The sequence below is a fragment of the Streptomyces sp. NPDC001020 genome (genome assembly GCF_053599115.1).
This window is the reverse complement of record NZ_JBSFLQ010000018.1, coordinates 110,785-158,438: the sequence shown is the minus strand read 5'-3', so window position 1 is coordinate 158,438 and position 47,654 is coordinate 110,785. Positions and strand designations below refer to the sequence as shown.

The window sequence follows — 47,654 nt, the reverse complement described above, 5'->3', positions numbered from 1 at the left end:
CAAGCGGCTGGGCACGCGCTGGCGCAAGGCCGCTCCGGGCACGCAGGCGATCGTCGTGCTGGGCGTCCTGCGCCACGACCAGCGCCTGGCCGACATGGCCGGCGGCAACTCCGTCTCGGCCGCAACCGTCCGCCGCTGGGTCCTGGAAGTCCTCGACCTGCTCGCTGCCCGAGCCCCGCGTCAGGGCACCGATGAAGCGGACCGGCCCGTCACCGCCTAGCCGCCCGCCCAGACTTCGCGCCACAGCACGTCGGCCTGACCCGAGACCAGTGGGATGCGCTCATCCCGAGAGGAGCACCCCCGGCGTCTCACCGTCGGCGTCGGGCCCTCGGACTCGGACTCGGCCTCGGCCTCGGCCGGAGGGGGATCAATTGCCGGTCCGGGCGAGAGTCACTTCCTCCGGCGCGGTACCCCGTGCACGGCGTCCAGCACCAGATCCAGCAGCAACTCGGGCTGCCCGGCCTGATCGCTGTGGGCTGTGGACAGCGCGATCCCGATGACGAGTTGGAGGAGATCGTCGGCGGTCAGGTCGGCGCGAGCCGTTCCGTGCCGTTGAGCTCGGGCGAACAGGCCGGTCGCCTCCGAGGCGATGATCTACATCGCCTCCATCGACAACCTCTCCAAGCGCATAACGGATGAGACCACACCAACCTGGCGAGGAACCTACTAGGGCATACAGGGCAGTACGCCTAGATCGAATGCCCTCTGAGAGGAGGGACGGGCGACCCGTCCCTCCTACTCGATTGGTGAGATCACGGCCAGCAGGCCGGTCCGCTGGTGGCGCAGTCGGTCAGCGCTGCACACCGGCCTTGGCGAGGGCCTTGGCCAGACCGTACGCCCACAGTTGGTTGACGCGGGAGCTCTCGGTCGCGTTCGGGTAGCGGTTGGTGCAGGACGGGCCGGGGCCACCGCCCGACATGAGCTCACTGCACGGGCCGCTGTAGTGGTCGGGCAGGCCCAGCACGTGGCCCGTCTCGTGGGCGGTCACCCGGATCGAGTCGTACTGCCGGTTCTGCGCGTAGTCCAGGAAGATGTAGCCGCTGCCGTGGCCGTTGGTGGACGCGTACGACCCGCGTGAGTCGTTGCCCTCGTAGTAGGCGAAGTCGGCGTTGCCCGACGTCGCCTGGAGCTTCACGTTCGAAACGGAGCTGTTCCAGATCGAGGCGGCGCTCGATATCTGCGAGCGGAAGCTGGGTGCCTGGGAGGCGTTGTAGTAGACGGTCACCGTCTTGAGGGAGGGCTGCGCGGCCTGCCGCTGGGCGACGGACTTCAGTACCGCGTCGAAGAAGGCCTTGTTGCCGGTGTTCTCAGCGGAACCGACGTAGCCGGCGGCGCTACGGGCCGGGGCCTGGTCGGCGCCCTGGGGCTGGGCGCCCGCCGGGGCAGCGGTACCCAGGGCCGCAGCGGCCAGTCCGAGGCCGAGCGCGAGAGCTGTGAGTCTCCTGGAGTTCTTCTTCCTGGCGCTGGTACGCAACGACGCCATGTGGGGGCTCCTACTCGTTCTGTGGGGTGAAACGATCGGTTGCCAGGAAGTCTCGGACATCTGAACGGGCCCCGGGATGATGGCAATCAGGGATAGTGTCGGGCTATCAGGGTCCAACTCATCCGTACTGGCTGGAACTTGAACACCTGGTGTCACACCGAGCCCCGCTCTACGCTCCCCCCATGGAGCTGGAGGTCAGACACCTGCGCGTGCTCTGCGTCATCGCCGACACCGGCAGTCTGCACAAAGCGGCGCGAGAACTCGGCATGGCGCAGCCCTCGTTGAGCACCCAGCTGCGGCGCATCGAGAACGCCCTCGGCGCTCAGCTGTTCGTGCGCAGCCGCACCGGCTGCCGCCCCACCCCGCTGGGCCTGGCAGTGCTCAGCCGGGCCCGGCCGCTGGTGACGGAGTTCGCGGCGATGGTGACGGAGACCCGGGCTGAGGCCGCCCGCGCCGCCTGCGGCTTCCAGCTTCGCATCGGCGCCACGGCGAACCGCGCCATCCCGGGCTGGCTGTACCGGCTGCGGGCCGAGACGGCGCGGATCGAGCCGACGCTCCAGATGAGTGTCTCCGCCAACTCTCTGCTGGCCATGGTCGCCGCCGGCAGGCTCGACATGGCGTTCGTGCACGAGGTCGAGGGCAGCCCGCTGCGGATGCCGTCCGGACTCTGCGTCCGCGTCCTCGTCGAACGCGAGCCGCAGTTCGTCACGCTCAGCGCGAACCACCCGGCGGCCTCGCGAAACCGGGTGCGGATGGCCGACCTGGCCGGTGACCGCTGGATGGTCGATGCCACCGTCGACGGCGAGTGGGATGCAGTGTGCCGGGCCCTGCGGTCGGCCGGCCTGCGGTCGGAGATGCTGCACGGCGACTACCTCACTGCGTACTCGCTGGCCGCGATCGGCGAGGTCGTCACCGTCAGCCAGCCCACCGCCCACCCCCGCCCCGATCTGGCCACCCGCCCGCTGGAGGGCGACCCCATCGGCGTGCGGCTGCTGCTGGCCGCCCGTACCGAGGCCGAAGTGGATGAGGTCTACCCGTACCTGGAGGAGTCCTATTGGGCCGTAGCCCGGGAGGCACCGGCCTACGTGGAGTGGCTGGAGAGAGCCCGCACTCCGGCCGCCTGCTGGACGCCGTCCCGCCCGTCCGCGGCCGGGTCGGTCGCCCACGCCGCAGAGCCGTCCCGCGCTACGCCGACCGCGGCTACTACCGCAAAGAGGTCCGTGCCCGCGGCGTCGTGCCCCTCGTCGCACGGCGCGGCACCGAGCACGGCAGCGGGCTGGGTGTCTACCGGTGAGTGGTCGAACGAACAGCGGCACGGTACGCCCCTTCTCCCGCACGACGAAGCCCGCCAGCCCGGTCAAGGCCAACACCGGTGAGATCAGGACCTGTGCGGACCCCCACCCGACTTCACTGCCCTCGCTCACGCCGTACACGACCAGGCCTGTCCCCAGGGTGACCAGGATCGCGCCCGGGATATCCAGGGGGTGCGGCTGGCGCCCGCCCGCAGGAAGCAGCGTCCGTCGTCGGGGCCCGGCCGCGAACGAAGCGAGAGCCGGCGGCAGGGCACGAGCGATCGGCGCGGCGCCGGGGTTTCCGGACCGCGCTGTGGGTGCTCCTCATCAGTCCTCGGCCACCACCGGGCGCGTGGCCACCGTATCGTCGATGTGCCTGGCCAGCCGCCCCCGGAGTTCCTGGAGCGCGACGATCCGGTCATCGAGCGTTGCCAGCCGGTTGGTGGCGAGAGTCAACTCCTCGGAGCAACGGGGGGATTGCCGCAGCGGCGCGTCCAGGGCGGACCTCTTCCAGGGTGAGCCCCGCGTCCAGGAGGCCTTTGATGTTCGCGATCCGTACGGCATCCAACGGGTCGTACGCGCGGTAGCCGTTGTCGGCGCGCTGCGGGGCCAGCAGACCCTGTTGCTCGTAGGAGTGCGGGGATCGGGGGCTGACGCCGGTGAGGTCGGCCAGCTCTCCGATCCGCCACCGGCACGTAGGGCGGAACGTCGGCGGCGCAATGCCGTCGACGGATCCGTCATGCTCGCGGTGGTGATGAACGGCCAGCCGCTGTCCATCGCGCACGGCTTCCCGTGCCGGATGCTCGCACCCGGCTTCTACGGTTACACCGGTGCCACGAATTGGCTGACCGAACTGGAGGTCACCACCTCGCGGCCCGCACCCCGTACGTGGTCCAGCGCGGCTGGGACCGTATAGGGGCGGGCAAGACCGGCCAGCGCCGGTTTCCTCGGCGCGCTGGGGGTGGCGCCTTTCCGGGCAAGGCGGCGAGTCATGAGGGTGATGGCAGCCCAGGCGATCAGGTGTCTCGGAGTGCTGGACGAGCCGCTCGTAGTCCCTCGAGCACTACCCGTCCCCTCCCGGAACCACCACCGAGGCAACAACACAGCAGGTCCTGACACCAACACATACCTGATCAACAGCGGTCGGGGATCAGAAGCACGCAATCCGGCCGGTGAAGGCGTCGGTCTCGTCCGCGCCCACCGAAATCTGCAACGGCTTCGTCTTGACTCCGTTGGCGCCCGCCGACCGCCACTCCTCGGCCGCCAAACCCTTCATGGCCGCCTTCGCGTCGTCCGGGGAGCGGAACTCTGGAGGCGGCGCGTGGTGGGGTGGCTGTCCCATCCGCCGCTTACCGACCTGGATCGGGCAGGCGCTGCCCTGCGGGTGATCCGGCCTGCGTCTGTGCCCGGGTCACCCACGGCGAACCGCGATTCGCCCAGTGCCCTCCCGAAGCCGGACACGGTCCCGAGCACGAAGACGTGAGCCTGTCCTTGTGAGAGTGCTTATCGGTGGGATGACCGATGCGCGAGAGGCGGGATCCCGGCCATAGTCCTCGGGAGATCGTTCGCGGGTGGTCGTCATGCACCCGTTTTCCGGAAGGACCTTTTGTGGACACGTATGCCGATCTGGTGTTTTTTGGTGGGCAGGTCATCACGGTCGATACGGAGTTCTCCGTCGCCTCGGCCCTGGCGGTGACCGGTGGGCTCATCAGTGCCGTCGGTGGGCGGGACGACGTCGATCCGCTCATCGGGCCCGGCACGCGCGTCGTCGACCTGCGGGGTGCGACGCTGCTTCCCGGTATCAACGATTCCCACCTGCACGGGTGCGCCTTCGGCATGGCGACGCCGCCGCTCTCCCTCGACCTCAGCCATCCCGCCGTGTCTTCCCTCGCGGACGTCACCGAGGCAGTACGGGAGGCCGTCGGGCGGGTTCCGGACGGGCAGTGGATCACGGGACACGGCTGGGACACCGGTTACCTCGACGAGTGCGTCACGGATCCGTCGCGGCTGCCCTCGCGGAGCGACCTCGACAACGTGAGCCCGGACCACCCCGTCGTCCTGTACTCCTTCTCTGGGCACGCCACCTGGGTCAACTCCAAGGCGCTGGAGCTGATCGGGATCGACCGACACACCGTCGCGCCGCCCGGCGGGGCCATCGTTGCGGACGAGGCCGGGGAGCCGACCGGGCTGCTCCACGAGGGGGCCCAGGCCCTCGTCCAGAACTCGCTGCCGTCGCTCAGCCGGCAGGAGCGGACCGACGCGATCAGGTCGACCCTCGCCACGCTCGCCCGGCTCGGCGTCACCAGCTACACCGAGCCCGGGCTCGGTCCCGGCGGCGACGGCATCATGCGGGGCGCCCTCGGCTCGGAGACCCTCGACGTCTACCGCCAACTGCTGGCCGACGGCGAACTGACCGCCCGCGTCGGCGTCCTGCTCCTGCCCACCGGCATGGCGAGCACCGCCGAGGAGTTCGCCCGCACGCTCACCGCTCTCGGCGATTCCGGCGAAGCCGACCCGCGCCGCCTCGCGATACACGGGGTCAAGCTCTTCGCCGACGGCATCGTCCCCAACAAGACGGCCTGGATGCATGAGCCGTACATCGGCGGTGGCTGCGGCTCCCTGTGCGTGGGCGGCGAGAACGACGCCGAGCGGATCGCCGAGATCGGCGCCGTGATCCGGCACGCCCACTCCGCCGGGCACCAGTTGGGCGTCCACGTCACCGGTGACCGGGCCATCGACACCGTCGCGGACGCCTTCGCCGCGGCCATGGCCGAGCACCCGCGGCCCGACGCCCGCCACTACGTCATCCACGGCGACTTCCTCACCGCACACAGCATGAAGGTGCTGGCCGAGCACGGCTTCGGCGTCAACATGAACCCCACCATCAAGTGGACCGTCGCCGACATGGAGGAGGAGTTCGTCGGCGCCGAACGGGCCGCGTACGCATGGCCCTACCGCGATGCCATCGACGCCGGCGTGCGCGTCGCGAGCGGGTCCGACGCTCCCGTCACGCAGCCGGACTGGCGCCAGGGCGTCGCCACCATGGTGCTGCGCGAGTCGAAGGCCGCCGGCCGAGTCAGCGGCCCCGAGCAGCGCATCGGCCTGGCCGAGGCGATCCGTACGTACACGATCGACGCGGCATGGCAGGACTTCGCCGACGACTGGAAGGGCTCCCTGGAGCCGGGCAAGGTCGCCGACCTCTGCGTGCTCGACGGGGACCTGCTCACCGCCGACCCCCACGACATCCCGGCGATGCCCGTCGTCCTCACCGTCGTGGACGGGCAGGTCGTGCACGACACCCTGCGCGATTGACGTATTCCGGGCACTTGATCATCCTTGGACGATGGCAGCAGAGCGGAGCACGGCGGACATCCTGGACGCGGCGGTCCACGTCCGTGAGGCCGCCAAGAGCGGCGCGAGCGGCGTCGACAGGGTTCTGACGGCGCTGTCGGAGGTGATGGAGTACGACCACGCCTCCCTGGCCCGGTGGGATCCGCTGTCGCGGCGCCACGCCACCCTGTCCGGGAGCTACCCGGACGACGCCACGACCTACATCGAGACCCACCTACACCACGACCCTGTGTTCCCCGTGCTCCGCAGCCCGGCCCAAGGCGGTCTCTGGCTCGGAGACGTCCCCCGGCACCTCCTGGCGGCATCCCCCGGCTTCCAGGAGGTGCTGTCTCCCCTCGGCATCGAGGACGGCGTGGCCCAGTGCCTGTTCGCCGCCGACGGCCGGTACGTCGGCATGCTGAACGTCAGCACCCGCCGACCGCGCCGCACGCCCGATCCAGTGCGTGCCGTAATCGCCCTGCTCACCGAGGCCCTCGCCGCGGCCGTCGACCCCCGCACGGGCCTGCCACCCGACGAGGCCACCGCGGCCGACTCCGACGCGGACACACGGCACCCGGCCGCGCGGCGACCTGGTGGACTCTCGCCACGGGAACTCCAGGTGCTGGCCGAACTGACCGTCGGCCGCACCAACCGGGAGATCGCCGAGCGGCTGCACATCACGCCGCGCACCGTGGGGACCCACATCGAGCACATTCTCGCGAAACTCGACCTCCCCAACCGTGCGGCCGCCGCCGCCCGAGCCGCCGCCTGGGGAATCGAAGCGCGCTACTGAGGTTGAACTCGTGGTGTGGTGGGGGCTGACGGTCGGCCGCTGGCTGCGTGGCTTCGTTCACCTCAAGGAGGTTCTGGCGCAGATCTTGGGGAGCGGTCGCAGAGGGTGACCTCAGTGTTCGATCGCGATACACCAATCGAGTGTGAGACCGCGTACGCCGTGATGCCGAAGCGAACAGTGACGCACCGTCAGGTAGCTGCATGTCTCCGTCATACGGGGCCGTGGCCGACGCCGGTGTTGTGCAGGGCGACACATCATTCCGGGACTCGCTGGTGTTCGACGGGATCGACGGCCTGGTCGTCGAGGCGGTCACGGCCGCTTTCGGCACGGTCGACGCGGCGGCAAGAGGCCGAGCGGCCGGGGTGGCCTGACCGCCACCGCCGCCATCTGCGACTACCCCTCCGGGCGTTGCACGCAACGGCATCGGGCAATGCGACGGCCGGGCGGCGGCTCGAGTGGACCCGGATGCGCTGCTGCATCAGTACACAGTCGGCCTCGACCGTGGGTGTGACCGTATTCGTCCATACCGTAGGGGCCGTGAGACTGGTCGATTCTCCAGGGACCACCCGGCGCCTGTGGAACCGGGCGGGCCGATGCCGTCCATGTGCAGCCACATGTGCCGTGCCGCCTTCTACGCCCGCCGCACCGGAACCGTCGGCCCCCGGGCCCCGCAAGACGCGGAACTGACCGAGCAGGTCACCGCCGTCCACACCCGGTCCCGTGGCGCCTACGGGGCCCCACGCATCCACGGCGTCCTGCAACGCCAGGGCACGGCCTGTGGCCGCAGGCCGTGCCCGGACGATGCGAGCCGCCGGTCTCATCGGCCGGCACCGCAGCCGACGACACCGCACCACGATCCCCGACCCGCACGCGGCCACCCGCCCGGATCTGGTCCTGCGCGACTTCCAGCCAGACTTCGCGATCATCCGTGACCACGCCGCCCCGCTCTCACCCTAAGAGCAAGTGATCAGCACCTGATTCCAGTGCCCTCAGTCCCGGATCGCGGCCTGGTATGCGGCCAGAGCGTCCGGGGCGTGACCTGGGCGGGGCCGTGGAAGACCAGGTGGTGGACGGGGGTGTCATCACCGGGTCTCGCTACCAGCCGGTCTTCACCCCGTCGTAGGCCTTGCGGCAGTCGGCGTTGGTGGCCTCCACGGCGAGCTTCTGCATGGCGTTGCGCCAGACCTTCTTGGCCACCTTCTCCAACTCCCGTGTCTGTGCCGGGATGTTCGGGGCGTATTTCTTGATCGTTGCGATGGCGGAGGTGGTGAACTTGTTGCACGCGAGTCCAGAGGCGTTCCGGTAGCGGGTGTCCAGGTCCGTCGCCACCGCTTGGCCGTTCTTGGTGGCCCAGTTGTTCCAGGCCGCGCACGCCGCCTCAGTGAAGGCCGCCTGGTCGGCCTCGCTCAGGTTCGCGACCTCGTTCAGCATGGCGTTCTGGACCTTGTCGGGAACCGTGAAGTCCGCGACGGGGAACTTGTTGAGGGTTTGGAGCAGTGCCTCCTGACACGCGGGCGGCAGCGTGGCCGCCTGCGCGGAGGCGGGGAGGGTCACGGCGGAGGCGGACAGGAGGGCCGCGGTGAGGACCGTGCACTGGGCGGTACGCGAAAGGGTCATGGGGTGATGTTCCTTATGTGGAGGGTGGGTTGGGCCGGGCGCGAATCGGCGCCCGGTTACAGAACGATGACCGGCTCTGGCCGGTCACGACGGCTGCCCGGCCAGATGGCCGGTAGCCCGCCGGTCACATGGGTCGTGCCCGCTGTGCGGGTGCTTCCGGCTCCATCGCGTGCGCGGCGTGCCCGCGTTCACGCCGGTGCGGAGCGGTCCGGGGTGCGCCACCTCCGTTTCGGTGGGAGCGCGTCGCGGGTACGTCGGCGGAAGACCATGAACGCGGCCAGCGCCGCCCCCATGAGCCAGAGCAGCTGGATCGCGAGGCCCTGGGCCACGGGCGCGGTGGAGAAGGCCGCGGACATGCTGGCCTGAACGGCTCCGTACGACGGCAGGAAGCGGACGATGGCGCTGTCCGACCCGGAGCTCGACAGGGGGTTCTGCAGGGCGACGTCGATGATGCTGATCATCAGGATGGCGAACATGCCCTCCACCTCTCGGCGGAGCACCGAGCCGAAGACCACTCCGAGCGCGCCGTAGGTCAGGGCCGCGAGGAACAGGGCCGCAGCGAGCATGAGGGGCTGTCGGGGGGACCAGGCGAAGCTGGCGGCGGCCGTGGCGTATGCGGCGACGGCGGCGCAGACCAAGGTGAGCGCGGAGAGCTTGGCGATGACGAGGTGGTGACGCGGGTACCCCGCCATGGCCAGGCGCCGGTCGAAGGCACCGCCTGTGAAGGTGGCGGCGAACATCATGAACCCGGCGATCAGGGTGACCGCGTTCAGCGCGCCGGTGATCTGGGTGAGGTGATTGCCCGGCGGGGTCAGGATCTCGCCCGTGGCCCGCAGCCTGAACGGCGCCGGCCGGTCGGGAATGGTCACGTAGGCCAAGGAGATCCATACGGGGATGTACAGCACCACCAGCAGCATCGCGAACCTGTTGCGGGCGTGGCCGATCAGTGCGTACCGGGAGGCTGTGGTGAACAGGGCCCAGTGCCGCCTCATGCCGCCGCCTCCGAGCACCGTTCCTGGTGCAGGCATCCGTCTTCCAGGCGCCACAGTTCGTCCAACCGCTCGATGTCGTAGGCCAGATGTGAGACGACCAGCACGGAGCGTCCGATGTCGCGCAGCTCTGTCGCCAGTTTCCAGAAGCGCTGATACGTCTCCCAGTCGAAGCCCTGGTAGGGCTCGTCCAGCAGCAGCACGTCCGGGTCGTGCATGAGCGCGAGGGTCAGGTTCAGCTTCTGCCGTGAGCCTCCGCTGAGCCGACCCGCACGCTGGTCGAGGTACTCGGTGAGGGCCAGGGTCTCCATCACTTCCTCGGCTCGCCGCAGGTCCGCGAGCCCGAAGGCGTGCCGGAAGAAGTCCAGGTGCTGGCGGACGGTGAAGGAGTCGTCCAGGACCACGGACTGCGGGCAGTAGCCGAACCTGCCGCTGTGGTGCACCGTGCCCCTGTCCGGCCTGAGTTCACCGGAGAGGATCCGCAGCAGTGTCGTCTTGCCGGCGCCGTTCTCCCCGACGATCCCGGCGAGGACCCCGGGCCGCAGGTGGAGGTCGACACCCCGTAGAACGGCGTGCTGCCGGTAGGAGTGGTGCACATCTGTGACGTCCATCGGGCTGCTCCGTCGTGCCAGGTCTTCCAAAGGGCCACGGAACCGGTCCGCGTCTTTCGGTCGGCGGCTGATCCGGTCCCGCTCGGCCCCAACGAGCAAGCAGCGCAATGGAAACGGCGCCGGGAGCGGTTCCGTGGCACGGCGTCAATCCCGCGCACACCGTGTCACGCGTGCGGCGGTTTCACCGGCGGAAGAAGGCTCCGGGGCAACCGGGGCGGCTAGCGTGGCCAGGACTGGGGTGTCGGCAGGTCGGCTCAGGCGCCGCCCCCTGTCCGCGGGTCGGGCGTCAGACCCGGTGGTCCGGGTTCGCCCGTCCTGACGGCGCCCCTTTTGGTGGTCCCGCTCATGTGGAGAGCCGGAGGGGTCACGCACATACGAGGAAGGTCGGTCATGCGGAGAACATGTGTCATCGGCGCCGGCCCGTCAGGCCTGGCCGCGAGCAAGGTCCTTGCTTCGCGGAACGTTCCGTTCGACTGCTTCGAGGCCGGGTCGGGCATCGGCGGACTGTGGCGGTACGGCAATGACAACGGCATGTCGGGGGTGTACGCGTCGCTGCACGCGAACATCTCGAAGGAGAGCATGTCCTTCTCCTCCCTGGCCATGCCGGAGAGCTACCCGGTCTTCCCGCACCACAGCCTGGTCCTGGCCTATCTGGAGGACTACGCCACATCGTTCGACCTGCACCGCCACATCGTGTGCGGCACGAAGGTCACCTCCGTGCGGCCCCTGGACGACGGCGGCTGGGAGGTGGTCTGCCGACGCCGCGGCGCCGCGGCCGAGGAGAGGCGGCGCTACACCGAGGTGGTGGTGGCCAACGGGCACCACTGGGATCCGCGCCTCCCGGCCCCCGCTGTGCCCGGTGCCGAGGAGTTCGAGGGGAGCGCGATCCACTCGCACGCCTACCGCACCCCTGACCCGTATGCCGGTCGGCGGGTACTGGTGATCGGTATGGGCAACTCCGCGTGCGAAATCGCGGCGGAGATCTCGCGTACGGCGGCGCGGACGTTCCTCTCCGCGCGCACCCCGGCGCATCTGTTCCCCAAGATGCTGCTCGGCCGTCCGGCAGACCACCTGGCGTCGAGCCCGCTGTCCGATCTCCCGCGGTTCCTCAAGGATCCGGCGCTGCGGCTCCTGCTGCGGCTGACCCGCGGTGCCCCGGTTCATTACGGGCTCCGCGAACCGGTCGGCGCACCCCTCGCGAGCCACCCCTCCACCTCGGACGAACTTTTCGTCCAGCTGGGCCGGGGCGCGGTGACACCGAAGCCCGGCGTCAGCTCCTTCGGTCGGGACACGGCGGCCTTCACGGACGGCAGCCGTGAACCGGTGGACGCGGTGGTGTACGCCACGGGCTACAAGATCTCATTTCCCTTCCTGGAACCCTCCGTGTTCGCCGCCCCGGACGGCCGCACGGAGCTCTATCTGCGGACGGTCCCGCCGCGCATCCCCGGGCTCTACTTCATGGGGCTCGCGCAGCCCTCCGGTGCGGCCTTCCCGCTGCTCGAACCGCAGGCGCAATGGATCGCCGAGCTGATCGAGGGCGTGGTCGCCCTGCCGTCGCCGGCGGACATGACGAAGGCGATCGCAGGCGAGTGGCGCCGCCATCGCAACACATACGTGTCCAGCTACCGCCATGGGATCGAAATTGACTTCCGCTCCTACCGAAGAGCCCTCCGCCGGGAACGCCGAGCAGGCAGGCGTCGCGCACGCGGCACCGTCCCGGCCCTGCCCGCCGTGGCAGGCCCCGCCCCGGCGGTCGACGCCGTGTGATCCGCTCAGCCAGGTGTTCCAGCGGATGTCCGGCGCACACCAGTTGGCGGTGGGCTGGGCGATGCGCTTCCGTGGGGAACCGCCCTCACCAGACGCCCTGCGCCGACACGTACGGGCCAGGCTCGAGGACCTTCCGACGCTCACCCACCGTGTCGAGGAGGGGTCGGGGTCTCGTCCCTGCTTCCTGCCTGTCGAGGAACTGGACCTGCGTCAGCATGTACGCGGGCTGCTCGTGACCGAACCCCGCGAGCAGTGGCAGGACTGTGTCCAGGAAGTGCTGGAGCGGCCGTTGCCGGCCGCACCCCGCCCGCCCTGGGATCTCTGGCTGGTCCACGGGTACACCGGTACCACTGACCTGGCCGAGTATGTGCTGGTGTTCCGCATCCACCACGCTGTGGAGGACGGCGCGGGACACCACTACGTACTGCGGACGCTGTTCACTCCGCACGTCGCGTCGCAAACGTCGCCCGACGTCCGCAGCACGCCTTCGCCCGCCGACGGTATGGGGCGGGTCTCCTCCCGTGCCGTGCTGGGCGTCATGAGCGACATCGCCCGGAGCCTGCGGGGCACCGGCACCTGGTCCGTGTTGCGTCGGCCGCCGACGGGGAAGCTTGCCACGGCCGTCGGGACGGTGCAGACGCGGCGGCTGGTCGCTGTCTCCCGGGCCCTCGGTACCGACGTCAGCGCCGTCTTCCTGACCGCGTTGACCGGGGCGATGCGGGCTGTCGCCCTGGCCGAGGGAGAGCGTCCGGCTCCTCTCACACTCCTGTGGCCCCTGTCAGTGCGGACCGGTGGGGAACGGGCCGCTGTGGGCAACTTCCTCACCATGGTGCGTCTCCGGCTGCCCTGTGAGGAACCCCTTCCGCTGCGCCGACTCGCCTCCTTCTCACGTCAGTTGGAGCCCGGGAGCGTCGAGCGGAGGATGCGCACCTCCCGCGCTCTCATGCGGCTCGCGCCGCGTCCGGTGAGCCTTGGCGCACTGCGGCTGCTCATGCGTCCGCGCCACGCCTCCCTCACCGGCACCTACTTCCCTGCGGCCGTGCCACAGCCGGTCCTCGGTGAGGCACGCATGGACGGCGTCCTCGGGTTGGGCGCTCCCCTGCCGGGTCAGCTCTGCCATCTGACGCTCCTCAGGTACCGGGCCGAGTGCACGCTCTCCGTCGTCCACGACACGGCCTTCGCCCGCGGCGCGGACCTCCCGGGGCTGTGGCTGACGGCCCTGGCAGAACTCGAAGCGGTGGTCTGACCGGACGGCTTGGCCCAGGGCCGCACCCGAGCGTTCGGTACGGCCCGGGAACCGCCCCGTTCACACCGGCGCCGAGGTTTCCTCCAGTTCACCCACGGCCTGCTCCCACAGTCCCGGAAGCAGTTCTCCGAGCGGAAGGCCGCGGTCGGCCACGAAGGACACCTCGGCCCAGTCACCGAAGAACGACAGGCCCACTCCGAAGAGGTGTCCGGGCTGGAGCAGGGGGAGCAGGGCGACGCTCGTCACCTGGGCGTCCCCCAGGCTGCCCTTGTCGGCGACCGGCATGGATGTGGCCAAGACGTCGACGACGCGTGGGGAGAGCATCCTTCGCAGGTACCACTCGGTCGGGCGGTCCGGCATGTAGCGGACCATGTCCTGAACGGCCTGCCGCCATGCCTGGCTCCGCAGCTTCCGGGTCGTCGCCATGACATGCTCCAGTCGCCGCAGGGGCGAGTGACCGTCCTGGGGCGCGGTACCGCGTTCCGCGGCGGCCTGCACGGGCAGCTCCAACGGCAGGGCGAAGCAGCGGTTGCCCCAGGTCTGTTCCTCGTCCGGGCGGCGTGCGTCGACGGCCAGCAGTGCCGTCACCCGAGGAAGCGGTACGCCGGATCGGGCCGACCAGGCCGACAATGCCCCGGCGAGAGCGGCCAGATGGGCGTCGTGGGCCGATCCGCCATGTGCCGTACCGATCCGGCGGAGGGCGTCCGCCGGCACCCGGCCCCGCCACAGCCGCCGCTCTCCCGTGAAGGGGACGGCCGGACGGTGGCCACGAACGGCGAGAGAGCCGGCCGTGAACGTCGCGGCCAGGCCGACCGCCGTGACCACCCGCCGGGGCAGACCGGCCAGGCGCCCCTTCCTCGGCACCGGGCGGGCCGAGGGCTCACCCTGGCCCAGCATGGTCCGGAACGTCATCGCGGCGGCCGAACCGTCCTGGCAGGCGTGGCGGAAGCGGTAGCACAGGGCGTACTCGTCGGGCGCATGGCCGTGGACCAGCCAGATCCCCCAGTAGGTGCCGGGCGTGAACGGCGCGTTGATCGCGGTGTGCAGGGCGGCGTCCCACCCCGCGGGGTCCTTCGCGACCACCTCGTGGACGTGCCGGTCGACTCTGAAGTCCGCGTCCGGTCGCCACCGGGGGCGCCGCGTACCGCCCTCGACCCGGCTCGTGAGCAGGGGCAACCGGCCCAGACGGAAGCCCACGTACGCGCGGAGGTCTGCCAGGCTCGGGGGTGGACCGCTCAGGTGCGCGACCCCGCCGGCGTCCCAGCGGAGTTCGGGGTGGCGGCGTTCCATGCTGAGGAACGCGCGGTCGAGCGAGTGGGTGGGATGGCTGGGGAAGGGAACGGACGGGGCTGACGGAACGGACTCGGGCATCGGGGAACTCCAGTTCATGCCGACGGACGGGCAGGCGGGGCACGGCCGGACGCTCGGCCGACCCGACCAACCGGGACCGGCGACCATCGGAAGGGCCGCCGACCGATCCCCAGCGACGCCGAACACGTCAACTCGGGCTGAATCAGCACGGTTTGTATCCGGTCGCGGTGCACGGCCGTATGCGCCCGCAGCCCCCGAAGTACACGCTCCCTTCCTGCCCACTGGGCTCGGCATCCCGCGAGAGCACCCGAAAGGAGGACGGCCCTCCACGCGGCCCGCTCGGGCCTCAACTACTCCCGTCGCGTCCGTACAGCCGGGAGCCCTGGCTCGCGGCGGGGGCTCCGAGAGGCTGTGCGGGACACGCGGACCGTGGCCTGGATACCCCGTTCGGGTGAGCCGGGAGGATCGGGGTCTTCATCAGTGTCCGCCGTCTGACACTGTGTGCGCGCCGGACTGGTCAGGCCGCGCGCGCCGCGACCGCCGGCGTCATGCCACGCCGTGGGACGACCGGATGCATCTCGCTCCCCGGCCGCCGCAATGGCCCGGGCCTTCAGGCGGTTATGGTCCTGTCCCTTTCGGAACCCTTGGAGCCAAGGTCATGCACGTCGCCCTCACCGGCGCCACCGGATTCCTCGGACTGCGCCTGCTGCGCCGTCTGCTCGACACCCACCGGTCGGTGACGGTCCTGGTGCATGCGAGGTCAGGTGACGCGCTGCACCGCATCACCCGGTTCTTCGCACTGACCGGCGCGGCGGAGCCGTTCGTCGCCGAACTCCCCGACCGGCTGCGGGTGGTGGAGATCGAGTTGGAGCAGCCCAGACTGGGACTGTCCAGGTGCGCGTTCCAGGAGTTGGCCGACGGTCTCGGCGCGATCTGGCACAGCGCCGGCAGCATCAACCTCGAGGGAGACCTTCCCCTACTGCGTCGTACCAACGTCGAAGGGACGCGGCACGTCCTGGAGTTGGCCGCCGCCGGAGGCGAAAGACCCGTGGTCCACCACGTGAGTACCGCTTTCGTGGCCGGGAGTCGGCGTGAGGGGGTGGCGTACGAGGACGAGCTGGACGACGCGTACGGCTTCGAGAACGCCTACGAACGCTCCAAGTACGAGGCGGAGGTGTTGATCCACGCGTGGGCGCGGGAACACCACCGTCCGGTCGTGGTGCTGCGGCCGAGCATCCTGGTCACGGACCTGCCGCCGCACCCGGAACTGCCCTCGCATCCGCTTCAGGTCATCGAGCGGATCCTGCGCGACGCACGACGCACCGCCGGTCCCGGCAACCCGGGCCACGGCGGCACCGACCCGGGCGGCCGTCCCCGCATCCGACTGGTGGGTCATCCGCACAGCCGACTGAACCTGATGCAGGTGGAGCACGCGGCCGAGCTCATGGTGCGGCTGGCCGGCCGGACGCCCTCGGGCGGAGTCGACACGTACCACGTCGTCCATGACCGCGACGTACCGGTGCGGACGATCGTGACCCTGCTGGAACGGCTGGTTCACCTGTCGATCGACTTGGTCGCCACGAAGCCGGACCACCCCTCGGCGTTGGAGGCGCTGGTGGACTTCTACCCGGGTCTGACGGCCTACCTGACCCACCGGCGGCGCTTCGACGACACCAGGGTCCGGGCCCTGTTCGGTCCGTCGGCGGCCTCCGGCCGGGTGGACCTCGACTACCTGTGGTCCGGCCTGGTCCCGAGGGACTCGGTTCCCACCGGGCCGTCCCCCACGCCCACCGCCGCCCTCCCGTCCGCCCGGTACGCCTGACCCGCAGACCTCCTCTCCCGCTGGAGCCCTTCTGTGCCCGTCCTGACCGCCCCTGAAGCCCCCGCCGCGTCCCTGCCGGTCTTCTCCCTCGGGGAGATCGCCGCCCGTGCCCGACGGATCCGGGAACCCGTCCACATCGTCAGCGGGCGGACCGGCCGCGAGCTGGGGCTCGCGACCGGTCCCGTACCCGACGGCCCGCTCCTCGGTACGCTGCCGCCGCTGTACCCGGAGTGGCTCGGCGGGCGCACCTTCTGCGAGGCGCACGGCGTCCGTTTCCCTTATGTGGCGGGCGAGATGGCGAACGGCATCGCGACCACCCGGATGGTGTCCGCGATGGCCCGGGCGGAGATGCTCGGGTTCTTCGGCGCCGGCGGCCTGGCGTATGCCGAGGTGGAGCGGGCCGTGCACGCGCTGGCCCGGGACCTGCGGTCCCGTCCGAACTGGGGCGTGAACCTCATCCACTCCCCGGCCGAACCCGCGCTGGAGTTCCGCGTCGCCGAGCTGCTGCTGCGCTGCGGTGTGCCCCGGATCTCGGCGTCGGCGTTCATGGAGCTGACCCCGGCCGTCGTGCTGTGCTCGGCCCGAGGACTGCGCCGGGGCGCCGATGGCGGGATCGTCCGGCGCACCCGGATCCTCGCCAAGGTCTCCCGGCCCGAGGTGGCCAGGCAGTTCCTCTCGCCCGCGCCGGCCGCTCTGCTGGACCGGCTCGTCGCCGAGAGGAAGCTGACCGCGCAGGAGGCGGGCCTGGCGGCCCTGGTGCCGGTGGCGGAGGACATCACCGTGGAGGCCGACAGCGGAGGTCACACCGACAACCGGCCGTTGTCGGCCCTGCTGCCGAGGATCGTCCTGCTGCGCGATGCGCTGTGCCGGCGGTTCGGCTACCCCCGGCCGGTCAGGATCGGCGCGGCCGGCGGTCTGGGTACGCCGGACGCGGTGGCCGCCGCCTTCGCCCTGGGCGCCTCCTACGTGGTCGTCGGGTCGGTGAACCAGACGGCCGTCGAGGCGGGCCTGTCCGAAGAGGCCAAGGCGATGCTCTGCGAGGCGGATGTCGCCGATGTGGCCATGGCGCCGGCGGCGGACATGTTCGAGCTGGGTGTCACGCTGCAAGTGCTCTCGCGGGGGACGATGTTCGCCCAGCGGGCCGGCAGGCTCCACGCGGCGTACCGGGCGCACGGTTCGCTGGAGGAGATCCCTCCCGCGCTGCGCGCCACGATCGAACGGGACGTGCTGCGCGCCTCCTTCGACGAGGCCTGGCAGCGCACCCGCGCGTTCTGGGAGCGGCGCGATCCCTCGGAGATCACGCGTGCGAAGGCCGATCCGAAGCACCGTATGGCGTTGGTCTTCCGTTGGTACCTGGGCAGTTCCAGTCGGTGGGCGATCACCGGCGAGGCCACCCGGCGTACCGACTACCAGATCTGGTGCGGGCCCGCGATGGGCGCGTTCAACCGCTGGGTCGCGGGCACATTCCTGGCCGACCCGGCGAACCGGTCCGTGGTACAGATCGCGCTCAACCTGCTCGAAGGCGCCGCGGTGCTCACCCGTGCCCATCAACTACGCACCTACGGAGTGCCGTTGCCATCCGAGGCATTCGCCTACACCCCGTGCGAGCTGGCATGAGCGGCCCCGGTGCCCCGGAGGTGTCAGCAGCAGCCGTCCAGCTCCAAGGAGACACCGTGTCCGACTCTTCTTCTGGGCATGTACCGGTCGCCGTGGTCGGTGTCGGCGCCCTGGTGCCCGGCGCGACGGATGCGGCCGGCTACTGGCGGATCGTGACCGGCGGCCGGGACCTGATCACCGAAGTGCCCGCCTCCCGCTGGCTGGTGGCGGACCACTACGACCCGGACCCGACCGCCCCCGACAAGACGTACGCCCGCCGGGGCGCCTTCCTTCCGGAGGTGGACTTCGACCCGTTGGCGTACGGTGTGCCGCCCGCCAACCTGTCTGCGACGGACTCCTCGCAACTGCTCGCCCTGATGGTCGCCGACCAAGTGCTGGCCGACGCCGGCGGCCTGTCGGGCGTGGACCGGGACCGGATCGGCGTCGTCCTCGGCGCGGCCGCCCTGGAACTGCTCCCGCACATGTACGGGCGCGCCCATCGCCCGGTGTGGCTGAAGGCGTTGCGGGAGAGCGGTCTGGCCGAGGCCGAGGCGCAGGCCGTGTGCGACCGCATCACGGCGCACTTCAGCCCCTGGCAGGAATCGACCTTCCCGGGCCTGCTCAGCAATGTCGTCGCGGGCCGGATCGCCAACCGGTTCGACCTGCACGGCATCAACCACACCACCGACGCCGCCTGTGCCAGCTCCCTGGCAGCCCTGTCCACGGCGGTCGCTGAACTGACGCTCGGGAGAGCCGACCTGGTGATCAGCGGAGGTGTGGACACCGGGAACGACATCGGCATGTTCCTGTGCTTCTCCAAGACGCCCGCGCTCTCCCCCACCGGTGACTGCCGTCCGTTCTCAGAAGCGGCGGACGGCACGATGCTCGGCGAGGCGGTCGTCATGTACGCACTGAAGCGACTGTCCGACGCGGAGCGGGACGGCGACCGGATCCACGCGGTGATCCGGGGCATCGGCACCTCGTCCGACGGCAGGAGTACCGCGATCTACGCGCCGCTTCCGGGCGGTCAGGCACGGGCTCTGCGGCGCGCCTACGAGCAGGCGGGCTACGGTCCGCAGACCGTGGAGCTGGTCGAGGCACACGGGACCGGCACGAAGGCCGGGGACGCCGCCGAGCTGACGGCACTGCGCGAGGTGTACGAGGCGTCCGGGCGTACGGACGGGCAGTGGTGCGCGATCGGCTCGGTCAAGTCGCAGATCGGGCACACCAAGTGCGCGGCCGGGGCGGCGGGGCTGCTCAAGGCGGTCATGGCGCTGCATCACAAGGTGCTGCCGCCGACCATCAAGGTCGACCGGCCGGTCCCGGCGGCCGCCGCCCCGGACGGCCCGTTCTACGTCAACACCGAGACCCGCCCGTGGGTGCGGCCCCCCGGTCATCCGCGCCGGGCGTCGGTGTCGAGCTTCGGCTTCGGGGGCAGCAACTTCCACGTCACGCTGGAGGAGTACGTGCCTTCGGGCACCCCGGCTCGGGTGCCGCCGCGTCATCGCTCCGCGCCGAGCGAACTCGTCCTGTTCAGCGGCTCGTCACCGTCCGATCTGGTGCCACCGGAAACGGACGGCGGCCGTCCGCTGGCCGCGCTCGCCCGGGAGAGCCACAGCGCGTTCTCTCCCACCGACCCGGTGCGGCTGGCCGTCGTCGCCACGGACACCGAGGATCTGCGGGAGAAGTACGCGCAGGCGCTCACGCTGATCCGGCAGCGGCCTGGCACCGCGTTCGCGACGCCGAACGGCGTCCGGTACGCCTGCGGGGAGCCCGCGTCCGGCCGTCTCGCCTTCCTGTTTCCGGGGCAGGGATCCCAGTACGTCGGGATGGGCGCCGACCTCGCGATGCTGGCGCCGACCGCCCAGGCCGTGTGGGACCGGCTGGGCGGTGCCACGTTCGACGGGCAGCCCCTGCACAGGGTGGTGTTCCCGCCGCCCGCCTCCACCGACGGGGGACGCGCGGCCCAGGCGGCGCGTCTGGCCGCCACCGAGTGGGCGCAGCCCGCGCTCGCGGTGCACGCGCTGGCACTGCTGGACGTACTGCGGCGTCTGGGACTGCGTCCGGACTGCGTGGCAGGCCACAGCTTCGGTGAGCTGGTGGCGCTGCACTGCGCGGGCGTTCTGGACGCCGACGCGCTGGTCGGTCTGGCCCGCAGGCGCGGCGAACTGATGCGGGACGCGGCCGTCGTACCGGGCGCGATGCTGGCCGTGGCGGCGGACCGCGAACGGGTGGCGACGGTGCTGGCCGCTGACACGGTCGGCGACATCTGGTCGGCCAACCACAACTCCCCGCGTCAGGTGGTGCTTTCGGGCACCACGGAGGCGGTCGTGCGTGCCGAGAAGGCGTTCGCGGCCGTGGGCGTCGGCACACGCCGGCTGACCACGTCGACCGCTTTCCACAGCCCGCTGGTCGCCCCGGCCGGTGAGCCGCTCGCCACGTTCCTGCGCACGGTCCCGCTCACGGAGCCGCGGATCGAGGTGTACGGCAACGCGGACGCGGCACCGTACCCGTCGTCGCCCGACGAGGTACGCCGTCGGATCGCCGACCACCTGGCCTCACCGGTGCTCTTCCAGGATCAGATCGAGGCGATGTACGCGGCGGGGGTGCGGACCTTCGTCGAGGTCGGCGCGGGCACCGCGCTGACCGGCCTGGTCGGACAGATCCTCGGTGACCGCGAGCACGCGGCCGTCCCCCTGGACCGGTCGGACCGGTCCGGAGTCAGCACCCTGCACACCGCGCTCGGCGAACTCGCGGTACGCGGTATCCCTCTCGACTTCGATCCCCTCTGGGCGCCTTACGCCTCGCCCGGCCCCTCAGTTAAGGAGCGCGTGCCCCGGATGACCGTGAAGATCAGCGGAGCCAACTACGGTCAGCTCTATCCGCCTCACACCGAAACCACCGAACCACTGCCCTCGGCACCCGCGTGGGAAAACCGGCCGGAACATCCTCACCCGCATCCCGCACCCGCGTCCGCCATCCCGGCGGCTCCCATGTCCTCCTACATCCCCATCCCGGCGCACGCTTCGGAGCCGTCGGCGTACGAGGCGGCGCCCGCCCGGGAACCGGAGCCCACGTACGGAGCCGAGCCGTCGCACGACCCCTCGCCCGCGTACGACGCCGTGCCCACGTACGGTGCCGTGCCCACGTACGGTGCCGAGGCCGGGGCCCCCCTCGGCGCCGAGTGGTATTCCGCGGTGGAGAGCGTCCAGCGGCAGACGGCTCAGGCGCACGCGGCCTGTCAACGCATGCTGACCGACAGCCACATGGCCTTTCTACGGATGACCGAGACCACCCTGGCCGCGATGCTCGGGGTGCAGGACGTCGACGGTGCACTCGACGCCCCGGCTCTCCCGGCACCGCTGCCGCTCCCCCGTCCTGCGGAACCCCGCCGGGCTCCGGCACCCATGACACCGGCCCTGGGGGCGGCCGGCGTTCCCAGGACCACCCCCGCCCGCGTGCCCGCCGAGCCCGGTGAGGCGCCCTCGCCCGCACCGGTCGCCGCCGAGGAGCGAACCCCGGCCGCCGCCCCCGTGGACCCCCCGGCGCCGGCCGCCGACGCCGCGCCTCTGTCGGCGCCCGAACTGGAGGAACTACTGATCTCGGTGGTGGCCAAGCTCACCGGCTACCCGGCGGAGATGCTCGACGTGGACATGGAGTTGGAGGCGGATCTGGGAGTCGACTCGATCAAGCGCGTCGAGATCCTGTCGGCGGTACGCCGCAGCGTGGGTGACGTGGCGACGGGAGACGTCGGAGAACTCGGCAAGCTCCGCACGCTGCGCGAGATCGTCGAGGCGCTCACCGTGCCCGGCCGGCCGCCCGGGGCCCCGGCGCCGAACTCACCGGCCGTGCCCGGGTCCCCCGCCGTCCCGGAGATCCCCGCCATGCGCACCGCGTCCGGGCAGGAGACGACGCTGACGAGGCTGGTGCCGCGCTCGGTGGAGTCACCGGCGTCCGGCCTGGCGACGGCCGGGCTCCTGGACGGGCCGCTCGTGGTGACGGACGGGAGTTCCGAGCGCGCCGCGATCAGCGACCTCGTCGCGCGGAAACTGGCGGAGCGCGGCGTGGACGCCACCGCCGTGGGCGAGGTGCCCGAGAACGCGCGCGGTGTCGTGCACCTCGGCGGGCTGACCGGGAGCAGCGCGCCGGACGATGCGCGGGCGGTCCACCGGTCGGTGTTCCGCGCGGCGCGCACCGTGGCGGCACAGGCGGCCGAACGGGGCGGACTGTTCGTGACCGTGCAGGACACCGGAGGCGACTTCGGGCTCGGCGGCCACGCAGCCGACCGGGCCTGGCTGGGCGGCGTCGCCGGTCTGACCAGGACCGCGGCGAAGGAGTGGCCGGGCGCCTCGGTCAAGGCCGTCGACTGCGAGCGAGGTGTCCGCAGCGACGAGGAGGTCGCCGAGGCGATCGTGCGGGAGCTGCTCGAAGGCGGCCCTGACCTGGAGGTCGGTCTCCGGGCGGACGGTACCCGCACCACCCTGCGGGCGGTACCCGTGCCGTTGGTTCCCGGCGGCATCCGGCGGATCACCTCGGAGTCGGTGATCGTGGCCACCGGAGGGGCCCGCGGGGTAACCGCCGCCGCGCTGCTCGACCTGGCACGGACCCACCGTCCGCGGATCGTGCTGCTCGGCCGGACGGCACCGGCTCCCGAACCCGAAGGGCTCGCGTCGGCCACCGACGAACCGGCCCTCACCCGTCTGCTCGCCCAGCGTTCCATCGAGGAGGCGACTGACTCCTCGCCCGCCCGGATCGCGGCGCGGGCCCGGGAGATCCTGGCCGCGCGCGAGGTACGGGCGACGCTGACGGCCCTGGAGGAGGCGGGGTCCCCCGTCCGATACGTCCAGGTGGACGTCCGCGGCGGCGACGCCGTCGCCGCCGCGCTGCGTGACGTACGTGACGCGTGGGGGCCGGTCACCGGCATCGTGCACGGCGCGGGAGTGCTGGCCGACAAACGGATCGCCGACAAGACCGAGGAGCAGGTCGAGCAGGTGATGTCCACCAAGGTGGACGGTCTGCGCGCACTGCTGGCCGCGACGGCGGACGATCCGCTGGACGTGATCTGCCTGTTCTCCTCGGTGGCCGCCGTGTTCGGCAACCCGGGGCAGAGCGACTACGCCATGGCCAACGAGATCCTGGGGCAGGTGGCGTCCGCCGAACAGGCCCGCCGCCCCGGCTGCCTGGTGCGGTGCGTCGCCTGGGGTCCGTGGCGCGGCGGCATGGTCACGCCCTCCTTGGCCGGGCATTTCGGCCGGTCCGGGGTTCCGCTGATCCCTCTGGAGCAGGGAGCGGCCGCTTTCACTGCCGAGTTGGACGGCACAGCCGGTGAGGCCCGCGTCGTCCTGGCGGCCGGGAACGATCCGGCGGCCCTGTCCCCGGCAGGCGATCCGTGTCCGGCGCAGCTTCTGGTGCGGGCGGACAGCGCGCCGCAACTGTCCGACCACGCGATCACCGGGGTTCCCATGCTGCCCGTGGCGATGGTGCTGAACTGGTTCGCGGGGGCGGCCACCGCCTGGCTGCCGGGTGACGGCCCCCTCGTCCTGCGCGATGTGCGGGTGTACCAGAAGTGCGCCCTGCCCGAACTGGCCGGCCCAGGCCATCGGCTCACCGTGCACGGCAGCCGGGGCGCGGCCGGTTCGCCGTCGGGGCTGGAGGCGGAACTGCGCGGGGACAGCGGGGTCGCGCACTTCCGGGCCGTGCTGGACACCGGGGCCGAAGAGCCGGACCCGGCCGAGTGGGGCAGCCCGGACGGCCTCAAGCCGCTGGACCGCACCGAGTTGTACGACGGGGAGAGCCTCTTCCACGGCCCCCGGTTCCACTGCGTCCGCTCGCTGCACGGTGTCTCGGAGCACGGAGGCGAGGCGGTCGTCGCAGGCGTACGCGTCCTGGAATGGCCGGGTGAGCACTGGCCGCTCGACCCGGCCGCCGTGGACGGCGCGCTCCAACTCGCCCTGGTCTGGGCGCAGGAGGAACTCGGCGCGGCGACGCTGCCGATGGCCGTCGCGGAGTGCAGGGTGCACCGGCGCGGCCCCGTGGACGGCACCGTGCGCTGTGTGTTGCGGGGACGGAAGGTTCACAGCACGGGGGCACGCTGCGATGCGGCGCTGATCGACGCCGACGGGACCGTCCGTCTGGAACTGCTCGGCGTGGAACTCGTCCGCCGCCCCTCTTGAGCCCCGGCCCCTGCCGAGCCAGAGCCCCTGCGAAACAGCCCCGCCCTGCCGTGAAGTGAGACCTGCGTATGGAATTCGAACCGATCGCCGTCGTCGGCCGGGGCTGTGTGCTGCCCGACGCGCTGGATCCGGACTCGTTCTGGGACAACATCGCCGCGGGCCGCAGCAGTCTGTCGGCCATCCCGGAGGGCCGGTGGCGGCTGCCCCGCCACTGGGCCATGGGCTCGGCGGACGACCACCCCGACCGCACCTGGACCGATGTCGGCGGATACGTACGGGGGTTCGAGTCCGTCTTCGACCCGAGCGGTTTCTGGATCGCCCCGGAGCGGATCCTGTCACTGGACCCGCTCTTCCACTGGGTCATGTACGGCGTCCGGCAGGCGCTCACGGAGGCGGGCCGCGAAGGACCTCTGCCGCGCGCGGGGCTGGTGCTGGGAAACCTGTCCTATCCGACGCCCACAGGGGCGGCTTTCGCCGAGCACGTCTGGCTGTCCGCCCAGCAGCCCCCGCTCCGAGACGCCTTGCTGACGGGAGAGCGCCGGGAGAGGCCCGACGCCCGAAACCGCTTCTCGTCCGGGCTGCCCGCCCGGCTCGCGGCCCGAGCCCTCGGGCTGGGCGCGGGCGCGTGGTCCCTGGACGCCGCCTGCGCGTCGTCGCTGTATGCGGTGAAGCTGGCGTGTGACCGGCTGCACGACGGCACGGCGGACCTGATGGTGGCCGGTGCGGTCAGCCGGGCGGACCCCCTCTATCTGCACATGGGGTTCTGCGGGCTGTCCGCGACGAGCCGTACGGGACGCAGCAGGCCCTTCCACCGGGACGCGGACGGGCTGGTGCACGGCGAGGGCGCCGGGTTCGTCGCCCTGATGCGGCTGTCCGAGGCCCGTACCGCCAGGCTGCCCGTGCTCGGCGTGATCCGCGGTGTCGGACTGTCCAACGACGGGCGCGGCGCCGGGCTGATCAGTCCGTCGGAGGAGGGTCAGGTCCGGGCCATGCGCCTGGCGTACGACGCGGCGGGCGTCGCGCCCGAGACCGTGTCGCTCGTCGAGTGCCATGCGACGGGGACGCCGGTCGGGGACGCGGTGGAGGCGCGCGGCATGGCCCGGGTGTTCGGGGCCGGTGACGACGTGCCCATCGGTTCGGTGAAGTCCAACGTCGGGCACCTGCTGGCCTCGGCGGGTGTGGCCGGGCTGCTGAAGGTGCTCGGCGCCCTGCGTGCGGGGGTCCGCCCGGCGACGCTCGGCGTGGAACGGCCGCTGGAGGCGCTGGCGGGCACACCCTTGCGAGTGCTGACCGCGCCGGAACCGTGGTCGGGGCCACGCCGGGCGGCGGTGAGTGCGTTCGGGTTCGGCGGGACCAACGCCCATCTGGTGGTGGACCTTCCGGATGGCGACCCGGTGTCCGCCGTACCGCGACCGGCCCGCCCCGTGGACACCGTGCCCGCCCCGGCCCGGGTGCGGGATTCGCCGGGCGGCCGTACTGCGGTGGCGATCGTCGCCGTCGGCGCCCGAGTCGGCGACGGGACCGGTACCGAGGACTTCCGGCGGGCGGTGCTGAGCGGAGAGCGGCGTGGCCCCGCCAGGGAGGTCTCCGTGGAGTTGAAGGACCTGTGTTTCCCGCCCCTGGCTCTGCAGCGAACGGTGCGCCATCAGCTCCTGGTGCTGGAGGCCGCCCGGGAGGCGGTCCGGTCGGTGTCCCTGCCACGGGAACGGACCATGGTGGTCATCGGCATGGGAGTGGACCCCGAGGTGGCCCGAGCGGGCGCCCGCTGGCGGGTTCCCCACTGGCTGGAGCAGGCCGGCCTTCCCGCCACGGCGGCGTCGGTGGGCCCGGCCCGGGACGCGTTCGTGCCGCCCATGACCGCGGACGGGGTGGTGGGCACCCTGCCGAACCTCGCGGCGAACCGCATCAGTACCCAACTCGACCTGGCGGGACCGGGGTTCGCGGTCTCGGCGGAGGAGGCGTCCGGCCTGGTGGCGCTGGAACTCGCGGCCCGGGCCATCCGGTCGGGGGAGGTCGACGCCGCGCTCGTCGGTGCCACCGACCTGTCCTGCGAGGCGGTGCATCGGGCCGCCCAGCACCAGCTCGGACGCGAGGAAGAACCGGGGGACGCGGCCGTCGTCCTGATCCTCAAATCCCTGGACACCGCGCGCAGGGACGGCGACACCGTCGTCGCCCTGCTCGACGAGGACGGCGCCGACGCACCCGACATGGTCATCGGGGACGGCCCTGAAGCGCTGTTCGATCCGGCGTCGGCCTTCGGGCGCGCTCACGCCGCGTACGGGCTGGTCTGCGTCGCGGTCGCGGCGCTCTCGCTCCAGCACCACGCGGTGCCGTGTCCAGATGGTCCCGCGGACACCGCGACCGTCCCGCATACCGCGAAGGCAACAGTGACATCGCTGGAGGGGCCCACCGCGAGCGTCCGGCTGCGCGCGGCAGACGCCCGGCCGTGGCTGCGGGGCCCGGCTCCACGCCTGCACGTCTTTTCCGGGGCCGACCGCTGGGAGGTGCTGGCCGCGCTGGAGCGCGGTGCGGAGTCCGACGCCGGACCGGCCCGGCTGGCCCTCGTGGCCGACGACGACGCGTTGCCGGGCCGCAAGGAGGCCGCCCGCCGCTGGCTGGCCGAGGGCGGGACCCGTCCGGCCGATGTGCTGTACCGGGACAAGCCGGTGACGGGGCAGACCGCGTTCGTGTACACCAATGGCTCGGCCGCCTACCCGGGCATGGGCCACGAGCTGATGCTCGCGCTGCCGTCGCTCGGCGAGGCCGTCCGTGCCAGGCACGGCGCGATCGGTGCACGGCCGCGGTCACGGGCGGAGCGCGGAGTGCTCGACCAGATCTGGGCCGCCGCCGAACTCTCCCTTTTCCACACCGCGTTCACCCGGGAGGTGCTCGGGCTTCAGCCGGACGCCGCTCTCGGGTACTCCTCGGGGGAGTCGGCCGCCCTGATGGCGCTGGGTGCCTGGCCGGACGCCGCAGGGCTGTACGACGCCACCCGGGACAGCGGTCTGTTCACGACCGAACTCACCGGTGAACTTCGCGCGGTCCGCCGCCACTGGGAGCGTCTGGGTGTCCGGGGCCGCCGCTGGTCGAGCTATCTGGTCAGCGCGCCCCTGGAGGCGGTCCGTGCCGAGCTCGCCGAGGAGGTCGCAGTCCATCTGATGGCCGTGAACGCGCCCGGAGTCTGCGTGATCGGCGGCGAGTCCCGCGCGTGCGCGGCCGTCGTGGCCAGGATCGGCGCCGACCGCGCGATCGAGCTCGACTACGACCTGGCCGCCCACGCACCGGAGTTGGCGGAGATCCGAGAGGTGTGGCGTAAGTCCCACCACCACCCCACCGTCGACGTGCCCGGTGTGCGGTTCTACAGCGGGGCCACCGGCCAGTCGTACCGGCCGACGACCGAGCGGGCAGCCGAGGCACTCACCGCACAGGGACTGAACACGATCGACTTCGCGGCCACCGTCGAGCAGGCGTGGGCCGACGGTGCCCGGGTCTTCGTGGAGCACGGGCCGCGCAAGCTGTGCACCGGCTGGATCAAACGCGTACTCGGCGACCGGGACCATGTGGCCGTCGCACTGGATGCCCCGGGCGACACCGGGCTGCGGCAGGCCTGTCTGGCGGTGGCCGAACTCGTCGTCGCGGGGGTGCCGGTACGCGCCGAGGAGCTGTTCGCCCAGCTCGCGAAGGCCGCCGTCGAAGTCCCGCGTCCCGGGCCCACCATCGCCGTGCCCGTACCCGCGCCTCCGTGTCTGCCGCCGCTGGAGCCGCCCCTGGTTACTCTGCCCCGGGCCCCCGAGTTGGCGCCGGTGCCGGACCTGGAGGCCGACCGGTCCGACTCACCGGGCGGCGTTGCCGTGCCCGGCCCCGGTGCCGCGGGGCCGGGCCGCCTGCCGGACGTCCGGCCGACGGACTCGGACGGGCAGGAACAGCGGGCGGCGGGCGTCCGTGCCGTGGTCCTCCGGCAGAGCCGGCGGGTCGCCGCACTGCACCAGGAGGTCATCGCCGGGCACACCGAGGCCCACCAGCGGTTCCTGCAGACGTCCGCGCTCGCCGTCAGGGCCCTGCGGAGCACCGTGCCCGTTCGCGTACGGCCACCAGGCCTCCCGGCACCGCGTCCGCCCGCCTGGCCGCCGTCCGGCCACCTGCCGCCCGCGCCTCGCTCGGCATCCCAGCCCACTCCCCCGCCGGAAGCGGCACCCACACCACCCCTGAGGCCGGGGCCGAAGTTCGACCGCGCCCAGTTGGAGCACCTTGCCTCCCGGGAGATCTCCACGCTGTTCGGCCCGCGGTTCGCCGAGCAGGACGCGTACGCGGTGCAGACCCGGATGCCCGAGCCGCCCATGCTGCTCGCGGACCGGGTCACCGGCATCGACGCCGTGCCCGCGGCGCTCGCCGCGCCCGGCCCGGTGCGCACCGACGGGACGATCTGGACGGAGACCGACGTCCTGCCCGACAGCTGGTACCTGGACTCCACCGGACGAATGCCCCCCGGACTGCTGATCGAGGCGGGCCAGGCGGATCTGCTCCTGCTCAGCTGGCTGGGCGTCGACCTCCTCAACCGGGGCGAGCGCGCCTACCGGCTGCTCGGCTGCGAAGTGACGTACCACGGCAGCCCGCCGCAAGCGGGCGACACCCTGCGCTATGAGATCCACGTCGACGGCCACGCGGAGCACGGAGGCGTCCGGCTGTCCTTCTTCCACTACCACTGCTACGTGGACGGCGAACTCCGGCTCAGCGTCCGCGAGGGCCAGGCCGGGTTCTTCACCCCGGAGGAGCTCGCGGCCAGCGGCGGGGTGCGGTGGGATCCCGCCGAGCGGCCGCCCGGCGACGACCTACCGTTCGACCCGCCCGCCGTGCGCTGCGCGCGGACCCGCTTCGACGCGGACCGGGTGCGGGCACTGGCGCAAGGACGGCCGGCGGACTGCTTCGGCCCCGGCTGGGAGGCGACAGCGGCCCACGTCCGCTCACCCGGGCTGGACGACGGCCGTCTGCGGCTGTTGCACGAGGTGACCGCGTTCGACCCGGACGGAGGGCCGTGGGGCCGCGGCTACCTGCGGGCCGAGACCCCGCTGTCACCGGACGACTGGTTCTTCGCGGGGCACTTCAAGAACGACCCCTGTATGCCGGGCACCCTGCTGCTCCAGGGCGGTCTGCAAGCGATGGCGTTCTACCTGGCCGCCATGGGCTTCACCGTCGACCGGGACGGCTGGCGTTTCGAGCCCGCCGACGGCCACCCCTGCAAGACGATGTGCCGGGGCCAGGCGACCCCGGCCGGCCGACGGGTCGTCTACGAAGTGTTCGTACGCGGAGTCTCGGCCGGTCCGGTGCCGACGCTGTACGCCGATGTGCTGGGCTCGGTGGACGGGAGGCCTGCGTTCCTGGGCCGGGACGTGGCGCTGAGGCTGGTGCCCGACTGGCCACTGTCGCACTGGCGACGCTCGGGCCCGCCCCTCGTGCAGAGCAGCGGTACACCGGTGCCGCTCCCCTTGCTCGGCGGACTGGCCGGACACCGAGAGGAACAGCCGGTGGCGACGGCAGCCGATGGACTCCCCTTCGACTACGCCTCGTTGCTGGCGTGTGCCTGGGGCAGACCGAGTGAGGCGTTCGGTACCGCGTACGAGCCCTTCGACGGCACCCGTAAGGTCGCGCGGCTGCCCGGTCCCCCCTACCACTTCATGAGCAGGATCGTCTCGGTGGACGGTCCGCAGGGCGGCATGCGGGAGGGCAGCGGTGTCGTCGCCGAGTACGACGTCCCCGCGAAAGCCTGGTACTTCGAGCAGAGCGGCGGCCATGCGATGCCGTTCGCCGTCCTGATGGAGATCGCGCTGCAACCCTGCGGGTGGCTGGCCTCATACGTGGGCAGCGCGTTGACCACCGACAAGGACCTGCTGTTCCGCAACCTCGACGGGTCGGGGACGGTCACCGGTGAGGTCACTCCGGCGACACGTACGGTCCGCACCCACGCTGAACTGACCCGCGTGTCCCACAGCGGGAACATGATCATCGAGTCGTTCCGGGTGAGATGCACGGCCGGCGGTGTGCCGCTGTTCGAACTGTCCACGGCCTTCGGCTACTTCCCGCCGTCGGCCTTCGAGCACCAGCAGGGCCTCACAGTGTCGGCCCAGGACCGGGCCCGTCTCGACGAGCCCTGTGACCGTACGGTCGATCTGACCTCCCGGCCCGCTCGCTACTGCGCCGGGGAACCGCGGTTGCCGGGCCCGATGCTGCTGATGCTCGACCGGATCACCGGCTCCTGGCCGGACGGGGGCAGCAGGGGGCTCGGGCGGCTGCGGTCGGAGAAGGAAGTGGTCCCGGGCGAGTGGTTCTTCCGGGCGCATTTCTTCCAGGACCCGGTACAGCCTGGGTCGTTGGGCGTCGAGGCCATGTGCCAACTGCTCCAGTACCACCTGCTCGAGCGCGGCGCCGCTGACGGCATCCCACACCCCCGGTTCGAGCCGGTGCTGCCCGGCCGCGAGACGACCTGGACGTACCGCGGCCAGATCACGCCGGCCAACCGGCTGATCCGAGTGGACATGGACATCGTGGAGAGCGGCACGGACGCACGGGGACCCTATGCGACGGCGGACGCGTCGCTGTGGGGCGATGACACGTGCATCTACCGAGTGCGCGGGCTGGGCATGCGCGTGGTGTCCGACACGGCTCCTGGGCCCTCACCCAGCCTGCCTACGGGAATGGAACGGCCATCGCACAACTCCCCGAGTAGAGAAGCTCGTTGAGAGAGGTGACACGATGGCCTTGTCCCAGCCTGACTCACTCCGGCTGATGGAGTCACTGCGTACCGCGGACGGAATCGAGTTGATCAGGGCACTGGCCCACGGATCCTGCAGGAGCTGATCGAGACCAAGGCCACCACGTTCATCGGGGCGGAGCCCGGCGAGCACACCGAGACCCGCCCCAACCTGCGCAACGGCACCGCAGCAAGACGCTGAACACGCAGGCCGGGGACCTGGGTCTGGCTCCCCAAGGTCCGCACCGGCAGCTTCTTCCCCAGCCTGCTGGAACGCCGCCGGATCGACCGGGCCCGCTTATGCCTGTTGGGCTACCCGACGGTGATGACCGCCATGGTCGTCACAGCCGCCCCCGCCGAAGGCCTTCGAGTGGCCGCCGTGATGCTTGCGGCAGTGCTCCGCTTCCTTCTCCTTCTTCTTCTCCACCTTCACGGTGATGGTGGCCGTGGCCTGGTTGCTGGTGACCTGGTTGCCCTGGGGGTCGGTTCCCGTCGCCTGTGCCGTGTTGGTGACCTCGCAGCGCATGACCTTGTGCCTGCCCTTGCCATGGTCCCCGCCGCGCTCCTTGACCTGCTTGCACGGCGTGACGTCGGCCTGGGTAATCGTGTGCGTGCCGGTGCAGGAGGCGCTCTGCCCGGGGGTGAGCGTGGTCGCCTCACAGGTGACGCCTGCCACCCGGTTGTCAGTGACCGTCACGTTGTTCAGGGCGACACTGCCGGTGTTGGTGACCGTGTAGGCGTACTGGACCTGGTCCCCGACGCGGAACGGACCCTGCGAGACCACCTGCTTGGTCAGTGCGAGTTCGGCCGCTCGCTGCGGGTTGACGCAGAAGGTGAACTCCTGCGTGGTGGTCCCGTCGACGGGGTCGGACACCGAGATCGTCACCGGGAAGGTGCCGGTCTGGGTCGGCGTACCGGAGACGGTGCCGTCAGCGGCCAGGGTGAGGCCTGGCGGTAGCTCCCCGGAGACCAGTCGCCAGGTCAGGCTGGCGTTGGGATTCTCGGTGAAGGCTTCCAGCGTGGTGGTGAACGGCTGGTCGACGGTGGCGCAGGGGATGGTACTGCCCGTAGTGATGCACGGTGGCTGGGTGACGTTGTCCAGGTTCTGCTTCCAGCCGGAGAAGCTGTTGCAGACAAGGGTCGTGGTCGGACGCGAGGCATCGTCGGCACTGACGCCGATCCCGAAGTCATCGACGAATCCCGGCCGTGCGGGTGTGCGGTTGATCGCGTTGTGATCGATGGTGACGCCGGTGCTGTTGGAGAGCGCGATGCCTACGTCCGTGCCCATGCCGCCGAATGTGTTGTGGCTGACGGTCACGTTGGTCGCGTTGGCCAGGAGGAGCGCTGTCGACACATTGGTGGGGGCGCCGAATCCCGCACCGATGATCGTGTTCCCGGTCAGGGTTCCACTGGTGGGGCCCGCCAGGGCCGGTGAGCCGATCTGAATGGTGTTCTGCGCGAGCCGGCCGGGGTTGGGGACCGTCAGGTCTGGCGGACCGAAGGTGCTGTTGCTGGCGTTCACCGTCGCCTTGCCCATCACCAGCAGGCCCGTGCGCTGGAAGTCCGTGGCGGTGACGTTGTTCATGGTCACGGTCTGCTGGCTGGTGGCCGAGCGGATCAGGATGGCGTGCACCGTCAGGCAATCCGAGTGCTGCGTGATGTCCAGGACTTTGACGTCCGACATCGTTCCGCTGGCGTCGCTGAACTGCACGCCCACGGTCGGGTTGTCGTTGTCGCAGTGGAAGGCGAAGCCGGTGCCGCGCACGGTCAGATCGGTCAGATTCATCGTGCTGCCGGCGTTGGTGACCACCGGTCCGTGGAACGCGCCCTCCGGGGCGATCCCGGGATCGTGGCCGGTGATCGTGTGCCCGGCTCCATTGACGGTGAACCCGTCCGGCACGGTCAGCGTCGCGGTGGTGTCGCAGTCCGCTGTCAACGTGAACTCGGTCCCGGTGGTCGTTCCTGAGCAGGCGGTGGTGATGTTCCCGCCTGCCGCGTGCGAGGCGGTGGCTTCGAGCCCCACCTGGCCTACGGCCGCGACCACGGCAAGCGCCAAGGCGCTGACTGTGCGCATAACCATCCCTTCGAGTCTCGCGATCAATATCTGAGATGTCGCACAGTAAGACGAAATGGGATGGTTTTGACGTAGGCTTGGCGCTATTACTCCTCGCCGTGCAGGATCCGGCGGATCTCGTCGCAGTAGAGGACGCGCCCGACGGCCACGGACAGGCTCCGCGGTGTCGGGCGCGGCCCCCGCGCGTGTGGAGAGCGAGCAGGGCCGCCGGCAAGGACGTCTCGCTTTCCTCCTCGGCCGTGCGCGAGGGGCGCGGGATTCCATCGCCGTCATCGAATGGTCAGAGCTCGCAGCGTTGCCATTGCTCGTGCTCGCTGGCGAGAAGGTCAAGATCGACATATTCCTGGCGTAACGACTCGACCCACGCAGCTACCAAACCTCCGAACGGTTCGAAGTCGGTGACGTCGAGTGTGTCGCAGGCCGTAAGGAGCTGTAACAAGGCATCGGAATCCTTGTTCCCCCGGTCACAGACCGAGCACAGGGTGCTCTCGCGCAGGCCCTCGATTCTTTGCCCGTTGGTGTTTCTCCAGGAGTGTGGGAATCGGGCCAGCAGCAGGGTTGGTCCTGCGCATCGTGTGCACGGCGGAGTGGTGTCGACCCGCAGGTGGATTTCCTCGTTCTCGGCGCTCGGGTCGTTCACGCGATCCCCTGCCATGCGTCGAGTCCGAATGAGGCCTTGATGTCGGACGCGACTGTGGTGGCGTTCACGGTGGTCTGCAATCGGTAGACGACCGTCTTCTGCATTCCGCGCACAGAGAGGTGGACCGGGTTCTCGCCTGGGTGAGCCTTCACGATCCGTCGGAGTTCCTTGACCGCGGGCTCGTTGATGCGGTGGTAGGGCAAAGTAAGCACTACGGGCGCTGCTCCGGTGCGCTCTGCTGAGGTGACATCGAGTACCTGCAGCTCCTGTCCGAAGATGCTGACCGAGCCGTCTCGATCGTTGATGCGCCCCTGGACGGACACGACGCTGTCTTCGACAAGCGCACCTGCGACGAGCTGGTACGTGGCGGGAAAGAAGAGGACTTCGATCGTGCCGTCTCGGTCGGCAAGGTTGACGATCGCCCAGTTGTTGCCCTGCTTGGTCACTTTCAGTTGGACGCTGGTGATCAGGCCCGACAGGCGCACGATGCCCTCGGTGCGGCCGGAGGACAGCAGGTCGACGATCGTGGTGTCGCGGTTGGCGGCGAGGATGTTCTCGGTGCCGTCCAGTGGATGAGCGGAGACGTACAGGCCGAGCATCTCGCGCTCAGTGGACAGGAGGTGCTTACGCGTCCACTCCTCCTCACCGATCTTCACATCGAGACCGAACCCGGAGTCGTCGCCGCTGTCGGTGCCGCCCAAGCCGGCGAACAGGTCGTCCTGCCCGTACGCGGCGGCCTTCTTCAGCGGCACGACAGCGTCGACTGCCATCTCGTGCACGGCGGACAGCCCCTTGCGGGTGTGCCCGAGTGAGTCGAACGCGCCGGCCTTGATGAGTGACTCGATGGCCCGCTTGTTCAACGCGGGCAGGTCGACCTTGTCGAGGAAGTCCTGGAACGAAGTGAACTTCCCCTTTGACTTTCGTGCATGGATGATCGACTCGATCACGTTCTCGCCGACGTTGCGCACCGAGAGCAGACCGAAGCGGACATCGTCGCCGACGGCCGCGAACTCGGCCAGGGATTCGTTCACGTCGGGCGCGAGGACGGTGACGCCGAGCTTGCGGGCGTCAGCCAGGTAGACACCGGCCTTGTCCTTGTCATCACCGACGGAGGTGAGCAGTGCCGCCATGTACTCGGCCGGGTAGTTGGCCTTCAGGTACGCGGTCCAGTAGGAGACGAGCCCGTACCCGGCGGTGTGGGACTTGTTGAACGCGTAGCCGGAGAACGGGAGCATGACGTCCCAGATCGCCTTGGTGGCTTCTTCCGAGTAGTTGTTGCCTGTCATACCGGCGTGGAAGTTCTTCCACTCGGCGGCCAGGACCTCGGGCTTCTTCTTACCCATCGCGCGGCGCAGCATGTCGGCGCCGCCGAGGGTGTAGCCGGCGAGGGTCCGGGCGATGGCCATGATCTGCTCTTGGAAGATGAGCAGGTGGTGGGTGCTGCCCAGGATCGGGTCGAGGACTTCCTTGAGTTCTGGGTGGATGGGGTCGGGCTCTTGCTTGCCGTTTTGCCGCAACGCGTAGTTGGTGTGCGCGTTGGCGGCCATGGGGCCGGGACGGTACAGCGCCAGGGCTGCCGCGATGTCCTCGAATCGGGTCGGCTCCATCAGTTTGAGGAGCGCGCGCATGCCGCCGCCGTCGAGCTGGAAGACGCCGAAGGTGTCGCCTCGGCCCAGTAGTTCGAAGGTCTTCTTGTCATCCAGGGGGATGACGATGGTGTCCTTGTCGCCGTTCATCGGGTCGACGGTGGCGAGGTTGACGTCGCGGTTCTCCCGGATGTTCTGAAGGGCGTGGTCGATGACGCCCAGGTTTCTCAGGCCCAGGAAGTCCATCTTGATCAGGCCCATGGCTTCGCACGAGGGATAGTCGAAGCCGGTGATCTTCACGCCGTCGGAGGCCCGCATGTGCAGCGGGATGCGATCGGTCAGCCTGGTCTTGGACAGAATGACCGCGGCCGCATGGACGCCGGTGCCTCGGGGCAGGCCCTCGACACCCTTGGCGGTGTCCATGACCTTCTTCACGTCCGGCTCGTTCTCGTACATCTGCCGGATCTCGCCGGCCTCGCCGTAGCGCGGGTGCTCCGGGTCGAAGATGCCGTCGAGCGGGATCGACTTGCCCCCGACGTCCGGCGGCAGTGCCTTCGTGATGCGCTCACCGTGGGAGAACGGGTAGCCAAGGATCCGGGAGGAGTCCTTGATCGCGTTCTTGGCCTTGATCTTGCCGAACGTGTTCACCATGGCGGTGTATGCGTCGCCGTACTTCTCGGTGACGTAGCGCACCATCTTGTCGCGCTGGCGGTCGTCGAAGTCGAGGTCGACATCGGGCGGGTTGATGCGCTCGGGGTTGAGGAACCGCTCGAACAGCAGGCCATGCTCCAGGGGGCACAGCTCGGTGATCCGGGTCGCGTACGCGACGATCGAGCCGGTGGCCGAACCACGGCCCGGTCCGACGGGGACGCCGTTGTCGCGGGCGTACTTGCAGATGTCTGCGACCACGAGGAAGTACGAGGAGAACCCCATGGGGCCGATGACCGACATCTCGGTCTCGAAGCGCTCCAGCACTTCAGCAGGGACCGGGTCACCGTAGCGCATGGCGAGCCCCTTGAGGACGTCCTTGCGCAGCCAGGACTCCTGCGTCTCCCCCTCGGGCACGCCAGGGAACTGCGGCATCTCGTCGACGTAGTCGAAGACCTCGTCATACGAGCCGATCCGCTCGGCGATCAGCAGCGTGTTGTCGCACGCCTGCGGCAGCTCGGAGAACAGGGACCGCATCTCCTGCGCGGTCTTCAGGTAGTAGCCGCTGCCCTGGAACCGGAACCGTTTCTCGTCAGCCTTGTTCTTGCCGACACCGATGCACAGCAGGTTGTCGTGCGCGTCGGCCTGGCCCTCGTGGATATAGTGCGCGTCGTTCGTCGCCAGCAGCGGGATGTCCAGGTCCTTGGCCAGACGCAGCAGACCCTCCCTGACTTCCCGCTCGATGGACAGCCCATGGTCCATCAGCTCCAGGAAGTAGCTCTCCTTCCCGAAGATGTCCTGGTAGGTGGCAGCGACCTCGCGGGCCTCGTCGTACTGGTTCAGGCGCAGCCGGGTCTGGATCGCGCCGGACGGACAACCAGTCGTCGCGATGATGCCCTCAGCGTGCTCGCTGATCAGCTCCATGTCCATGCGGGGCTTGCCCGCCGGGAACTGACCCGTGTAGCTGGCTTCCGTCGAGAGGTAGAAGAGGTTGCGCAGGCCCTGCGCACCCGTCGCCCACATCGTCATATGAGTGAAGCGGCCACCGCCGGACACATCCTTCGAGCCCTCGCCGTCATCCGACATGGCGCGCTGCCCGCCGGGCCCCCAGAACTCCTTTTTGCGGTTGCGCCGCGACGACGGAGCGACGTACGCCTCGATCCCGATGACCGGCTTGACGTCCTCGAAGCCCTTGGCCACTTGGTGGAACTCGTACGCGCCGAACATATTGCCGTGGTCGCTCATGGCCACCGCAGGCATGCCCTGCTTCGCGACCTCGGCGAACATCGGCTTGAGCTTCTGAGCACCATCGAGCATCGAGTATTCGGTGTGATTGTGCAGGTGAACAAAAGACCGGGACACCGGGCGCGCACCTCCGCGAGGGCTCAAAGGGAAGGCCTCAAGCTACACCTCACCCCACCCGCTACCGATCCCCCACACCGGCGAACCAGCCATAGTTACAAGCCACTTCGATGACCGTTTCACGCCACCTCGCTGGACTGCCCTGGAGGCCATCCGGCCGTCGTGCAAGAGCGCTCATGGCAGCAGGCCAGCACCCTGTCCCGCTCATGTGCACGATGGCGGGTGGTCGTAGCCAGTTCCCAGTTCGCTACCATCCCTGCGCATGACAATGCGAGGGTTGCGGCTGGGTGTCGTGGCGGTGCTGGCGGCGCTCTGTGTCTCCGGTCCGGGACGGCCGGAGGTCATCCGTACGGCGTCGGACCTTGGCCCCCTCCCGGCCGACCGCTACGACCTCACGCCGCAGGACTACCAGCGATCGCAGCGGGCATCGGCGTTGCTGGTCCGGCAGTGCATGGCGGAGCACGGCCACCCGGACTTCCCACTCGACCCCCGCTACCCCAGCGATCCCATCGTCGCCACCGCGGTCGGCACCGACTACGGTGTCCTGGATCTCGCCGCCGCCCGCCGCTGGGGCTACGGCTGGGACCCGGCAAAGTCCCGGGCTCTGCGGCCGAAGGGCCGCCGGATGACTGACGCCGAGTACGCCGACTTCCCCGCCTGCAACGCGGAGTCGAACCGGCGGCTGATGCGAGGCATCGCTGTCAAGCGGGACTGGCTCTACGCAAGTACACGGGCGATCGAGGTCGACAAGGCCGTCAAGCGCGAACCGCGCCTGCGTGCGGCGTGGGATGTGTGGTCCCGATGTGTGGCAGAACAAGGGTTCACGCGCTATCCCGACCCCGTGGCTGCGTACACGGACACCGCCTGGCAGCGGGGCAGTGACGGCAACACCCGGCATACGCCGCGGGAGCGGGCCGTCGCCGCCGCGGACGTCACCTGCAAGCACCGCCACCATACGGCCGAGCTCTGGCACGCTGTCCGCGCGCGGAAACAGGCCGTGGACATCGCCAGGCACCGTGACCGCTACGCCGCCGGGCTGCAGGCGCTGCGGACGTACCGGGCCACCATCGCCGAGGTGCTGCGGAATCTCGGCTAGTGCTCCAGCAGGATTTCGGTGTCTGACCTGCGGGTTTCACCGGGTGGCGGGAGTGTAGCGGGACTCCGCTTGTGCAGGGGCGGTCTCACGGAGATCGCCCCTCGAACGTGCGACACCGCCGCAGGTAGTGACAGCGGCGGGCGACTGCTTGGCGTCGTCGGCGCCAGTTCGACCAGCTCAGCGCGTGGTGTCGACCTCGGTGTCCGCTCAGGTGCGGCGGCCGGGGACGACAAGTTGCCAGGAGTCGCCGAATCTCCGCCACTGTGAGCTCGATGGCCTGGGCCGTCCCACCGGTTGCACCCCCTCTTCCCCGGCCTGGTGTGCCGTGACGGCCAGGAAGGCGTGCGCGAGCATGGCCAGGGTGACGTGCCGATACCACTGGACGAGTTCGGCTACCTGAACCTGGACGAGAGAGCGCTCGACTGCTGTTCCAGATCTTCACCGAGCGCGAGGAGTGCAAGGCGACAGCGGTCGCGACCAACTCACCGGTCGCCGAGTGGGACAAGATCTTTGCGGACCCGCGACTCTGCGCGGCGATTGCCGACCGGCTCACCTTCCGCTGCACATTGATCCAGACAGGCACCGAGTCATATCGCTTCCAGGCCACTGAAGCCGCACGCCAATCGCAGACGAAGCGATGACCCACAAGGCGCCACCGAGCTGAGAGAGCCCCGGCAGACTGGCGATCTCGCGCGCCTCGGCCGCAGACCGACGTGATGAACTGGACATCATGGAAGCGACGAAACACCCAACCGACGGCAGCAACATCCTCGCGCGGATGGAACGCAACCTCGCAGAGCACGCATGTCATCTGCACCGGCACCTGGATCATGCAGTGGTCACGGAGACGGCCGACCTCCTGATCGCCAACAGCGGACTTAAGGATGACACCTTCAATATCGTCGCCGCCGCACGCTTCACACCGAGCAACGTCGAGGCACGTATCGCCCAGACTCTCCAGGCAGTGGAAGCCACAGACCGCCCCTTCTCCTGGTGGGTGGGACCCGCCTCGACACCGCCGGACCTCTCTGCACGCCTGGCTGCCGCGGGTCCGCCAGCCTCCGAGCAGGAGACAGCCATGTGGGCCCCGCTCGACAACCTGCCACCTCAACCACAGATCGCGGAACTGGACATCCAGCAGGTCTCCACGCCTACACAGCTCGCCGACTACGCCACCGTCCTTGCCGCGAACTGGGATCCGCCGGCCGCCACCGTCCGCTGCTTCTTCAGCCAGGCTGCGCCCTGGGCACTCGCTCCCGACTGCCAGGCCCGCTACCTGATCGGCTATCACCGCGACAACCCGGTCTGCTCCGCCGAGGTCTTCTACCACGCAGGAGTCGCGGGAATCTACAACATCAGCACCCTCACCACTCACCGCAAGCGCGGGTACGGAGGCGCCGTCACCCTCGCCGCGCTGCACACAGCGCGCAACCAAGGACAGCACATCGCCGTCCTGCAAGCATCATCGGAAGGAGAACCCGTCTACCAGCGCCTGGGCTTCCTCTCCTGCGGTCATTTCATCGAGCACGCCATCAGCTGATAACCCGCTCAAGTCCTTCACGACGGAGCCGGGCCCTTCTGAACCGCGCCTGTCAGGGACGCAAACCCAGCAGGGCCCGGAGCCATCAAGCTACTCGCTCCCCACCCGATCGTTCCCACGGACACTCCCGCTGCCGTCAAGGAATCACGGATGTCACCCGATGGAAGTGGCTCCGAATCTCGTTGCCGATCATGGACTTGTGTCGTGTTCATCCGCGTCACAGACAGAGCAACGTGGCTCCCCTTCCCGCTGTCGCAGTGGCTCCCGTTCACCCTGACGAAAACACAAGCCCGTGGTCGGGCTCATGGTCGGCAGCCCACGTAGCGGCGAACCTCGTACTGGTCCAGGCCGCATAGACGCGTGGGCCCTTCGCGCCGTCACCGTACGAGATCTTCTCCCATGCCTCGTCGAGCGCCTGCGCGAACAGCCCCTCAATGCGGGAACGTCCCACGCTGAACTGGGACTTGGGCACAGCCAGCACGTAGCCGGCGCCCGACTGTTCCACCAACCGGCGGAAGCGGTTGTCCTGACCGTAGGCGGAGTCCGCGGTGACCCAGGTGACGGGCAGCGGCGAGGCGAGGGCCCGCAGCACCAGGTGCCGGGCCAGCTCGCCCTTGGTGGCGAACTCCCGCTCGTCAGGGATCTTTGCGGTGCGGCAGCGTTCCCGGTCCTCTGTCCAGGACTTCGGGAGATAGAACTCACGGTCGATCAGGGCGCGGCCGCGGGCTGTGGAGTAGGCGGCGAAGACGCCGATCTGGCAGTTCTCGGTGCGGTCGGCGGTTCCGGAGTATTGCCGCTGGCCCCCGGCGGAGGTGATGCCCTTCTTGATGAAGCCGGTGTCGTCGATGATCAGGACACCGTCTCCCTCGCCGAGCTTGTCGGCGACGTATTGCTGCAGGTCGTCACGGATGTCGTCGGGCTGTCACTTGGCTCCGGCGAGCAGGTGCTGCAGGCCGTCAGGAGTGGAATGACCGGCCTGCTCGGTCAGCTGCCAGCTGTTTTTGCGGGCCACCGGGGCCAGCAGTCCGCGTACGTAATCACGCATGCGGCGGCGAAGCTCCACACGGCCGGCGGTGACCGACGGCCAGGAAGAGATCGTCCAGTTCGAGGTCCCACTGCGCGGTCGCGTGTTCGATGATCACCTTGGGAGGCTGCCCCGCCGCTGGCACTACCTGCGGCGGTGTCGCACGTTCGAGGAGCGATCTCTGTGGTTGCTGTGGAGGGTGATGCTGCCGCCTGGGCGGTCCGGCTCGGGCGGCGGCCAGTCCGGGGGTTCCGACCTGCCCGAAGATCTTTCGCAGGTTGTGGCATGCGGCGAGTAGCCGCCATTCGGCGCGGGCGCCTGCTTCGACGCGTAGCAGGAGTCTGCGGCCGTCCTGGCAGGTCACGATCTGCCCGAAGACGGGTTCGACGACGGCTTTGCGTTGGGCGTAGGCGGCGCGTCCGGGTTTGGTGTGCAGTTTGCGGGCCATGTGCTCGCGCGCCGGGGCGTCGGCCGGGATGCGTCCGCGCGGGGCGGGGCTGACGCGTTCGTCGTGGGACAGGCGGCCGGTGGCCATGAAGGTGCCGGTGCCGTGTTCTTCCTTGCGCTCGGCTGCGGCCTGAAGGTTCGCCTCGGAGCAGTAGCCCGCGTCGAGGAGCGCCTGACGTGCGTGGATTCCGGTGTTCGCGGCGGATTGGTCGAGCATGCCGGTGTAGTTGAGTGCGTCGGCTGGGTTGGTCGTGACGTCGGCGGCGGTGATGATCTGGTGCGCGTCGTCCACCATGGCCTGGGCGTTGTAGGCCTGGATGAACGCGCCGGCGCCGTTCTTCATGATGCGATATTCGGGGTCGGTGAAGTTGGCCTGCGCCTTGTCCTTCGGCCGCGCGGTTTCGGCCGCCAGGTCGCCGGCTTCGGCCACCGCCTCGGGTTCGTCGGTCCCGGCACGCTCTTGGCGTCGCCGCTCCTTGTCCTCGGCGTGCTCGCGGGCCTTCTCAGCGGCCTCGGCCTCGATCTGCGCACGGGCGGTCTGCAACCTGGCCAGGCGCTTTTCCCTGCGGTCGAGTTCGGCGGGCAGGTCCGTGTCCTTGCCATCGGGCCCGAACCGCGCGTCCTCGGCGGCATCGAGAGCCTCGGCATCGGCCAGCAGGCGGCGGCCGCCGCCTCGAGGCCGGCGATCTCGGCTTCGAGGCGTTCTCCCTTCTCCACCAGCCGGATGTAGCTCATCGCTTTGTGCGTGGAGGCGTTGGCCTGCAGTTTCGTGCCGTCGAGTGCGACCCGGCCCATCTTGACCATGCCGAGTCGCTGCGCCAGGCGCAGCGACTGGGTGAAGATCGCGGCCAGGGCGTCCAGGTGTCGGGTCCTGAACCGGGATAAATCGACCGGTAGTCCGGCCCCGCCCCCGCGGCCAGACAGCGGAAGGCCACATCATCGGTGCACTTGCGCTCGATCGCCCGTGACGAACGCACTCCGGTGGTGTACCCGTAGATCAGCAGCCGGACCATCAACCGCCGGTCATACGGCGGAAACCGCGCTTCTCGGTGTAGGACGCCAGGATCGGGCCCAGGTCGAGGGCCTCGTCGACCAGTTCGGCCACGAAATCGGGCCAGATGCCCCTCGGGCAGCCACTCATCCAGTGACGGCGGCAGCATCAGCATCTGATCGGGGACGACGCCCGGAACGTCTTCTTCACCGCCGCCGTCGGCGCGGTCTCCGGCTTCACCACCGCCGCCGGATCCACCTCGAACAGGCCATCCCCACCAGACATACCAGGAATTCCCCATATGGAAGATCACGAACAGGAGACGGCGTCGGGCTCAATCGCCTGATCGACTGCCAAGATCCGCGGACAGCGCCGCGTAGACGTACTCGCTGCCCCAGCGATCCCCGTCGAGGTCGTTCTCGACCAGGTGCGCCTCTCGGCGCATCCCGAGGCGCTCACAGACCCGCACAGACCCGGTGTTCTCCACATCCAGCCGTGCGTAGAGCCGGTGCACGCCCAGGGTGTCGAAGGCAAACCCGGCCAGCGCCGCGGCCGCCTCGGTCGCGTAGCCGTGCCCCTGGTGACGTGGGTCGAGAGTCCAGCCGATCTCGGCCTGGGCGGCGCGGGCATCGGCCAGGGCGAGGCTCACCTCGCCAATGACGCCCGGCTCATCGCGTCGACAGACAGCGAGCGCCAGCTTGTCCCCGTCGGCGCGCCAGGCCGTCTGCGCCGCGCGCTCGGCGGCAACCTGCTCGCTGCGCTCACGCGTGTGCGCCGGCCGGTACAAGTAGCGCGCCACGCTCGGCAGGCTCTGGTAGGCGTACAGGTCGTCGGCGTCGCCGGGAGTGAACAGACGCAGCGACAACCGGGCCGTCGTCAATGGCAGCAGCGAGGCGACGTCCATGCGGACCTCCGGGACGGGGATGTGGGTCAAATTGCGGACTGATCTTCGCATCACAACTGCCCAGCAGCCACTCCCTTTCAAGAGCAGCGCTCGGCAGCCGCACTTCACCACGAGGCGCGGCATTCCAGGAGTTGTTTACTGACCCACGCTCCTAGGGCGCGTATCGAGTCGTGATCAATCTGTGGGAATCGCCGTCGTGGCGGCCACGAAGTTATCCGGCGGTTGATCTGCAGCTGGGACCGGAGATGGGAGTCCGGAACCTCCACCCGAGGATGTGTCGGAGATTCTTGACGCGTCGGAGTTTTCTGACGCATGATGGCGTCATGCCTACCGACGTGTTTGGCGTGCTAGCCAACCCCGTACGCCGCAGACTGCTCGAAAGCTTGCGAGAAGCCCCTCGCTCCACGGGGGAGCTGGCCGGGATGTTCGAGCTTGGGAGGCCCGCGGTCTCCGAGCACCTGGCGGTGCTTCGTACCGCCGGACTGGTGCGCGAGGAGCCACGCGGCCGCTACCGCTTTTACCACCTCGAACCGGCACGGTTGGCCGAGGTGAGCGAGTGGCTGCATCCGTTCGAGCACTACTGGAAGCAGCGCCTGGATGCGCTGTCCGATCTTCTGGACGAGGACAACGAGACATGACCGAGAACAACACGATCACCTGCGAGAAGTTCCTGCCCCACCCGCCGGCGGCGGTGTGGAAGGCCCTGACCGATCCCGAGCTCCACGCCCGCTGGTGGGCCGCCGGCGACATCAAGCCCGTCGTCGGGCATCACTTCGCCCTCGACATGGGCAACTTCGGCAGCCAGCCCTGCGAGGTGACCGAGATGGACGACCAGCGGCTGCTGGCCTACCGCTTCGCCGAGGGCTCGCTCGACACCACCATCACCTGGACACTGCACCCGGAGGGCAAGGGCACCCGCCTCGTCCTCAATCACGCGGGCTTCGACCTCGACTCCCCGATGGGCCGACAAGCGCGCGACGGCATGGGCAAGGGCTGGCCCGACGTCCTGAACCGTCTCGACTCCGTCCTGGGCGAGGCCGCCTAGGTCTGCGTCATGTCGTGATCAACCGTTGGGCCGCGTGAGGTCTTTGATCCAGATCATCGAGGCGCGCAGATGAAGGCCGGCAAGGTAGCTGTCTGGGATCTTGTCGTACCGGGTGGCGATACCTCGCCAGGCCTTAAGCTTGTTGATCAGGCGCTCGACGGTGTTCCTCTCCTTGTAGAGGCCGGCATCGTGGCTGACGGGCCGGCCGCCACCGGAGCCCTTCTTCTTGCGGTTGGCGGCCTGGTCCTTCTTCTCCGGGATGACCGCCTTGATGCGGCGTTTGCGCAGGTGGGAGCGGTTTCCGCGGGATGAGTAGGCCTTATCCCCAGCGACCGCGTCCGGGCGGGTGCGGGGCCGGCCGACGGGCCCGCGGACCCGTACCTTCCCCAGCACGGGGATGAACTGCGGGCTGTCCGCGGCCTGTCCCGCGGTCAGGACGAACGCCAGCGGGCGGCACTTTCGGTCGGCGGCAAGGTGGATCTTGCTGGTCTGCCCGCCCCTGGATCGTCCCAGGAGAGCGGCCTTCAGACGCGCTCTGCGTCGGCGCCGGATGCGTCGTCGCTCCTCACGCTCGGGATCTGCTTCGGCTTCCCGCCCGTTTCGTTCTTCGGAGCCGCCCCACATCGTCACCGGGAGTGAGGTTGGAAAAGGCTCACGGACCCTGCTCGACGAATGGCCCGAGGGCGGCACCCTGCGCCACAGCACCCGCGCCGACGCCGACCCCTGGCGCATCGGCATCGAGCACATTGCCCGCTGGGCCGAAGACCGCTACCTCCGCCCCCACCTCGACGGCCGCCCGTTCGACGGACCCGACGCCCTCGCCTGGCTTGCCGAGCACCGCCCCGACATCGCCCGTAGCCACGACAAACACATCACCGCCCTCACCCAGTTCTACGAAGCCGCCAAAGACCGCAACGTCATCCGACTCACGCCAGATCTGACGATGCTGCGCTCCGGCCTCGACCGCGACGCCACTCCACCCAAACGCCTCACCTACATGGAACGCGCCGCCTTCTTCACCTGCATCGGCATGTGGGGCCCCGACAAAGCCCGCCACTACCTCCGCGACCGCCTCATCGCCTACCTCCTCCTCGAAGGCCTCCGACCCGGCGAGATCGTCCGTCTCGACACTCGTCACCTCTACGAACTCCCCGACGACACCTACGAAGTACGAGCCCCGGATGCGTTCGAGAACGTCGGCAAGAAGTTCACCCTCGAGCCGCTCACCGTCAGCGCACTGAAGGCCTACCTGCCCAAACGGCCCACGCCGGCCGACGGCGAACACGCGCTCATCCTCGGCCAGGGCGGACACGCCATCGTCTCCCGCTACCCCAACATGCTCATCCGACAGATGGCCACCACCGAACCCACCCTCGCGCAACGCCAACCGCCCGTCACCGCAGACGTCGTCGCTCACACCGGCTTCTGGGACACACCCCAACAGGACCCCGATCTACGACCGCACCGACCTGAACGGTTTCTATGTCGCCATGGGCACAAGCGGCAACCAGTTCAAGAACGCCCCTTGGCCGGGCGGTTCCTCACCACCTTGGTGGACCGCATCGAAGCCGGCCACGACCATGACCGCGATCCGCTGCAGTACGCCGGTGAACACACCGGCAGCGTCATCGACATGGCGGCGTTCTTCCCGCGAACGCCATGTTGCCGAGGGTGCCGCCTCCCGTACCGTCCTGGGCTGACCTGCCGTCGCCGGGGGCGCGCAGCCGCACGCTGTGGTGGGCGCGGCTGATTCCTGGGCAGGCTTCAGCGTGACGGTTCGCCCAGGTCGGGAGATGGTGCTGGGCTGGATGCCGGGCGGGTGCCCGGCCGGGACGGAGGAGGAACGGTGCGCGGTTTCGAGACGGGGGAGACGGTCGTACAGCGCAATGTGCACCGCAGCGGCCGGGTGTGGAGCGAGCAGGCGCTGCGGGTCGTCGCCGACACGAGCGAAGCCCTGGTGACCGCCTGCGCGCCGGGAGCGCAGGCCCGCTGGCCCACCTTGTATGTCAAGGCCCGCGCCGACGGGAACCGTTCGGCGCGTACGGAGGTGTTCGAGGCGTTGGCGATGGGCCGGTGGGAGCTCACGGACAGCCAGTGGCAGGGGACCGAGCTGCTGCTGTGGAATCCGCCGGGCACCTGGTTCAGCGTCAACGCCTTCTATGTCCCCGACGGCGAGGGGCGCCGACTGCGGAACTGGTACGTGAACTTCGAGCGGCCCGCTGTGCGGACCGCTGCCGGGTTCGACACCTTCGACCTGACCGTGGACCTGCTCGTCGACCCCGACCTCAGCCGGTGGCGGTGGAAGGATCTGGACGAGTACGCCCATGCCCGGCGGCTCGGCGTCATCACCGACAGCGAGCACCACGCCGTCGACGACGCCCGTGCCCACGTCCTGGCTATGCTCGAGGAACGCTCCGGCCCGTTCGGGGCCGCCGCCGCGTGGACGTCCTGGCGATGGGACCCGGCGTGGCCCATCCCGCGCCTGCCGCTGCCCGATCCGGACGCGCAGAGGAGGGTCGCACCGGCAGGAGGCTGAACCGACTGGACGCCGTGCACCCCCATCCGGTTCACTCGTCGCGGCGCGGGGAGCACCCCGATGCCCGTCGACGCTGTGTTCGACGTCATTGCCCGGACACCGTCCGCCCCCCTCAACACCGTTCAAGGGAGCAGCCATGAACGCCCCCTGGGGTTTCACCGGCCCCCAGTTCCTCGGTCTGTACGCGGCAGGCTTCGCGGTCGCCGTACTGCTCGGTGTGGCCGTACGGCGAGCGACCCGCAGCTTCTACCCCGCCCATGACACCGGCTTCATGCCGGACGTCTACACCCTCGCCTGGGTCGTCGGCGGGGCCCGTCAGGTGGTGAACACCGCCGTCTACGCCCTCGACCGCGGCGGCCATCTGAGCTCGGCCCGCGACGGCACGCTCACCTTCCACGGCAGCGTGCCCGACGAACCGGTGCAGCGGGCCGTCCTGGAGGCCGGGCGGACCCCGGAGACGAGCAACATGGTGCTGATGCACCAGGCCGCCCGGCGCCTGCCGGAGGTACTCCGGGCCGGGGACGCCGCGCGCAAGCTCGGCCTGCTGCCCAGCTGGAAACGCCGGCTGGCGGGGCGTCTTGCCGGGCTGCCGATGCTGGTGCTGATCGGGGTGGGGATCGCAAGGGTGGTGAACGGCGTCCGTCTGGGACGCCCGGTGGGCTGGCTGGTGACCTTCCTGCTGATCTCCGTCGTGGTGGCGGCGATCTTCGTTTGCACACCGCCCCGGATCACCCCCGCGGGCTGGTACGCCATACGCCACTCCGGGAGATCGGGTTACCCGGTGTACTGGGGACCGGCCGGCGACGGTCTGAAGGTGTCGGCCTTGGTACTCTCCGTTGCCACGGCAGGCTGGATCGCCCTCCCCGATCCGACGGTCCGTTACTCCCTCTCCGACTTCTTCTCGTCGTCCTCGTCCGGGTCATCATCCTCCGGGGGCAGCGGCGGCTGCGGCGGCGGCGGCTGCGGAGGCGGAGGTGGAGGAGGCT

The 47,654-nt window shown here is 70.0% G+C and carries 33 protein-coding genes and 9 pseudogenes (1 of these 42 running past the window's edge); 25 read left to right on the top strand and 17 right to left on the bottom strand.

All coding sequences use genetic code 11. The annotated features are described in order from the left end of the window. A pseudogene (locus ACWDEX_RS19375) lies at positions 1 to 220 on the top strand (IS5/IS1182 family transposase); the annotation flags it as partial. 170 nt (positions 221 to 390) lie between these two features. On the opposite strand, the gene ACWDEX_RS19370 reads toward ACWDEX_RS19375, so the two are convergent. Next, a complete protein-coding gene (locus ACWDEX_RS19370; RefSeq protein ID WP_450464808.1) occupies positions 391 to 528 on the bottom strand; it encodes a hypothetical protein in 138 nt (45 codons plus the stop codon). Between the two features lie 49 nt (positions 529 to 577). Between ACWDEX_RS19370 and ACWDEX_RS19365 the strand changes: the two are divergent. Further along, positions 578 to 670 (top strand): annotated as a pseudogene (locus tag ACWDEX_RS19365) (IS5/IS1182 family transposase); the annotation flags it as partial. Positions 671 to 790: 120 nt separating this feature from the next. Here ACWDEX_RS19365 and snpA read toward each other — a convergent pair. Beyond that, positions 791 to 1,483, bottom strand: coding sequence for a snapalysin (gene snpA / locus ACWDEX_RS19360; RefSeq protein ID WP_450464797.1), 693 nt, complete (start codon positions 1,481 to 1,483; stop codon positions 791 to 793). 182 nt (positions 1,484 to 1,665) lie between these two features. Between snpA and ACWDEX_RS19355 the strand changes: the two are divergent. Next, a pseudogene (locus ACWDEX_RS19355) lies at positions 1,666 to 2,589 on the top strand (LysR family transcriptional regulator); the annotation flags it as partial. Between the two features lie 14 nt (positions 2,590 to 2,603). Then, positions 2,604 to 2,774, top strand: a pseudogene (locus ACWDEX_RS19350) (IS5/IS1182 family transposase); the annotation flags it as partial. A 328-nt stretch (positions 2,775 to 3,102) separates the two neighbouring features. Here the strand turns inward: ACWDEX_RS19350 and ACWDEX_RS19345 are convergent. Then, on the bottom strand, positions 3,103 to 3,231 hold the full coding sequence (locus ACWDEX_RS19345; protein ID WP_450464796.1) for a hypothetical protein: 129 nt from the start codon (positions 3,229 to 3,231) through the stop codon (positions 3,103 to 3,105). After that, positions 3,194 to 3,448 carry a MerR family transcriptional regulator gene (locus tag ACWDEX_RS19340; RefSeq protein WP_450464807.1) on the bottom strand — a complete coding sequence of 85 codons (255 nt, stop codon included), beginning with the start codon at positions 3,446 to 3,448 and terminating at the stop codon, positions 3,194 to 3,196. Before ACWDEX_RS19340 ends, ACWDEX_RS19345 begins: the two co-directional genes overlap by 38 nt. Here ACWDEX_RS19340 and ACWDEX_RS19335 point away from each other — a divergent pair. Beyond that, positions 3,410 to 3,691, top strand: a complete 282-nt coding sequence (locus tag ACWDEX_RS19335; RefSeq protein ID WP_450464806.1) for a molybdopterin-dependent oxidoreductase — start codon at positions 3,410 to 3,412, stop codon at positions 3,689 to 3,691. The two genes, ACWDEX_RS19340 and ACWDEX_RS19335, sit on opposite strands and share 39 nt — an antisense overlap. Positions 3,692 to 3,925: 234 nt before the next feature. Here the strand turns inward: ACWDEX_RS19335 and ACWDEX_RS19330 are convergent, their stop codons facing one another. Continuing rightward, the gene (locus tag ACWDEX_RS19330; protein ID WP_450464795.1) at positions 3,926 to 4,117 is read right to left on the bottom strand and encodes a hypothetical protein; all 192 of its coding nucleotides are present in this window, start codon (positions 4,115 to 4,117) and stop codon (positions 3,926 to 3,928) included. Between the two features lie 266 nt (positions 4,118 to 4,383). Between ACWDEX_RS19330 and ACWDEX_RS19325 the strand changes: the two genes are divergently transcribed. From ACWDEX_RS19325 to ACWDEX_RS19305, 5 genes and pseudogenes are all read left to right on the top strand, one after another. Further along, positions 4,384 to 6,087 (top strand): amidohydrolase, encoded by a 1,704-nt coding sequence (locus ACWDEX_RS19325; RefSeq protein ID WP_450464794.1) that lies wholly within the window; start codon positions 4,384 to 4,386, stop codon positions 6,085 to 6,087. Positions 6,088 to 6,118: 31 nt separating this feature from the next. Continuing rightward, a complete protein-coding gene (locus ACWDEX_RS19320) occupies positions 6,119 to 6,898 on the top strand; it encodes a response regulator transcription factor (RefSeq protein ID WP_450464793.1) in 780 nt (259 codons plus the stop codon). Positions 6,899 to 7,098: 200 nt separating this feature from the next. After that, a complete protein-coding gene (locus ACWDEX_RS19315) occupies positions 7,099 to 7,269 on the top strand; it encodes a hypothetical protein (RefSeq protein ID WP_450464792.1) in 171 nt (56 codons plus the stop codon). Positions 7,270 to 7,491: 222 nt separating this feature from the next. After that, positions 7,492 to 7,632, top strand: a pseudogene (locus ACWDEX_RS19310) (hypothetical protein); the annotation flags it as partial. 43 nt (positions 7,633 to 7,675) lie between these two features. Then, positions 7,676 to 7,855 carry a hypothetical protein gene (locus tag ACWDEX_RS19305; protein WP_450464809.1) on the top strand — a complete coding sequence of 60 codons (180 nt, stop codon included), beginning with the start codon at positions 7,676 to 7,678 and terminating at the stop codon, positions 7,853 to 7,855. Positions 7,856 to 7,993: 138 nt separating this feature from the next. On the opposite strand, the gene ACWDEX_RS19300 is transcribed toward ACWDEX_RS19305, so the two are convergent. The 3 genes from ACWDEX_RS19300 to ACWDEX_RS19290 all read right to left on the bottom strand — a co-directional run bounded on the left by ACWDEX_RS19300 (position 7,994) and on the right by ACWDEX_RS19290 (position 10,115). Then, positions 7,994 to 8,515: a hypothetical protein gene (locus ACWDEX_RS19300; protein ID WP_450464791.1), complete on the bottom strand. Its 522-nt coding sequence runs from the start codon at positions 8,513 to 8,515 to the stop codon at positions 7,994 to 7,996. Between the two features lie 188 nt (positions 8,516 to 8,703). After that, on the bottom strand, positions 8,704 to 9,507 hold the full coding sequence (locus tag ACWDEX_RS19295) for an ABC transporter permease (protein WP_450464790.1): 804 nt from the start codon (positions 9,505 to 9,507) through the stop codon (positions 8,704 to 8,706). Next, the gene (locus ACWDEX_RS19290) at positions 9,504 to 10,115 is read right to left on the bottom strand and encodes an ABC transporter ATP-binding protein (RefSeq protein ID WP_450464788.1); all 612 of its coding nucleotides are present in this window, start codon (positions 10,113 to 10,115) and stop codon (positions 9,504 to 9,506) included. Before ACWDEX_RS19290 ends, ACWDEX_RS19295 begins: the two co-directional genes overlap by 4 nt. 390 nt (positions 10,116 to 10,505) lie before the next feature. Between ACWDEX_RS19290 and ACWDEX_RS19285 the strand changes: the two genes are divergently transcribed. Both ACWDEX_RS19285 and ACWDEX_RS19280 read left to right on the top strand, forming a co-directional pair. Continuing rightward, the gene (locus tag ACWDEX_RS19285; protein ID WP_450464787.1) at positions 10,506 to 11,882 is read left to right on the top strand and encodes a flavin-containing monooxygenase; all 1,377 of its coding nucleotides are present in this window, start codon (positions 10,506 to 10,508) and stop codon (positions 11,880 to 11,882) included. Positions 11,883 to 11,907: 25 nt separating this feature from the next. Beyond that, positions 11,908 to 13,128 carry a wax ester/triacylglycerol synthase domain-containing protein gene (locus ACWDEX_RS19280; RefSeq protein ID WP_450464786.1) on the top strand — a complete coding sequence of 407 codons (1,221 nt, stop codon included), beginning with the start codon at positions 11,908 to 11,910 and terminating at the stop codon, positions 13,126 to 13,128. Between the two features lie 60 nt (positions 13,129 to 13,188). On the opposite strand, the gene ACWDEX_RS19275 is transcribed toward ACWDEX_RS19280, so the two are convergent. Continuing rightward, positions 13,189 to 14,499, bottom strand: a complete 1,311-nt coding sequence (locus ACWDEX_RS19275) for a wax ester/triacylglycerol synthase domain-containing protein (protein WP_450464784.1) — start codon at positions 14,497 to 14,499, stop codon at positions 13,189 to 13,191. Positions 14,500 to 15,097: 598 nt separating this feature from the next. Here ACWDEX_RS19275 and ACWDEX_RS19270 point away from each other — a divergent pair. The 5 genes and pseudogenes from ACWDEX_RS19270 to ACWDEX_RS19250 form a co-directional block, all read left to right on the top strand. After that, entirely contained in the window at positions 15,098 to 16,261 is a 1,164-nt protein-coding gene (locus ACWDEX_RS19270; RefSeq protein ID WP_450464782.1) for an SDR family oxidoreductase, read from the top strand. Between the two features lie 33 nt (positions 16,262 to 16,294). After that, positions 16,295 to 17,878 carry a PfaD family polyunsaturated fatty acid/polyketide biosynthesis protein gene (locus ACWDEX_RS19265; RefSeq protein ID WP_450464781.1) on the top strand — a complete coding sequence of 528 codons (1,584 nt, stop codon included), beginning with the start codon at positions 16,295 to 16,297 and terminating at the stop codon, positions 17,876 to 17,878. Positions 17,879 to 17,934: 56 nt separating this feature from the next. Continuing rightward, entirely contained in the window at positions 17,935 to 24,030 is a 6,096-nt protein-coding gene (locus ACWDEX_RS19260) for an SDR family NAD(P)-dependent oxidoreductase (protein ID WP_450464779.1), read from the top strand. Between the two features lie 68 nt (positions 24,031 to 24,098). After that, on the top strand, positions 24,099 to 30,764 hold the full coding sequence (locus tag ACWDEX_RS19255) for a beta-ketoacyl synthase N-terminal-like domain-containing protein (RefSeq protein ID WP_450464777.1): 6,666 nt from the start codon (positions 24,099 to 24,101) through the stop codon (positions 30,762 to 30,764). A 13-nt stretch (positions 30,765 to 30,777) separates the two neighbouring features. Next, positions 30,778 to 31,115, top strand: a pseudogene (locus tag ACWDEX_RS19250) (transposase); the annotation flags it as partial. On the opposite strand, the gene ACWDEX_RS19245 reads toward ACWDEX_RS19250, so the two are convergent. The 3 genes from ACWDEX_RS19245 to dnaE all read right to left on the bottom strand — a co-directional run bounded on the left by ACWDEX_RS19245 (position 31,074) and on the right by dnaE (position 37,085). Further along, entirely contained in the window at positions 31,074 to 32,459 is a 1,386-nt protein-coding gene (locus ACWDEX_RS19245; RefSeq protein WP_450464805.1) for a DUF7507 domain-containing protein, read from the bottom strand. The pseudogene ACWDEX_RS19250 and the gene ACWDEX_RS19245 overlap by 42 nt on opposite strands. Positions 32,460 to 33,129: 670 nt before the next feature. Further along, positions 33,130 to 33,489, bottom strand: a complete 360-nt coding sequence (locus tag ACWDEX_RS19240) for a DUF6300 family protein (protein ID WP_450464776.1) — start codon at positions 33,487 to 33,489, stop codon at positions 33,130 to 33,132. After that, positions 33,486 to 37,085, bottom strand: a complete 3,600-nt coding sequence (gene dnaE / locus ACWDEX_RS19235) for a DNA polymerase III subunit alpha (RefSeq protein WP_450464775.1) — start codon at positions 37,083 to 37,085, stop codon at positions 33,486 to 33,488. The genes ACWDEX_RS19240 and dnaE overlap by 4 nt, the downstream gene beginning before the upstream one ends. A gap of 262 nt (positions 37,086 to 37,347) precedes the next feature. Between dnaE and ACWDEX_RS19230 the strand changes: the two genes are divergently transcribed. From ACWDEX_RS19230 to ACWDEX_RS19220, 3 genes are all read left to right on the top strand, one after another. After that, a complete protein-coding gene (locus ACWDEX_RS19230) occupies positions 37,348 to 38,181 on the top strand; it encodes a hypothetical protein (protein ID WP_450464774.1) in 834 nt (277 codons plus the stop codon). Between the two features lie 422 nt (positions 38,182 to 38,603). Then, the gene (locus ACWDEX_RS19225; RefSeq protein ID WP_450464803.1) at positions 38,604 to 38,822 is read left to right on the top strand and encodes an ATP-binding protein; all 219 of its coding nucleotides are present in this window, start codon (positions 38,604 to 38,606) and stop codon (positions 38,820 to 38,822) included. Between the two features lie 137 nt (positions 38,823 to 38,959). Further along, a complete protein-coding gene (locus tag ACWDEX_RS19220; protein ID WP_450464802.1) occupies positions 38,960 to 39,721 on the top strand; it encodes a GNAT family N-acetyltransferase in 762 nt (253 codons plus the stop codon). Positions 39,722 to 40,019: 298 nt separating this feature from the next. Here the strand turns inward: ACWDEX_RS19220 and ACWDEX_RS19215 are convergent. The 3 genes and pseudogenes from ACWDEX_RS19215 to ACWDEX_RS19205 all read right to left on the bottom strand — a co-directional run. Beyond that, a pseudogene (locus ACWDEX_RS19215) lies at positions 40,020 to 40,863 on the bottom strand (IS701 family transposase); the annotation flags it as partial. A gap of 105 nt (positions 40,864 to 40,968) precedes the next feature. Next, positions 40,969 to 42,358 (bottom strand): annotated as a pseudogene (locus ACWDEX_RS19210) (IS1182 family transposase); the annotation flags it as partial. Positions 42,359 to 42,517: 159 nt separating this feature from the next. After that, the gene (locus ACWDEX_RS19205; RefSeq protein ID WP_450464773.1) at positions 42,518 to 43,087 is read right to left on the bottom strand and encodes a GNAT family N-acetyltransferase; all 570 of its coding nucleotides are present in this window, start codon (positions 43,085 to 43,087) and stop codon (positions 42,518 to 42,520) included. Positions 43,088 to 43,410: 323 nt separating this feature from the next. On the opposite strand from ACWDEX_RS19205, the gene ACWDEX_RS19200 reads away from it, so the two are divergent. Together ACWDEX_RS19200 and ACWDEX_RS19195 are read left to right on the top strand one after the other, a co-directional pair. After that, complete coding sequence (locus tag ACWDEX_RS19200) at positions 43,411 to 43,725, top strand: ArsR/SmtB family transcription factor (protein ID WP_450464771.1); 315 nt, start codon at positions 43,411 to 43,413, stop codon at positions 43,723 to 43,725. Then, complete coding sequence (locus ACWDEX_RS19195) at positions 43,722 to 44,132, top strand: SRPBCC family protein (protein ID WP_450464770.1); 411 nt, start codon at positions 43,722 to 43,724, stop codon at positions 44,130 to 44,132. Before ACWDEX_RS19200 ends, ACWDEX_RS19195 begins: the two co-directional genes overlap by 4 nt. 18 nt (positions 44,133 to 44,150) lie before the next feature. On the opposite strand, the pseudogene ACWDEX_RS19190 reads toward ACWDEX_RS19195, so the two are convergent. Both ACWDEX_RS19190 and ACWDEX_RS19185 read right to left on the bottom strand, forming a co-directional pair. Then, positions 44,151 to 44,750, bottom strand: a pseudogene (locus tag ACWDEX_RS19190) (IS5 family transposase); the annotation flags it as partial. A gap of 34 nt (positions 44,751 to 44,784) precedes the next feature. Then, complete coding sequence (locus ACWDEX_RS19185) at positions 44,785 to 44,994, bottom strand: hypothetical protein (protein ID WP_450464769.1); 210 nt, start codon at positions 44,992 to 44,994, stop codon at positions 44,785 to 44,787. 81 nt (positions 44,995 to 45,075) lie between these two features. Here ACWDEX_RS19185 and ACWDEX_RS19180 point away from each other — a divergent pair, with 81 nt between their 5' ends. The 3 genes from ACWDEX_RS19180 to ACWDEX_RS19170 all read left to right on the top strand — a co-directional run. Next, a complete protein-coding gene (locus tag ACWDEX_RS19180) occupies positions 45,076 to 45,882 on the top strand; it encodes a hypothetical protein (protein ID WP_450464767.1) in 807 nt (268 codons plus the stop codon). 96 nt (positions 45,883 to 45,978) lie between these two features. After that, positions 45,979 to 46,668, top strand: coding sequence for a DUF402 domain-containing protein (locus ACWDEX_RS19175; protein ID WP_450464765.1), 690 nt, complete (start codon positions 45,979 to 45,981; stop codon positions 46,666 to 46,668). A 136-nt stretch (positions 46,669 to 46,804) separates the two neighbouring features. After that, positions 46,805 to 47,654, top strand: partial view of a TIGR04222 domain-containing membrane protein gene (locus ACWDEX_RS19170; RefSeq protein ID WP_450464764.1) — the 5' portion only. Its footprint extends 11 nt past the window's final position; only the first 850 of its 861 coding nucleotides appear in the window; its start codon is at positions 46,805 to 46,807; its stop codon lies beyond the right edge, outside the window.

Coding starts and splice junctions, on each gene's coding strand:
- ACWDEX_RS19200 (WP_450464771.1), top strand. CDS start 43,411: ATGCCTACCGACGTGTTTGGCGTGCTAGCCAACCCCGTACGCCGCAGA.
- ACWDEX_RS19195 (WP_450464770.1), top strand. CDS start 43,722: ATGACCGAGAACAACACGATCACCTGCGAGAAGTTCCTGCCCCACCCG.
- ACWDEX_RS19275 (WP_450464784.1), bottom strand. CDS start 14,499: ATGCCCGAGTCCGTTCCGTCAGCCCCGTCCGTTCCCTTCCCCAGCCAT.
- ACWDEX_RS19255 (WP_450464777.1), top strand. CDS start 24,099: ATGGAATTCGAACCGATCGCCGTCGTCGGCCGGGGCTGTGTGCTGCCC.
- ACWDEX_RS19230 (WP_450464774.1), top strand. CDS start 37,348: ATGACAATGCGAGGGTTGCGGCTGGGTGTCGTGGCGGTGCTGGCGGCG.
- ACWDEX_RS19270 (WP_450464782.1), top strand. CDS start 15,098: ATGCACGTCGCCCTCACCGGCGCCACCGGATTCCTCGGACTGCGCCTG.
- ACWDEX_RS19220 (WP_450464802.1), top strand. CDS start 38,960: ATGGAACGCAACCTCGCAGAGCACGCATGTCATCTGCACCGGCACCTG.
- ACWDEX_RS19315 (WP_450464792.1), top strand. CDS start 7,099: ATGTCTCCGTCATACGGGGCCGTGGCCGACGCCGGTGTTGTGCAGGGC.
- snpA (WP_450464797.1), bottom strand. CDS start 1,483: ATGGCGTCGTTGCGTACCAGCGCCAGGAAGAAGAACTCCAGGAGACTC.
- ACWDEX_RS19300 (WP_450464791.1), bottom strand. CDS start 8,515: ATGACCCTTTCGCGTACCGCCCAGTGCACGGTCCTCACCGCGGCCCTC.
- ACWDEX_RS19180 (WP_450464767.1), top strand. CDS start 45,076: ATGCTGCGCTCCGGCCTCGACCGCGACGCCACTCCACCCAAACGCCTC.
- ACWDEX_RS19320 (WP_450464793.1), top strand. CDS start 6,119: ATGGCAGCAGAGCGGAGCACGGCGGACATCCTGGACGCGGCGGTCCAC.
- ACWDEX_RS19285 (WP_450464787.1), top strand. CDS start 10,506: ATGCGGAGAACATGTGTCATCGGCGCCGGCCCGTCAGGCCTGGCCGCG.
- ACWDEX_RS19330 (WP_450464795.1), bottom strand. CDS start 4,117: ATGGGACAGCCACCCCACCACGCGCCGCCTCCAGAGTTCCGCTCCCCG.
- ACWDEX_RS19245 (WP_450464805.1), bottom strand. CDS start 32,459: ATGTCGGACGTCAAAGTCCTGGACATCACGCAGCACTCGGATTGCCTG.
- ACWDEX_RS19205 (WP_450464773.1), bottom strand. CDS start 43,087: ATGGACGTCGCCTCGCTGCTGCCATTGACGACGGCCCGGTTGTCGCTG.
- ACWDEX_RS19280 (WP_450464786.1), top strand. CDS start 11,908: ATGTCCGGCGCACACCAGTTGGCGGTGGGCTGGGCGATGCGCTTCCGT.
- ACWDEX_RS19290 (WP_450464788.1), bottom strand. CDS start 10,115: ATGGACGTCACAGATGTGCACCACTCCTACCGGCAGCACGCCGTTCTA.
- ACWDEX_RS19295 (WP_450464790.1), bottom strand. CDS start 9,507: ATGAGGCGGCACTGGGCCCTGTTCACCACAGCCTCCCGGTACGCACTG.